The organism is Flavobacterium araucananum (genome assembly GCF_002222055.1).
Classification (GTDB): domain Bacteria; phylum Bacteroidota; class Bacteroidia; order Flavobacteriales; family Flavobacteriaceae; genus Flavobacterium; species Flavobacterium araucananum.
The window spans coordinates 57,672-109,532 of the sequence record NZ_MUGS01000029.1 but is presented as its reverse complement, the minus strand read 5'-3'; the positions used below and the strand labels follow the sequence as shown (position 1 = coordinate 109,532).

The 51,861-nt window shown below is 35.8% G+C and carries 38 protein-coding genes and 4 tRNA genes (1 of these 42 cut by a window edge); 22 read left to right on the top strand and 20 right to left on the bottom strand.

Annotated elements, in window-relative coordinates; all coding sequences use genetic code 11:
• Window positions 1-117: 117 nt before the first annotated feature.
• The 3 genes from B0A64_RS14655 to B0A64_RS14645 are packed head-to-tail and all read left to right on the top strand — an operon-like array spanning window position 118 to window position 1,451.
• Window positions 118-537: an SRPBCC family protein gene (locus B0A64_RS14655; RefSeq protein ID WP_089480266.1), complete on the top strand. Its 420-nt coding sequence runs from the start codon at window positions 118-120 to the stop codon at window positions 535-537.
• Window positions 534-974: an EVE domain-containing protein gene (locus tag B0A64_RS14650; RefSeq protein ID WP_089480265.1), complete on the top strand. Its 441-nt coding sequence runs from the start codon at window positions 534-536 to the stop codon at window positions 972-974. Before B0A64_RS14655 ends, B0A64_RS14650 begins: the two co-directional genes overlap by 4 nt.
• A gap of 18 nt (window positions 975-992) precedes the next feature.
• Entirely contained in the window at window positions 993-1,451 is a 459-nt protein-coding gene (locus B0A64_RS14645; protein ID WP_089480264.1) for a MarR family winged helix-turn-helix transcriptional regulator, read from the top strand.
• A gap of 51 nt (window positions 1,452-1,502) precedes the next feature.
• Here B0A64_RS14645 and B0A64_RS14640 read toward each other — a convergent pair whose 3' ends face one another.
• The gene (locus B0A64_RS14640; RefSeq protein ID WP_089480263.1) at window positions 1,503-2,933 is read right to left on the bottom strand and encodes a rubredoxin; all 1,431 of its coding nucleotides are present in this window, start codon (window positions 2,931-2,933) and stop codon (window positions 1,503-1,505) included.
• Between the two features lie 213 nt (window positions 2,934-3,146).
• Window positions 3,147-6,662, bottom strand: coding sequence for a nitrate reductase (locus tag B0A64_RS14635; protein WP_089480262.1), 3,516 nt, complete (start codon window positions 6,660-6,662; stop codon window positions 3,147-3,149).
• 180 nt (window positions 6,663-6,842) lie between these two features.
• Here B0A64_RS14635 and B0A64_RS14630 point away from each other — a divergent pair, with 180 nt between their 5' ends.
• Entirely contained in the window at window positions 6,843-7,553 is a 711-nt protein-coding gene (locus B0A64_RS14630) for a Crp/Fnr family transcriptional regulator (RefSeq protein WP_089480261.1), read from the top strand.
• Between the two features lie 97 nt (window positions 7,554-7,650).
• On the opposite strand, the gene B0A64_RS14625 is transcribed toward B0A64_RS14630, so the two are convergent.
• The 8 genes from B0A64_RS14625 to nirB all read right to left on the bottom strand — a co-directional run bounded on the left by B0A64_RS14625 (window position 7,651) and on the right by nirB (window position 18,181).
• Window positions 7,651-8,274: a class I SAM-dependent methyltransferase gene (locus tag B0A64_RS14625; protein ID WP_089480260.1), complete on the bottom strand. Its 624-nt coding sequence runs from the start codon at window positions 8,272-8,274 to the stop codon at window positions 7,651-7,653.
• 203 nt (window positions 8,275-8,477) lie between these two features.
• Window positions 8,478-9,740, bottom strand: coding sequence for an alginate export family protein (locus B0A64_RS14620; protein ID WP_089480259.1), 1,263 nt, complete (start codon window positions 9,738-9,740; stop codon window positions 8,478-8,480).
• Between the two features lie 108 nt (window positions 9,741-9,848).
• The gene (locus B0A64_RS14615; protein WP_089480258.1) at window positions 9,849-11,315 is read right to left on the bottom strand and encodes an MFS transporter; all 1,467 of its coding nucleotides are present in this window, start codon (window positions 11,313-11,315) and stop codon (window positions 9,849-9,851) included.
• Between the two features lie 95 nt (window positions 11,316-11,410).
• On the bottom strand, window positions 11,411-12,070 hold the full coding sequence (locus B0A64_RS14610) for a response regulator transcription factor (RefSeq protein ID WP_089480257.1): 660 nt from the start codon (window positions 12,068-12,070) through the stop codon (window positions 11,411-11,413).
• A 136-nt stretch (window positions 12,071-12,206) separates the two neighbouring features.
• A complete protein-coding gene (locus B0A64_RS14605; protein ID WP_089480256.1) occupies window positions 12,207-14,012 on the bottom strand; it encodes a sensor histidine kinase in 1,806 nt (601 codons plus the stop codon).
• Between the two features lie 101 nt (window positions 14,013-14,113).
• Window positions 14,114-14,698 (bottom strand): DUF4202 domain-containing protein, encoded by a 585-nt coding sequence (locus B0A64_RS14600; protein WP_089480255.1) that lies wholly within the window; start codon window positions 14,696-14,698, stop codon window positions 14,114-14,116.
• 250 nt (window positions 14,699-14,948) lie between these two features.
• Entirely contained in the window at window positions 14,949-15,326 is a 378-nt protein-coding gene (gene nirD / locus B0A64_RS14595; protein ID WP_089480254.1) for a nitrite reductase small subunit NirD, read from the bottom strand.
• Window positions 15,327-15,667: 341 nt separating this feature from the next.
• On the bottom strand, window positions 15,668-18,181 hold the full coding sequence (gene nirB / locus B0A64_RS14590) for a nitrite reductase large subunit NirB (protein WP_089480253.1): 2,514 nt from the start codon (window positions 18,179-18,181) through the stop codon (window positions 15,668-15,670).
• A 269-nt stretch (window positions 18,182-18,450) separates the two neighbouring features.
• On the opposite strand from nirB, the gene B0A64_RS14585 reads away from it, so the two are divergent.
• Window positions 18,451-19,233 carry an META domain-containing protein gene (locus tag B0A64_RS14585; protein ID WP_089480252.1) on the top strand — a complete coding sequence of 261 codons (783 nt, stop codon included), beginning with the start codon at window positions 18,451-18,453 and terminating at the stop codon, window positions 19,231-19,233.
• Between the two features lie 72 nt (window positions 19,234-19,305).
• Here the strand turns inward: B0A64_RS14585 and B0A64_RS14580 are convergent, their stop codons facing one another.
• A complete protein-coding gene (locus tag B0A64_RS14580) occupies window positions 19,306-20,586 on the bottom strand; it encodes a DUF2130 domain-containing protein (protein WP_089480251.1) in 1,281 nt (426 codons plus the stop codon).
• A 372-nt stretch (window positions 20,587-20,958) separates the two neighbouring features.
• Window positions 20,959-21,840: a LysR family transcriptional regulator gene (locus B0A64_RS14575; RefSeq protein ID WP_089480250.1), complete on the bottom strand. Its 882-nt coding sequence runs from the start codon at window positions 21,838-21,840 to the stop codon at window positions 20,959-20,961.
• A gap of 552 nt (window positions 21,841-22,392) precedes the next feature.
• On the opposite strand from B0A64_RS14575, the gene B0A64_RS14570 reads away from it, so the two are divergent.
• On the top strand, window positions 22,393-23,100 hold the full coding sequence (locus tag B0A64_RS14570) for a class I SAM-dependent methyltransferase (protein WP_089480249.1): 708 nt from the start codon (window positions 22,393-22,395) through the stop codon (window positions 23,098-23,100).
• Between the two features lie 199 nt (window positions 23,101-23,299).
• On the opposite strand, the gene B0A64_RS14565 is transcribed toward B0A64_RS14570, so the two are convergent.
• From B0A64_RS14565 to B0A64_RS14550, 4 genes are all read right to left on the bottom strand, one after another.
• Complete coding sequence (locus tag B0A64_RS14565; protein WP_089480248.1) at window positions 23,300-24,277, bottom strand: zinc-dependent alcohol dehydrogenase family protein; 978 nt, start codon at window positions 24,275-24,277, stop codon at window positions 23,300-23,302.
• Window positions 24,278-24,288: 11 nt separating this feature from the next.
• Window positions 24,289-24,567 carry a putative quinol monooxygenase gene (locus tag B0A64_RS14560; RefSeq protein WP_089480247.1) on the bottom strand — a complete coding sequence of 93 codons (279 nt, stop codon included), beginning with the start codon at window positions 24,565-24,567 and terminating at the stop codon, window positions 24,289-24,291.
• Window positions 24,568-24,569: 2 nt separating this feature from the next.
• The gene (locus B0A64_RS14555; protein ID WP_089480246.1) at window positions 24,570-25,175 is read right to left on the bottom strand and encodes an NAD(P)H-dependent oxidoreductase; all 606 of its coding nucleotides are present in this window, start codon (window positions 25,173-25,175) and stop codon (window positions 24,570-24,572) included.
• 365 nt (window positions 25,176-25,540) lie between these two features.
• Window positions 25,541-26,527 (bottom strand): aldo/keto reductase, encoded by a 987-nt coding sequence (locus tag B0A64_RS14550; protein WP_089480245.1) that lies wholly within the window; start codon window positions 26,525-26,527, stop codon window positions 25,541-25,543.
• A 117-nt stretch (window positions 26,528-26,644) separates the two neighbouring features.
• Between B0A64_RS14550 and B0A64_RS14545 the strand changes: the two genes are divergently transcribed.
• Window positions 26,645-27,490 carry an AraC family transcriptional regulator gene (locus B0A64_RS14545; protein ID WP_089480244.1) on the top strand — a complete coding sequence of 282 codons (846 nt, stop codon included), beginning with the start codon at window positions 26,645-26,647 and terminating at the stop codon, window positions 27,488-27,490.
• Window positions 27,491-27,577: 87 nt separating this feature from the next.
• Here the strand turns inward: B0A64_RS14545 and B0A64_RS14540 are convergent, their stop codons facing one another.
• From B0A64_RS14540 to B0A64_RS14530, 3 genes are all read right to left on the bottom strand, one after another.
• Window positions 27,578-27,991, bottom strand: a complete 414-nt coding sequence (locus B0A64_RS14540) for a hypothetical protein (protein WP_089480243.1) — start codon at window positions 27,989-27,991, stop codon at window positions 27,578-27,580.
• A 51-nt stretch (window positions 27,992-28,042) separates the two neighbouring features.
• Window positions 28,043-28,804, bottom strand: coding sequence for a C40 family peptidase (locus tag B0A64_RS14535; RefSeq protein WP_089480242.1), 762 nt, complete (start codon window positions 28,802-28,804; stop codon window positions 28,043-28,045).
• Between the two features lie 67 nt (window positions 28,805-28,871).
• Window positions 28,872-30,050, bottom strand: a complete 1,179-nt coding sequence (locus B0A64_RS14530) for an acetyl-CoA C-acyltransferase (RefSeq protein WP_089480241.1) — start codon at window positions 30,048-30,050, stop codon at window positions 28,872-28,874.
• Window positions 30,051-30,289: 239 nt separating this feature from the next.
• Here B0A64_RS14530 and B0A64_RS14525 point away from each other — a divergent pair.
• The 6 genes from B0A64_RS14525 (at window position 30,290) to B0A64_RS14500 (ending at window position 32,152) form a co-directional block, all read left to right on the top strand.
• Window positions 30,290-30,373, top strand: a tRNA-Ser gene (locus B0A64_RS14525).
• A gap of 82 nt (window positions 30,374-30,455) precedes the next feature.
• Window positions 30,456-30,530: transfer RNA gene (locus B0A64_RS14520), tRNA-Pro, on the top strand.
• Window positions 30,531-30,704: 174 nt separating this feature from the next.
• A tRNA-Arg gene (locus tag B0A64_RS14515) sits at window positions 30,705-30,778 on the top strand.
• A 55-nt stretch (window positions 30,779-30,833) separates the two neighbouring features.
• On the top strand, window positions 30,834-31,085 hold the full coding sequence (locus tag B0A64_RS14510; protein ID WP_089480240.1) for a GIY-YIG nuclease family protein: 252 nt from the start codon (window positions 30,834-30,836) through the stop codon (window positions 31,083-31,085).
• A tRNA-Lys gene (locus B0A64_RS14505) sits at window positions 31,079-31,154 on the top strand. The genes B0A64_RS14510 and B0A64_RS14505 overlap by 7 nt, the downstream gene beginning before the upstream one ends.
• 176 nt (window positions 31,155-31,330) lie before the next feature.
• The gene (locus B0A64_RS14500) at window positions 31,331-32,152 is read left to right on the top strand and encodes a phospholipase A (protein ID WP_089480239.1); all 822 of its coding nucleotides are present in this window, start codon (window positions 31,331-31,333) and stop codon (window positions 32,150-32,152) included.
• Between the two features lie 98 nt (window positions 32,153-32,250).
• On the opposite strand, the gene B0A64_RS14495 is transcribed toward B0A64_RS14500, so the two are convergent.
• Complete coding sequence (locus tag B0A64_RS14495) at window positions 32,251-33,174, bottom strand: hypothetical protein (RefSeq protein WP_089480238.1); 924 nt, start codon at window positions 33,172-33,174, stop codon at window positions 32,251-32,253.
• Window positions 33,175-33,403: 229 nt separating this feature from the next.
• On the opposite strand from B0A64_RS14495, the gene B0A64_RS14490 reads away from it, so the two are divergent.
• The 9 genes from B0A64_RS14490 to B0A64_RS14445 all read left to right on the top strand — a co-directional run.
• Window positions 33,404-34,330, top strand: a complete 927-nt coding sequence (locus tag B0A64_RS14490) for a Dyp-type peroxidase (RefSeq protein ID WP_089480237.1) — start codon at window positions 33,404-33,406, stop codon at window positions 34,328-34,330.
• A 294-nt stretch (window positions 34,331-34,624) separates the two neighbouring features.
• On the top strand, window positions 34,625-35,554 hold the full coding sequence (locus tag B0A64_RS14485) for a helix-turn-helix domain-containing protein (RefSeq protein WP_165769819.1): 930 nt from the start codon (window positions 34,625-34,627) through the stop codon (window positions 35,552-35,554).
• A 402-nt stretch (window positions 35,555-35,956) separates the two neighbouring features.
• Complete coding sequence (locus B0A64_RS14475) at window positions 35,957-37,666, top strand: ATP-binding protein (RefSeq protein ID WP_165769818.1); 1,710 nt, start codon at window positions 35,957-35,959, stop codon at window positions 37,664-37,666.
• Between the two features lie 47 nt (window positions 37,667-37,713).
• A complete protein-coding gene (locus B0A64_RS14470) occupies window positions 37,714-38,334 on the top strand; it encodes a response regulator (protein ID WP_165769817.1) in 621 nt (206 codons plus the stop codon).
• Window positions 38,335-38,470: 136 nt separating this feature from the next.
• Entirely contained in the window at window positions 38,471-39,184 is a 714-nt protein-coding gene (locus B0A64_RS14465; protein ID WP_146198403.1) for a hypothetical protein, read from the top strand.
• 11 nt (window positions 39,185-39,195) lie between these two features.
• Window positions 39,196-48,579: an Ig-like domain-containing protein gene (locus tag B0A64_RS14460; RefSeq protein ID WP_089480231.1), complete on the top strand. Its 9,384-nt coding sequence runs from the start codon at window positions 39,196-39,198 to the stop codon at window positions 48,577-48,579.
• A gap of 60 nt (window positions 48,580-48,639) precedes the next feature.
• The gene (locus tag B0A64_RS14455; RefSeq protein WP_089480230.1) at window positions 48,640-49,548 is read left to right on the top strand and encodes a PorP/SprF family type IX secretion system membrane protein; all 909 of its coding nucleotides are present in this window, start codon (window positions 48,640-48,642) and stop codon (window positions 49,546-49,548) included.
• Window positions 49,549-49,550: 2 nt separating this feature from the next.
• On the top strand, window positions 49,551-51,491 hold the full coding sequence (locus B0A64_RS14450; RefSeq protein WP_089480229.1) for an OmpA family protein: 1,941 nt from the start codon (window positions 49,551-49,553) through the stop codon (window positions 51,489-51,491).
• Window positions 51,492-51,687: 196 nt separating this feature from the next.
• On the top strand, window positions 51,688-51,861 hold the start of the coding sequence (locus B0A64_RS14445) for an alpha-L-fucosidase (RefSeq protein ID WP_089480228.1). The gene runs 1,926 nt beyond the window's last position; the window shows 174 of its 2,100 coding nt (coding positions 1-174); its start codon is at window positions 51,688-51,690; the stop codon falls past the right edge of the window.

The window sequence follows — 51,861 nt, the reverse complement described above, 5'->3', positions numbered from 1 at the left end:
TAATTATCCTTTGTTTTTCGATTATTAAAAAAAATGAATAAAAAAAAAGGTAAAATTATTTGTTATTATAAGTACACATACTATATTTGCACTTATTAATTTTAAATATAAAAAAATATGTGGTCAAAATCTCATTCAGTGCTAACAAAAGCGGTAACCAAGGAACAAATGTGGAATTTATTTGCAGATGTAAATAATTGGCATACTTGGGATACAGGAATTGAATATGCCAAGTTAGAAGGCAATTTTGAAAAAGGAAATCATTTTTTACTACGACCAAAAGGGGGACCGAATGTAAAAGTTGAATTATTGGAAGTTGTAGCAAATAAAAGATTTCTTGATGTTACTAATTTTCCTTTAGCAAAAATGTATGACGAACATTTATTTGAAGAAACTCCCGATGGATTAAAAATTACAAATAGTATAACTGTAAAAGGATTACTAGGTTTTCTTTGGGTAAAATTGGTGGCTAAAAAAATTGTCGATGCTTTGCCCGTTGATGTTCAGGAACAAATTAAAGCAGCTTCGAAACTATGAGAACAAAAAAATACTGGATCGCAACGATTTCAAAAGAGCATGCACAAAGAGCAATAAATGGTGGTTTTATACAGGTTTGTCACGGAAAACAAGGGCCTTTGAAAAGAATGCAAAAAGAAGATTATATTTTAATTTACTCTTCTAAAATTACGATGGAAGGAAATGAAAAGTGTCAGGCTTTTACTGCCATAGGAAAAGTAGGTGATGATGAAGTGTATGCTTTTAAGATGACAGAGGATTTTGTACCTTTTAGACGAAATATTCAATTTATGGTATCGAACGAAGTTTCGATAATTCCGTTAATTGAAAATCTGGAGTTTATCCCTAATAAAAAATCGTGGGGATACCCGTTTCGTTATGGATTTTTTGAAATCAATGAAAATGATTTTAACTTTATAGCTTCAAAAATGATTTCTGAAAGAAATGTTGCCGAATAATATATTAAAAAAGTAAAAATGAGTAAAGCAGAGGATAATACATTTAGTGTTGAAAAACCGGAAGATAGTTCTGGTTTTTTGTTGTGGCAGGTAACAAATCTTTGGCAACGTGAAATCAAAAAAGCGTTGGAAGAACATAATATAACCCATTCGCAATTTGTATTGATGGCAAGTATACATTGGCTTATGCTTCATAAACAAGAAGTTACGCAGATTGTACTTTCGTCGCACACTAAAATTGACCCAATGACTACTTCTACAGTTTTAAGAACTTTACAGCAAAAAAGTTTTATTGCAAGACAAGAACATGCTACAGATACAAGAGCAAAAGTAGTTGTACTAACAGATTTAGGAAAAAAAGTTATCAAAAAAGCTATTGTAACGGTAGAAGATTTTGATCGAAATTTTTTTTCTGTTGCAGGAGTAAAAACAAAAGAGTTGAATCAAAATTTAATTGCGGTATTAGAGCAAAAGTAAATTTCTGTTCTTCTTCTTATGATTGGATTTTCCAGAGTAGAAGAACAGCAATTAATTTTGTACAACTTCTAAAATTTTGAAATTAGTTTTTGGCGCTTCACACAAAGAACAGCAATAAGTCGCTGCTAAATCAGTAAATAAAACACCCTTGGGAATACCTTGACTTTGATCTCCATATTCTGGTTTATAAAGCGTTAAACATTCCTGACATTGATAAATATCTAATTGTGGTTTTTCTTTTTTTAGCAGATTTTCTGTTGTTTCAAAAACAGAGTTCCCAAGTTCTTCAAAATATTTACGGCTCAGCTCAATTAAGATGGTTGGTAGTTCGAGTTTGTCAATATCCTGCGAATGCACGATATATTCGCGTGTATTGGGATCGAAATTCTTAGCATATAAAACATTATAAGTATCCCTTATTTTAATGGACGCTAATGCTTTTGGCAATTCATTTTTTTCGACTATAATCGAAGTAAAATAATGCCCGTCACGATTGTACTCTGAGATACCAAAAGTTAATCCGTATGTACTGATGTCAAATTGATCAAGGGTCCTGACAAGGTACGTTTTAAGATTTAAAGCCCACTCCATCGCAACAGGCAAATGCCAATTGAGTTCCAGTAATGAATGACGAACATTGATGCCTCTTTTTCCTAAAAACTTTTCCCATTCGAGTTTTCGATCTTTTGGAATTCCTTTTATAATAAAAGATTTCCAGGGTGTAATGCATATTTTTCCAATTTTGCAATCAAAACACAAATCACACATTTCTTTGAGAAAATCTAAATCATACAGGTTATTTCGCCAGTACAAACCCAGCCAATACTTATCAATTCCCATTCTGTTCATGCCCTCATAATACGGAAAGGGATAAAACGGAATATTTAGCGGCTTATCAATTGTTCTGTTATTGGTGTCTAATGCTTCGCTAACCAGTGCAAAAATCATATCGATACCAAGAGATTCCTGAGCTGTAATCTTTTCAATTTCATAATAAAATTGTGCAATATCCCAACTGTAAATCAAAATTGGATATACTTCCATGCGTTCCCATTTGGGTAATCTAAGGTACAAATACCAATAATCTTCATGCTCTGAAGCGATAAAATTAAGATGCCCCGTAAACAAGGGAACCAACTGTTGTTTAGGATCTGTTATGTTGACTTTTAATCTTGGTTGTTCCTTGAATTGTTCTAAAATATATAGAAATTTATTGCCTGTAAGCCAATTGGTATTTCTAAAAATATCGGTCGAAACATAAGAAGAAACAATATTATTACCACTTTTTTGTTCCGGAAAAACAAAATGGTGTTTGCCAAGTTTCTCTTTATCCAAAGATTTAAACCCTTTTGGGAAAATAATATCCTGCCTTGAACCAAATGAAATAGAGTCTAAACCCTGATCCCGCGCCATGTTGACTACTTCTTTTAGTTCTCCAGGCGAAATCACGCCTCCTTTTATTATTAATCTGGTTAGTTCCATTTTTTTTAGTTTTCAGTTTCAGTCTCAGTATTCAGTCTCAGTTCTCAGTCTTAGTATTTAGTCTTAATCTTAGTCGCAGTATTCAGTCTCAGTATTCAGTCTCAGTCTCAGTCTTAGTATTCAGTCTTAATCTCAGTCGCAGTATTCAGTCTCAGTTTGCACTGAAAACTGCGACTGTGACTGAATACTGCGACTGAATACTGCGACTGTAAACTATTTACATTTCGCCAATATCTCTTTAACCTCTGTTTTACAGCTTCCGCAGCCTAGACCTGCACCAGTATTTTTACACAAATCGGTAAAATTAGTGATACCACTTTTTATAACTTCTTCGATGTTTCCGGTGCCAACCTGGCTGCAAGAACAGACTAGTTTCCCTAAAACAGGTTTTGCATTTGAGCTTCCTCTTAGTAATAAATTTCTTTTGTCCGATAATTCGATTTTGCTTTCGATCATGGTTTTAAACTCAGCAAATTCATTTTTATCTCCCATTAAAATTGCACCAACCAAGAGATCATCCTTAACGATACATTTTTTGTAATACCGTTTTTTTAGATCAGCAAAGATAATTTCCTCGTAGGAATCATCGTTTTCCGGAATTTCGATATCGCCTATGCTACACAGGTTAATATCTTCAAGTTTTAGAATATTCATTAAAACAGAACCTTTGTAAAAACTGCTGATATCGCCAGCCAAAAAGTGGGCTAAAATATCGGCTTGTTCCTCTGCGGCAGATGTTATACCAAATAACTTATTATTGAATTCGGCTATTTCGCCAATAGCAAAAATATCCGGATTTGAGGTTTGCAAATACTGGTTGACCTTGACGCCACGACCGCACAAAAGGCCACTTTCTCTTGCGATTTCTATGTTTGGAATAGTACCTATAGTATAAACGATAGCATTTGCGGTAATAATTCGACCACTTTTTAAGGCAATTTCGATCTCATTTGGATTATTAGTTTCGAAAACGGTACTTACTTCATTATCAAAGTAAATCTGAATATCGCGAAGCTGCACTTCCTCTGCCAACAATTTACTGGAGATTCTATCCAATTGGCGTTCCATCAAGCGTGAGGCTCTTTGAATTATGGTTGTTTTAACTTTTTTATGTTTTAAGGCTGCAGCGAGTTCCAATCCTAATAAACCACCCCCTATAATAACAACATGTTGCTCTTCCGGAGGTAAATTAGTACTGTCGAGATGTTTTTTTAAACCATCCGCATCTTCCTTGCGTCTTACGGTAAAACGGCCGGGAAGATGAAGTTGTGCATTTTCAGGCACAAAGGGACGACTTCCGGTTGCGATAATCAAGGAATCATATAAATGAGTTTCGCCAAGACTATCTGTTATCGTTTTTTTAGTAGCATCAATTTTAGTAATAGCAACCCCGGCATTCATGGTAATTTTTAGCTTATTCAGAGCTTCGCCATCTTTTACTTTTAATAATTGTTCCCAGCTAAATTCGCCCGTCATATATTCCGGAAGCAAAACCCGATTGTAAAATGGATTTATTTCGTTTGAAAAAATAATAATTTCATCGGTTGAATTGAATTCGCGATAGTTTTGAATAAACCTGAAAGCGGCAGCTCCGGCACCTATAATAGCAATTTTTTGAAAAGGTTTTGCATATTTGCGAATATTGATCGTAGTGTATTTAAAATCAGGTTCTTTAGAAACCGGATCAACGACTGTAAAGGTCAAATTGTTCGTTCTGTTCAAATCATTTTCGAGTTGTTTGCCCCAATGCATCGGTAGAAAAACAACTTTTTCTTTTATCGAATCTGTTACCTTGGCTTTGACACGAACTTCTCCGTTTTTGCTCGAAACAACCACGAGATCTCCGTTTTTAATATCATTTTTGAAGGCATCAATGGGGTTTATTTCTAAAACCGGACTTGGTGTATGCGTCATCAATCGGGATACTTTTCCGGTTTTTGTCATTGTATGCCATTGATCGCGAACTCGCCCTGTTGTTAGGATAAACGGATATTGTGGACTTGGTGGCTCAGAGGTATTCTCAATAGTCGTTGGTATATTGAAAATTGCTTTTTGCGATGGGGTATAAAATTTTTTATCGGTAAAAAGGCGGGGAGTTCCCGGATGTCCATAATCCGGAACAGGCCATTGAAATGTACCTTCGGTTTTTAAGCGATGATAGTTTAAGAAGGAAATGTCGATATTGGTATTTTTAGTCAGCGCGCAATGCTCTTTGTAAATTTCTTCGGCACTGTTAAAATTGAAACCGTGAAAATTCATTTTTTTAGCAAAACGAATTAAAATTTCGATATCCGATAGCGCTTCTCCCGGAGCATTGATTCCTTTAGGTAAATAAGAAATACGACGTTCAGAGTTGGTCATTGTGCCTTCTTTTTCCAGCCAGCCGGCAGCCGGCAATAATAAATCGGCATATTTTGAAGTATCAGCGTTATGCGAAATATCCTGAACAACCACAAATTTGGCATTTTTCAGGGCTTTTTCGATACGACGGGAATCGGGTAAACTAACCATCGGATTGGTACAGATTATCCAAACGGCTTTCATTTTGCCAGATTCCAATGCATCAAACATTTCGGTTGCTGTTAAGCCAGGTTTGTCTGAAATTTCATCAACTCCCCAAAAATCGGCAACTTCTTTTCGATGTTCCGGATTTGCAATGTCTTTGTGAGCTGCTAGAAGTGTTGCCATTCCACCCACTTCTCGTCCGCCCATAGCATTGGGTTGTCCTGTTAGCGAAAAAGGTCCTGAACCAGGTTTCCCGATCTGTCCTGTTAACAAAGACAGGTTTAATAAAGCGGTATTTTTATCGACACCAACAGCGCTTTGATTAAGTCCCATTGCCCAAAGCGAAATGAAACCCTTTGCTTTGCCAATGATGTCTGCGGCAAGTTTAATGTCATTAACAGAAATGCCACAAATCTTTGAGGCTTTTTCTAACGAAGTACTTAAAACTAAGTCTTTATATTGTTTAAAATTTTCAGTGTTATTTTTTACAAAATCATGATCTACATGACCTTTTTCGATGAGACGTTTTGCAATGGCGTGGTACAATATAATATCAGATCCCGGTATAATTTGCAAATGTAGGTCAGCAAACGCAGCAGTATCTGTGCGTCTGGGATCAATAACGATTATTTTTATTTTTGGGTTTTTCTCTTTGTGATTTTCTATTCTTCGAAATAAAATAGGATGACACCAAGCCGGATTTGCACCGGTAATCAGGAAGGTGTCGGCCAATTCGATATCATCATAGGCAATTGGTACAGAATCCTCGCCAAAGGTTTTTTTATAACCCACAACGGCAGAACTCATACAAAGGCGGGAGTTCGTATCGATATTATTGGTTTTTAGAAAGCCTTTTACCAACTTGTTTACCAGATAATATTCTTCGGTTAAACATTGACCTGAAATATAAAAACCTATACTATCGGGTCCGTGTTTTTTTATAATAGAAGTAAAAACAGCAGCAGCACGATCTAGTGCAGTATCCCAGCTTACACGTTCCAGAGGGTAGGACTTACTGCCACGCATTTCCGGATATAAAATCCTATCCGAAATATCATTGGCTACGTAATGCAAATTCATTCCTTTCGAACACAACATTCCTTTGTTTACCGGATGGTCTTTGTCGCCCGTAACCATGACACCATTTTTGGCATCTTTAGTCACAATTATGCCACAGCCAACGCCACAATACGAACAGGTAGTTTTGATTTTGGTATTTTGCATCACAGCTTTTTTTATTACGACTGGTAAATCTTTTAATATCTAAATAAATCACTTATTTATTTCTAAACAAAAATAAGTATTTTTACGTATAAATACTTATTTTTGTGTTTTATTTTCTACTTTGAATTAAAATAGAAGAGGAACAACTACGGAGTGTTTAATGCAGTAAAATTAAGATTCATGAAAGAAGAGCACCTTATTTGTTATACGTGTAGCAATGAAAATTGTTTTATTAAGAAACATTTATACTTAGAAAGAATGAAAGAGTATGTATTAAAAAAACAGACTTTTGTTTGCAAAAAATCGACTCCATTTATAAAAGAAGGAGCTCCTATACAAGGTCTTTATTTTATATGTTCAGGAAAAGTAAAAACAATAAAAACCGGAATAAATGGTCGGGAGCAAATTGTTCGCCTGACCAAAAATGGGGACACAATAGGCTTTCGCGGCTTTGGAGCAAGCAAACGATATTTGATTGGCGCTTCTGCTCTGGAAGATACTGTTTTATGCAATTTTAGTAACGAAACGATGTTAGAGATTCTTCTCAACGTTCCTGAATTTACGTATGCCTTAATGTTATTCTATGCCGATGAATTGAATAAAAGTGAGAACAACATTAGAAAAATTGCTCACATGAATGTTCGCGAACGCGTAATCGATTTGTTATTGTACATACATCGTAAGTTTGGTCAAACCGATGGGCTAATCGATATTGAACTTTCCAGAAAAGAAATCGCAGATTTTGCAGGAACAACAGATGAACAAGCCATTCGTGTAATTTCTAATCTTAAAAAAGAAATGCTGATAAAAACAGTGGGAAAAAGGATTGGAATTTTGAATGTTCCTCAATTACGTACCGAAATTATGGAACACAAGTATTTTGCTCTTTAAATTTTTAAGTAATACTACTTGTTTTTTAATGATTTTTTGCAGAGACACACTGCGTTGTCCCTTATGTGTGCCTCTACAAAGCGTTTTAAAAAAGGGTTTATTTTTTCTTTCCAACAAACCGAATAACTGAACCTTTTCCGTTATGAAATAAACCTTCGTTTAATTCGATCTCTTTTTCTTCTAATTGAATGATTTCATAAGTAGGAAAATCAGCTTGAATTTCTTCAATAGAAAACAGGGATTCAATATCTTTAGGTCCGCCCACTTTATCATTTATAGCGAGATATTCTAGATGTTTTTTGCTAAAAGCTTCAAATATGATAAATCCATCTTTACGCAAATATTGGTTAAGTGTTTTATGAATAGAAGCTTTAATTTCTGCCGGAAAATGTGCATAAATTAAGGCAATAGCATCAAATTGCTCAGCCTTATAAGCAAGAGTTTCTAATTCTCCTACGTGATAATCAATTTGCACATTATTGGCTTCTGCAAGCTTGAGTGCTTTATTTTTTCCTTCGGCACTAATGTCAAATGCAGCAACTTTCCAACCTGATTTAGCGGCAAAAATTGCGTTGCGACCTTCGCCTTCGGCAGGAAAAAGTATTGATCCTGTTTTTAGTTTTTCCAGTTGTTCTTTTAAATAGTTGTTGGGTTCTTCGCCATAAGCAAATTCTTCGCTGCTGTAGCGATCGTTCCAGCGGTCTGTCCAGGTGTTGTTCATAGATTAAATTTGTATTAGGATTTGAGTTTACATCGTCTGATGCTTTACTTGATATTTGGTCTTAAAACGTAAAACCTTTTTTATTTTTCCAGATCAAATATACCCAATTAAAACTCAAAAAAGATTCGTTCCGATACAAAAAAAATACCCTTTTCTAGTTTTAGAAAAGGGTAAATGATAGTATTAAATATAAAAAAAAGTATTTATTTCTTCCAGGTAAAAATTCTTGGATTTACAGAAATCATCAACCACGCCCAGTTGTTGGTATGTCCGGCATATCCGGGAGTTTTTAAAACTTCTAATGTTTTTGTCCCAAACATTTGAGAATATCCTCCTGTAAGTGTGATTTCTTTTTTGAAATTAAATCCTGTCGTAAAATCGACCTCTGTTCCCAAATAAGAATCAAGTTTTTCATTTGCAACAACTACGTTGGCCGCAGATAAAAATGCGTGTGGAATTAAGGCAAATTGCCATTTTTTTACATTGTAGTTTAATTTCAAAAAAGCGTCTTGTAAACCTACATTGTTTTGGTGCCCGCCTCCAACATAAAAATAATCCATGTAACCATTGAAAGCATGGTTTGTTCCAAAAATAGGGTTGAATGATTTGATAACGGTGCTTTTGTCATCTGAATTTTTTCCTGATAAATATTCATATCCAAGACCAGCTTTAAAAGTTTCTGTTGCATTGTAGTTAACATTTATTGCAGCATCCCACGCACTAACTTGTTTGTTTGCACTTTTCCCGGTTTGACCGTAGAAGCTTAAATTGCTATCAATTTTTTTGGTTTTGTACGTTAAGTACGTACCAAAAGTTTGTTTGTAATCTACCAGTAATTTTTTGTCAGTATTTGCATATTCATAACCAGTGTTGAGGACTAATAAACTAACTCCCAAATCGCTTACTTTAGTATGATACCAGGCATATTGCATGGCTTTGTAGTTGCCTACTGTATAAGGAGTCTGAAACGTATTTTCGGCATCAGAGTTATAGGCTAATCCCATATCAAGCTGATGATTTTTAGGATGAAATGATACCAGCAAAGCGTCGTGACTTTGTCCTTGTTGCAACCAGTCGATTTCTCCCATAATACGTTGATTGTCATACGACAGTACTTGTCGTCCTGCTCTTGCGCTCCACTTTTCGCTTACATCATATTGTGCCCAGGCTTCAAAAACAGCTATACCATTTATATCTTTGGTTGCAGTTGTAGCGACATCTCCCCATGTTCTGGTGTTCTGAAAAGTTAATTTTACAGTTAATTGATCCTGTTTGTAATTAAAATTTAATCTTGAACGTTGCGAGATTTGAGAAGTTGCTTCGGTATCTTCAGGAATAAGTGTTTTATATCCGTTACGATATTCAAAACGAGGTCTTAATTGCAAATTTACGTCTAATTCCTGCGCTTGAAGGTTAACGCCTGTTCCTACTACTAATAAGAATAGAATTATTTTAAGTTTTTCCATAATTGTTTTATTTGAGGGCAAATTTATAGGAAAAGTAGTCCTTTTTTTATGATAAAGATCATGGTTGCTGCTTTTTTTTTCTGAAATATATTTGCAACTACTTGTTTTTCAGATGTTTTGTATAGCTAGGAATCTTTCATTCTTAATTTTAGTGATTTTATAATGCATCCAAATTAAGCAAGCAGTAGAAAAAATCAAGATAAAAATCCAGGAGCTTGACCATATTCCGGTCGCTGTTAGTAAGTAGCTAAAGATAATGGGCCCAAAGAAACCGCCTAAACCGCCAATCATACCTACCATGCCGCCCACAACACCAACTTCTGATGGAAAATATTCCGGAATATGTTTGTAGACTGCCGCTTTGCCAATTCCCCATGAAATCCCTATTAGAATGACCAAAACCAGAAATACCCAAATATTTGCATCAAATTTGATTACTGTAATTCCTTTGGCCAAAAGTTCTTTTTTCTTTACCGTTTGATTTTCTTCGACCACCACTTGTTGCCAGGATGTAGTGGTTGGAAAGAGGGTATTTTTGCTCGTATCTTCTTTCTTTTGCGCAACTGCAAAATCTGTTTCTCCAATTTTAATTTTGTTATTTGCTATAGCGGTTATAGTTCCTTTTTTAGTAGCTAAAACCCCGGGACCTGTAGTCGTAATTTCCATTTTTGGAATCATTAACAAGGCGCTCAAAACCACAGATGAACTTAAAACCCAATACATCACTTTTCGGGCTCCAAATTTATCTGACAAGTATCCTCCAAAAGCCCTGATAACACCAGATGGCAGACTAAACATCGTGGCAAATAAACCGCCCATTACCAAACTGGTTTGATATACGTTCATAAAATTGGGTAACAACCATTGCGAATACGCCACAAAACAACCAAAAACTAAAAAGTAGTACGCTCCAAAACGCCACACTCTGGCTGATTTTAAAGAACTAAGCATTTGCGAAACACTTTTAGTATTGTTTTCATTTTTTTTGTTTTTAGCAAAAATTAGAAAAGCAGCTCCAATTACCAATAAAGAAATTGCGTAAAGAACAGGAAGTATTTTCCAGCCATTTTGAGGATCCTGAACAGAGAAATGATTGAGTAATGAAGGGGCTAAAAAAGTAGTTATTGCAGCACCGGCATTTCCCATTCCGAAGATTCCCAAAGCACGTCCCTGCCATTCTTTTGGATACCAAATCGAAGTATAACCTATACCCACTGCAAAGCTTGTTCCTACCATACCAAAGAAAAAACTAAGCAAAGCAAACATAAAAAAACTGTTAGCATAAGGAAGTAGAAATAAAGGAATGGAGCAAAGGAGCAGGAGTAAGGAAAAAACATATTTTCCGCCAAATTTATCGGTAAGCATACCAATTGGTAAACGCATAATAGAACCTGTAAGGATGGGAATACCCAAAAGCCAGCCTACTTGTACAACGCTCCAATGAAAAATTCCGTTATCGACCAAAAAGGTTACTAAAACACCATTTAGTGTCCAGCAGGCAAAACACACTGTAAATGCCAATGTGTTCAAAAATAAAATTTTGTGAGATTGCGTTAATGAGTTTGTAGTTTTCATAGCACTTATATTTTTTGATAAAAATAAGTACTATAACGTAGTTAAAAGCTGCTAAAACGCAGTTTTTCAAAAATAATTAAGTATTAATACGTAATTTACAGTAAAGAGTATTCGGCTGCTTTATTAGAAAGTTCCATTAAGTTTTTGACTTTAAGCTTCTTCATTAAATTAAAACGGTGTACCTCGGCAGTACGTTTACTGATATCAAGAGCTTCGGCGATTTCTTTGTTTCCTTTTCCGGACAATAAAAGCGTCAGAATTTCTTTTTCTCTTTTGGTAATCATCATTTCTTCGCCTAGATTTTGTTTAAGTTCTAATGATGCAGACGAATTTGTCAATTGACTTATTAAGATAGAAGAGATGTCACCGCTAAAATATTTTCCTCCGGCAGCAACAGTATGAAGCGCTTTTAAAAATTCTTCTTTGCTTGAACCTTTTAGTAAATATCCATCAGCTCCCGCTTTTATAGATTTTAATACATACTCTTCAGATTCGTGCATGGAGAGCATGATAATTTTTACGTTATTGTTCTCGCTTCTAAGTTTTTCTACTACTTCGATACCTGTTAAGTTGGGCATGCGAATATCTACTACAAGCAAATCAGGTTTACTGGTCGCAACCACCTCAAGAGCATCTGCACCATCAATAGCTTCGCCTACAACCTCAATATTTGCTTCGTTTTCGAGTAATGATTTAATTCCATCTCTTACAAAAACATGATCGTCTGCCAATGCTACACGAATGATAGTACTCATAATTTACTTAAATTTGATTCTTGATTTTTACGTATATTCATCTATAAAGAAGATGCTAATATACGTAATTTTTATGATTTGATAATTTGTCAATTAGAGAATATTGTAATTACCTAATTGACAAATTATCTAATGCTCAAATAGGTATATTAAAAGTAATTCTCGTTCCTTCACCCGGAATAGAATTAATAAATACGCGACCGTTTATGTACTGGATCCTTTCTTTCATAAACAATAATCCCATTCCGGATTCGCTATTGCGCTTTTTATCAACAGCATGAATGTCAAAACCTTTTCCGTTGTCGTCTACAATAATACTTAGTAGCATATTGCTGTGCGAAAGCTGCACAATAATATGAGAGGATTCAGCATATTTAATCGCATTATTTATTGCTTCCTGCGCAAGACGGTAAATGTTTATTTCGATCAAAGAATCCAGACGCTGATTAAAGTCGGTTTTGTTGTAAAACAAAATTTCTTTTCCGGTTAATTTTGAAAGCTCCTGCGCTAGTTTTGCGAGAGATGAAACAATGCCGTGATCACTTAATTCCGGAGGCATTAAATTGAAAGTTGCAGTGCGGACACCTTTGATAATATCAAGGGATAATTTCTTTAGGTATTCAATTTTTTGAGCTGATTTTTCTTTGTCATCAAGATTAATACTTTCCAGACTAAATTTAAGACCGGTAAGCATTTGGCCAATTCCATCATGAATTTCCTTGGCGATCCGGTTTTGCTCATTTTCTTGATTTTCAACAATTTTACTCGAAATAATCTTTTGTTGATTAATTTTTTCAGTACTGTTTTCAATATTCAAACGCTCCACTTCCCGTTGTGCTTTTTTACGCTCGGTGATGTTGAAACAAATAATCAAAAGTTCAGATTCCTCTTTTTTGATTGTAACGGGAATCATCGATAAATCCAACCAAAAAGTTTGTGCTTCTTTATTGATAATTTTAATTTCTCCCTGCCAGCCACTTCGATGTTTTTCAAAAATAATCCGATCTATATTGAGCTGTTCCTTTTCGTCTGTCGTGAGAACTTCTGAGAATTTTTTATTAGACGAGAATCGGGTATAATTGATCAGTTTGGCAAATTTCTCTCCAATATGAATAATAGAACCATCCGGCGCAATACGGCAATACAGTAACGTATTTTCCATCGCATAATTCAGGGACTTTAATTCTTTTACCGAGTTTTCCTTTATTTCGCTAATGATTTCAGTATCATAGGCGAGTTTTAAAGCCTTTTTTTCAGAAGATAAAAGCTTGGCAATAAGTTTCTCGATCTTTTTATTGGTAGGTTTAAAAATGAAGAAAAATTCTAATACTAAAACAAATAGGGTAAAGGCAAAAATCCAATATTCTATTTGTCGTTGTTCTGTAACTTTTTCATGTGCTTCGAGATCATATTGCGATACAATCTGATTCATTTTTAAAAGAAAAATGCCTTCATTTTTTAGTATAGTCTGAACCAGTTTTTGATTTTGAGCTAAATTGTTTTTTTGTTCTAAATTCAAAAGAAACAAATGAGTTGCTTTACTGACACTATTAAAAACCGGATTAATATCCGAGTACAATTTGTTTAGCGTTTCACTTCTTTCTTTTGGAAAAGCCAGACTATCACTACCGTTTTCGAGTGCGTTCTGTGTATTTTTCCAAAGTTCTAAAACGTTTTGTAAATGCAAAATTTGTTTTTGCGAAACGGTATCAGAAACATAATGCAGGATCAAAACTTCTTTTACGATTTTCTGGCTCAACATTCTTTGTTTGCCGGAAATATTAATGATTTTAGAATCGCTTAATTGTTGTTCTAAGTTGTACTGTACCAAAATCTGACTTAAGATGACGGTTACAGCAATAGTCCAGAGTGCAAAAAAATACCAACGGCGTAAATTTTTGAAAGTAATTTTATCTCTGGCTTCCTGATTGTTTTTTTTCATCTGAAGATGATATTTCTTTTTTTATCGGAATATGGAATTCGCATATCTTCATTTGTGTTTGCTCCTGAATTTATAGAAATTGTTCCTTTTATATCATGAGATTACAATCCCAAAGAAGCTTTTATTAAGTTTAAATTTTCTTCAGAATAATTGATTTTTAAAGCTTCCTGATGTCCTTTGTCAGACATTTTGTCCCAGGTTTTTTTAATGATGTTTTTTAGTTTTTCTTCATCGTGTTTGTGAACAAAAGGATCCAGATAATATTCTAAAAATACCAGACAAATAACATCTTCCAGCAATTGTGTTTCGTTATCTTTTTTAAGTAGTTTTTTTTCGATCAAAAAAGACACGCGAGCGATAAAATCCGGATTGTATCCTGCTTTTTCTAAGATGTCGGCAGTCGTTTTAGCATGAAATTTTTTAAGATCTTCTCTCCATCTCAAATAGCCCACACGATCCATTGGATAAGATTCTCTTGCAACTTTCCATCGGCAAATGTGTTGTGCTTTTGACGCAATCTGCACTTCTTCTGAAGCTTGTGGTTCAAATTGCATCAGTCTTTCATACATTCTGTTCGAATACAATAATTCTTTTGGAAATTCTGTATTTTGGTCAATTTCTATATTCGGATCCTGAGCATTTTCAGCATCAATCGTTTCGCTTGCTTTTTGAAAAGGTGTGTTCATTTTTTGGTAAGATAATAGATTTCAAAGATAGGGAATAAAGTTTTTTTCTGCCGCGAATTTCACGAATTAGCACGAATTATTATTTTATTTTTTGCCACAGATTAAAGGGTTTTTTGGATTTCATCTAGATTGGCATGAGTATTATATTATTTTTTAGTCACAAATTTCACTAATTTAATTTGTGCTAATTCGTGAAATTCGTGGCAAAATCTTTTAATACTTTTAATAGGTGTAATCTGTGGCTTATAAATCAATCTATAAAACCTACAAACACTTCATCTTCAATGACTTTAACTGGATAGGTTGCAATTTTAAGATCATCGCCATTTAAGTTGGAACCATCGATTAATGAAAATGTTTTTTTATGCATCGGACAGGCAATTTTGGGGATATCATCGGCAGATCCCGTCATACCTCTTGCCAGTACCATTTCCATTTTATGCGGGCAGGCATTTTGGCAAGCGTACCATTCGTTTCTGCGTGTAAAGTTAAAAATGGCAATTTGTTTGTTTTTGTATTTGATGCAACCACCACGATTGGTTGGGAAATCTTCTGTTTTTCCTGCTTTGAACCAAATTGTAGCATCGCTTGCCTGCACTGTTTCATATTGATTTAAGATTTCTTCCATTTTTAGTAAGTGTTATGTTTCTGTTTTTTATCCCTCTTTTTACAATCAAGAGCGTTTTTGATGGCGCAGTAAAAAAGAGGGTAAGAAGGCAGCAAACGTTTTTTTTGATATTTTTTTCTTTTTTTTGGAGCTTATATTTTTCACGCAGATTTAGCAGATTTTATTTTTAATCCTTTAATCTGTGACTATTACTTTTAACACATAGAAACATGGGGTTTTTAGTTTTGGGTTAGAAAATCAAAATAAACTCATTTCTAACACATAGCTATGTGTGTTAATGCAAGTGAAACGCCTTTTTGAGTTCAATTATTCTATGTTTCTATGTGTTTAGATTTTAAAAATTACAACCACGCTTTTGGCGCTTTTTGATCTCTTAATGGCACAAAAACAACATTATCATCTTTCTCTTCTGAGTTTACAAAATGGTTGAAACGTTTTAATAGTCTTGGTTTTTCTAATACTTGTTTCCATTCGCATTCAAAAGTATTGACCAAACCCTGCATTTCAGTTTCCAGTGTTTCACAGATTCCAAGACTGTCTTCGATAATCACTTCTTTCAAATAGGCTAAGCCACCGTCTAGTTTTTCTAACCAGGTTGCGGTTCTAATTAGTGGCCCGGCTGTACGGATATAGTACATTAAAAAGCGATCGAGGTATTTAATAACGGTTTCTTTGTCTATTTTTTCGGCTAATAAAACGGCATGTTTAGGATTTGCGCCACCGTTTCCGGCGATATACAAATTCCAGCCGCCTTCGACTGCGATTAATCCAAAATCTTTTCCGCGAGCTTCGGCACACTCCCGAATGCAGGCCGAAACTCCGCCTTTTAGTTTATGAGGAGAACGAATTCCTTTGTATCTGTTTTCTAATTCAATTGCAAATCCGGCGCTATCGTCCATTCCGTAACGACACCATGCATTTCCAACACAGCTTTTTACAGCACGGAGCGATTTTCCGTAAGCGTGACCACTTTCAAAACCATTATCGATTAAGATTTTCCAGATTTTAGGCAGATCACTCAAATGTGCCCCAAACAAATCCACCCGTTGTGCACCGGTAATTTTAGTATATAAATCAAATTGTTTGGCTACTTCGCCTATCACAATCAATTTCTCAGCCGTAATTTCTCCTCCCGCAACCCGAGGTACTACAGAATAAGTTCCGTTGCGCTGAATATTGGCTAAAAACCGATCATTGGTATCTTGTGTTGTAACATGTTTGTTGGCAGTATCATTATAAATACTTGAGAAAATAGAGGCAAGAACCGGTTTACAAACCTCGCAACCATCGCCTTTGCCATGATGATCAATGACCTCGTAGAAATTTTCGTATTTGTTGATTTTAACCAGATCGTATAATTCCTGACGGTTGTAGCTAAAGTGTTCACAAATAACATCTTTTACTTCTTTCCCTAGTGATTTTTGAGTGGCTTTTACCAAGTCAGAAACCATTGGTTTACAACCTCCACAACCAGATGTGGCTTTGGTATGCTTGACAACGTCAGCAAAACCGGAGCAGGTTTCGTCTGTAAGAGAGCAACAAATAGAACCTTTGGTAACATTTTCGCAAGAACAAATTACGGCGGTATCCGGTAAGTCCAGAACGCTTCCTAAACCAGAACTCTCAGATCCGTCTCTGGAACCTAAAATTAAATCTTCGGGATTTTTGGGTAACGCCATCGCATTGCTAAAAATCTGAAAAAGCGAATTGTAATCACTTGAATCTCCTACCAAAATTCCGCCCAATAAGGTTTTAGAATCTTTGGTAACATTGATTCTTTTGTAAATTCCGCTCAATTTATTCTCATAAATAATTGCGGTTACATCATTGTTTTCGACAAAAGGGTCACCAAAACTAGCCACTTCGACCCCAATTAATTTTAATTGTGTCGACATATCGATCGTTTCTCTCATGGTTTTAGAACCATTTAATATTTGCTCTGCAGCGACATCTGCCATTTCGTAACCAGGAGCAACAAGTCCGTAAATGTTTTGATTGTAAAGTGCTACTTCGCCAATGGCATAAATAGTAGGATCTGATGTTTGCATTTGATTGTTTACCACAACACCGCCTCTCAAACCAACCTCAAGTCCTGAAACCCGGGCCAGTTCGTCGCGGGGTTTGATTCCGGCAGATATAACCAACATGTCTACTTTTAATAATTCGTCATTTGCAAACATCATTCCCGTTATGCATTCCTTTCCGTCGATATATTGTGTGGCTTTGTTAAGATGAATGCCAATGTTTAGTTCTTCGATTTTAGCTTGCAGCATATCGCTTGCGCCTTTGTCTAACTGTCTGGGCATTAAACGGGGAGCAAATTCTACTACATGCGGATTCAGCCCCAGATCACGGACTGCTTTTGCTGCTTCAAGACCTAACAAACCACCACCTAAAACGGCGGCTTCTGTGGCGCCTTTTTGTTTTATTTTTTTAGCATAAGCCATTATTGCATCCAGATCTTCGATGGTTCTGTATACAAAAACGCCTTCTTTTTCGACTCCGTCAATTGGTGGAACAAAAGCCGATGATCCTGTTGCAAGAACTAAGTAATCGTACGTATGTGTTTTTTCTAAATGGGTATGTATTGTTTTGTCTTTGCGATTAATATCTGTAATTAATTCAGAAGTATTTAGTATAATGTTGTTTTCTGTGTACCATGCCCTGGTTGAAAGTGATAAATCGTCTGTAGTTTTTCCTCCAAAGTATTCACTCAAATGAACACGGTCATATGCACGTCGGGGTTCTTCTCCAAATATGGTAATCTGATACTTTTCCTGCCCTGATTTTGCAATGAATTTTTCGCAAAACTTATAACCAACCATGCCGTTTCCAACTACTATTACTCTTATCATGATTTTTTAAATTAAGTATTATTATACAAATATAAGTATTTGTACTTATAAAAATACGTAATTACGATGGGTTTTTGTTAGAAAAATGCTTTTTATAACTACGTATTATGTTGTAAGGTCTTACCTAATGCGCTTTTCGAAGGAATTTAGGGAATTACGATTATTATAAATTTGAAAAGATTCTAAATAAGAATTTCAAAAAAATGTCGTAATTTCATAAGAATTTTACAGATGTTTTATTTAAATGAAATATTCTTAACCTAAATTCCATGAAAAAATTACTTTCATTTTTGCTATTGCTTTCATTGATAGCAGGTTGTAAAACTACAGCAGGCAAAATTTCAGATAAAAAAGAAACTACTTCTGAGTATGGATCTCAGGAAGATGAAATGAAGTATTACCTGATTGCAACTGGAAACGAGCCTTTTTGGGAACTGAAAATGGGAAATGAAGAAATACTTTTTACTTCGCTAATTGCTGGAAAAGAAAAACTTAGTTATCCCGCAACAGAACCTATAAAAGCGATGGATGCAAATGTAAAGAGGTATAAAGTAAGTAACGAAAGTTCTGTTGCGACAATTACAATTCAGCAGGTCGATTGTCAGAATTCAATGTCCGGTGCCATTTCTCCCTATAAAGTTTCGGTTGAAATTAAAAATAATTCGGAGCTTGAATCAAAAAAGCTCAATGGATGCGGGAAATATAATACTGATTATCGCCTGCATGATATTTGGGTTTTAGAAGAACTAAACGGATTCAAAGTTTTTGTAACTGATTTTCAAAAGGAGCTTCCCAGAATCGAAATTAATTCGTCCGAAAATAAGTTTATGGGTTTTGGGGGTTGTAATGCGATTAGTGGCAGCATTTTTTATGAAAAAGACCTCTTAAGATTTTCAAAAGTAATCTCGACTATGATGGCATGCGCACCTGGAAATAAAGAAACTCAATTTATACAAGCGCTTCAAAGTACAACAACATACAATATTGGTGATAACAGATTGACACTTTCTAATCCTTCAGGTAAACTTTTGGTTTTTAGAAAAGTAGATTAGATTATTTTTACTTTCAATGTTTAATGTAATTTTGACTTCAACGGATCAAAATCCGTTGAAATCTGTAGGCTATTATTCTAACAATTCCTTAGGATCTTCTTTATCCTCTTCGATAAAATCAAGTTCCAGAGCACGCACGGTTTGCACTGCATTTCCGGCAATACCACGAATCGAACCGTACATTCCTAAAGTGTTATGAACTACTTTTTCGATTTGTTTTTCGCGTTGTTTCCAGATACGTTGCATCGCTCTTTTCTCAGAATCAAGATCACCCTGCATTTGGGTAAAACCTTCTACAATACCTTCAATTTGCAAACGGAATTCGTTGCTGGTCAGGAAATCATACAACATCGACATTTTGTCGCCTTTGTTTTCCTGTGCCTGAACAGCCTGACTTACCTGAATTAAGGATTGACGTAAAACGGCACTTAAACCCTTAAACTCTTCATAGGTACAAATCCAGATTCCGTCACGCATGCCCATACGATCCATTCCGGCAGGCATTACCTCGGTCACCAAAACACCAATATTGGCTCTTTTAGTTCTAATATCATTCTTGAATTTCTCTATCCAGGCAGGCTGAAAAGCTTTTGTACGCTTACTTTCGTAATAAATAGAACCACAGTTTTGCAATTCGCGGGTGTTTACAACCTGAAGACAATCGGCACCATTTGCACCTTTTTTAATTTCGTCGATACTGTCTAAAGGAAAATTATTAGCGAGCCATTCCTCAATTGCCAGTTCCATTACTTCGCCTTGCAATTGCATTGAACCCTGTTCCTGCTTGCGTTTCATTTCTTCGATCAGCTTCTTTTGATCGTCAGATTGTTTCTGGTATTCTTTTATTTTTAGCTCGTTTTTTTCTTCTTCCTGTTTGCGAATTTTATCACGTTCCAGAACCAAAGTAGCATTAAGTTGCTTTTGAGCTTCGGCTTCGATGGCGTCTTTCATCTCCAGTTTTTCACGTTGAAGTTTGGCAATTTCGCCCGTCATTTTATTAAGTTCACGAAGTTTTTCTGATTTTTCAGAAAGCTCTTTTTCCATCGAAAGCAAACGATCTTTGTTTTCTTCGTCAAGTTTAGTTTTTAATTTTTCGGTAATTTCTTTTTCTGCTACTTTTTTTTCACGCTCCAGTCGTTCGGCAAAAAGTTCATTTTCTTGTTTCTTTTTGGCTTCAAATTCAGTTTTGGCTTTTTCGAATTGCTCATTTTTAAGTTCTAATTCCCGGGATTGAGCATTCGCTTTTTGTTGATATTCTTTACGGATACTATCCTCTAACTGATGCTTTAGAATATCATTTACGTCGATAGTTGTTCCGCAATTTGGACACTGAATTGAAGATTGCTCCGCCATTTTTGTTGGTTTTATTTAAGTAGAATTATAATTTGCTAAGGTATTTAAAAGTTATGTTTTAAATGTGTTGTATACTGTGATAAATTGTAACGTTTTTTTGCCACGAATTCCTCGAATTTTCACGAATTGGTTTGTATTTATGCGTATGTTTTTGATTTATTAATCTCGCAAAGCCGCAGAGTCGCAAAGTTTTTTGTTTCACGCAGATGAAGCAGATTTTTTTAATCTTTTAATCTGTGGCTTTAAAATAGAATCTTTGCGACTTGGCGAGATTATTTTTAAAGTATGCAATTTAGCGACTTATAAAAACTAATTTTTACGGATTTCCATATTAAAACTAATTTGCGAAAATTTGTGCAATTCGTGACAACTCTATCTTTTAAAATTCAATAAAAAAGCAACAGCTGATTTTGTGATTTCAGAAGCATCTTCTTTTGAAGTGATTAACGAAACATCAGTCATTAAATTGACTTTTTTTAATTCGATAAAACCAATTTCAGGATCTTGATTGTTTTTGGCAATATTAGAAGGAACTATCGAAATTCCCAATCCGTTTTTTACCAATTGCACAATCGAATTGATGTTGTTTGATTCATGAACCACTTTTGGTGCAAAACCATAAAAGGCACACAATTCTAATAAAACTTCGTGATAATGTGGTGCATAGTTTTTGTTGAAGAATACGAAAGTTTCTTCTTTCAAATTCGGAATTTCTTTTTCTGAATTAATCTGAATCAAACGTTTATTATATACGACCGAAAATCCATCCTGAAACCACAATTGTGCTTTTATCCGGGTAGATTTTATGGGAGAACGAATAATTCCTAAATCTATTTTCCCTTGTTCTAAAGCATCAATTTGCTTGGTTGTCGATATTTCAAAAAGTTTGAAATTTACGTACGGAAATTGCACTTTCAGATGTTGTATCAATTCTGAAATTACAGCAGAATAAATCGAACTGATGTATGCGATTCTAAATTCGCCGGAAACATTTTGGGCAATTTTTTGAGTTTTGATTGTAATACGTTCCAAGTGCTGAAAAAGTGCTGTGACCTCTTCTTTAAAATATTTTCCTGCCTCGGTCAATTCGACTTTTTTATTGTTTCTGATAAATAAGCGCACCTGAATTTCTTCTTCCAGTTCAATGATTTGTCGGCTTAGCGGTGGTTGCGAAATAAAAAGTTTTTCGGCTGCTTTTGTAAAATTTAATTCTTCGGCTACAGCCAAAAAATATCTTAAGTGACGTAATTCCATAAATACCTATTAAGTATTAATAATTGACAAAATAAGTATTTTTAAAGTATATATCAAAGTGGTAGTTTTGATAAAAAAATAGATGGCACGCGGATGACACGGATTAAAACGAGTTGGCACGGATTTTTTTTCTCTATGCGCTAAAAAAGTTATGCCACAGATTAAAAGGATTTAAATTGATTTTTAACCCGTTGGGTATAATTACTTCGTCTGTTCGCTTCGCTTGGGTCAAAAAAAATAAATTTAACACATAGAGACATAGATTTTTTTAGCTAAAAAGAACGCAAAAAGAAATACATTTCTTTCACATAGCTTAGTTATGTGTATTTTAAATAAGTGAAACGCCTTTTTTGAAGGTCCAAAATCTATGTTTCTATGTGTTAAAATTAATTACACGCAACGGGTTGATTTTTAAAATTTAATTAAGCTTAAAGATAATCTGTATAATCTTTTTAATCTGTGGCAAAAAAAACAGACTAAGTTTATCAAAACAAATCAGTGCAAACCAGTTTAAATCCGTAAAAACCGCGGGCAATAAAAAAACAAAAAACTATGAAAAAATCAACTATTGCAGAAATCAAAGAAAGGTTTGATAATGATGTCGAGCGCTTTTCGAATTTAGATACCGGTCAGGTGGCGACAATTGATGCTACAATCTCATTAGAATTAATTACTGAGGCTTCTAAAAGAATTGTTCCTGATGCGATCAATGTTTTGGATATTGGTTGTGGAGCCGGAAATTATACTTTAAAGATGCTGTCTAAAACGCCAAATTTAAATTGCACTTTGGTCGATTTAAGCTTGCCTATGTTAGACAGGGCTTTTGCAAGGATATCAAAAGAAACAAACGGAAAAGTAGAAGTAAAGCAGGGTGATATCCGTGAAGTCGAATTACCGGAAAACCATTTTGATATTATTCTGGCAGGAGCCGTTTTGCATCATTTGCGTGATGATGAAGATTGGGAAACGACTTTTGCTAAAATCTTTAAATTATTAAAACCAGGAGGTTGTTTTATGATTTCGGATCTAATTACTCAGGATACAGACTTGCTAAACGAATATACCTGGCAACGTTACGGCGAATATTTAGAAGGAATTGGCGGAGCAGAATATCGCCAGAAAGTATTTGATTATATTGAGAAGGAAGATACGCCAAGATCTATGAACTACCAGTTAGATTTAATGAAAAAAGTTGGGTTTACCAGCGTTGAAATCTTGCATAAAAATATGTGTTTTGGTGCTTTTGGCGGGATTAAATAGTTAGTAAAAGTTTGCCACGAATTTGCTTCGCCTGTTCGCTATCGCTCGGGTCACGAATGAGCACGAATTATTTATTTTTTAAACTTAAAAAAAGATTGCCACGAATTCCACGAATCTACACGAATTTTAAGCATCAAGAGTTTAGCAATGAATTAGTGAAAATTAGTGAAAATTAGTGAAATTCGTGGCAAAAAAAAACTTAAACAATATCTACAACAATTTTCCCTATTGCTGAACCGTCACTTACGGCTTTGTGTGCTTCTATGGCATTGTCCAGCGTGAATTTTCGGGGATCTATGATAGGTTTTAATTTTCCTTCTTCAATTAGTTTTGTGGTTTGTTTCAGGATATCACCGTGATGTTTTCTTCTTTCATTGCCAATCATCGGGTGTAGTACAAAAACGCCGTGAATACTAGCAGAACGAAGTGAACTTGTTGCCAAAGTATGTGTCCCGAAAGCATAACAACTACTAATTTGACCGTAATGACGAATGGCTTTTAGCGAATCATCAAAAGATTGTCCGCCAAGAGTATCGTAAATAACGTCGAATCCTTCTCCGTTTGTGTATTGATTTACGTAATCTTCAACGGGAGTATTTTTATCAATTGCGGTTGCTCCAAATGATTTTACGAAATCTGCTTTTTGCTCAGAAACTGTTGCGTAAACATCTGCTCCAAGATTTTTGGCTAACTGAACTACCATGTGACCAACGCCTCCAGCTCCGGCATGAACCAAAACTTTGTCGCCTTTTTGTACTCTGGCTCTGTCAATCAAACCTTCCCAGGCGGTAAGCAATACAAGCGGAATTCCGGCAGCTTCTTTCATGGTTAAGTTTTTTGGTTTTATGGCTAATAAATCTGCGTCAACGGCAGTATATTCGGCTAAAGTTCCCTGAAGTCCTAAAACGCCTCCGGCAAGTCCGTAAACTTCGTCGCCAACTTTAAATTGGGTAACGCCTTCGCCAATTGCTTCGATTACTCCGGCAAGATCTGTTCCTAAAATGGCGGGTAAAACAGGTGATGCATAAGGCGAAAGTCCAAGTCTGATTTTGTTATCGATTGGGTTTACACCGCTTGCGTGTATTTTTATTAAAACTTCTCCGGTTTTTGGAGTTGGTTTCTCCATTTCTGTGCTTACAAATTCAGATTCGTAAGTATTGGTAAAAAGTGCTTTCATTGTTTCTTGAATTATAATATTTGAACCGTTTTATAAACCTGAATAGGCGAGGACACTAAACTTTCGCTTTTAGCAATAAAATCTAATAGATAAGGTTGGTTGTCATGAATATCAAGACCTGCCTGATCTTTCCATTCTTCCCAAATAATGAAAACATGATTAGCATGGTGAAGGTCGTAACGAACACAAGCTGCTTCCTTTCTGGTTTCGGTAACCAGGTGATTTAACATGCTTTGAACTTGTTCTATATTCTCTGGTTTGCTTTTAAAAATTGCTGTAATTGAGATCATAATTATAGAGTTTTAAAGGTTTGTTCTAAATGTTTGGTATAGTTTTCCTTAAAGATATCGATATTTTCTGCAGTGGCACCTTTTTCGACATCATGAAAATGGAAACCGTCCAGTTTTTGCATCCCTGTAAATTTATTCATTTTATGAAAGCCAAACATAGCTCCGTCATCTACAGACGTTTCTTCAAAAAATTCTCCAGGAAGGGTAAAAGCCGTTGCAGGTGCATTCCAACTTGTGGTTAGCATATATTTACGTCCGTGTAATTGTCCGCCGGTCCCGTAATTAATATCCGGATTTGTTCTGGTTCTTCCGTCACTTTTGTAAATTCCTTTATTGTGTCCGGCTGTGAAAACGTCGTCGATATATTTTTTGAAAAGATTTGGTAATTGAAACCACCAAACGGGTGTATGATAAACAACTACATCTGCCCAAACGAATTTTTCTACTTCTTCGTCTAAGTCAAAATCTTGTTTGATGTCGGTTGTTTTAATTTCGAATTGCTTGCTTTTTTTTAAGAATTCGATTGTCCAATCGGTAACGGTTTCATTGAATTTTCCGCCTGAATGCGCAAAATTTTGACTGCCGTTGATGATAAATATTTTTTTCATAATTGTAATGTTCTTATGTATTCCTGATTTTGTGTGAGGGTCACACCCAAATTGTTTTTATTGTTTTAATTTATTGAGCAAATCTTTTTCAGGAGCTAATCCCGCTATCCGTTCCAATCTTTTGTGGCGAACCCCGCCACAAAAGGATTTTCACTTCTATCGGGGCTAAAAAACATCAAGTTTGTCATTTCGACGGAGGAGAAATCTTCGCAAGTAGCTCCGCATAGTGAATTGCCAATCTTTGTAGAGTTTCTCACGTAGATTTCTCCTGCGTCGAAATGACAATATTGTGCAAACTATGTTTATTAATGCGAGTGAAACGCCTTTTTTAGATTGCTAAAACTATGTTTCTATGTGTTTAAATATTATTTTAATTTTGAAATAGCCTGATTAATGAAATCTAGTTCAGAAATTGATAGATCAAAATCTAAAGTTTTTGCGTTCGAAATAGCTTGTTCTGCATTTCTTGCTCCGGCTAAAACAATTGTGATTCCTTTTTGTAAAGTGGTCCAGCGTAATACCAATTGCGAGATTGAAATATGTTTTGCATTTGCAAGTGAACTTAATTCTTCGACCAAAGTTTTTACTTTTTGAAGATCGAACTGACCAAAATATCCATTCCTGTGATCGTTGTCTTTTAGTTTACTGTCGGTGAAATATTTTCCGGTTAATAAACCTCTTTCCATTGGGCTATAAGCAATGATTCCGATATTTTCTTCAATTGTAAGGGGAACTAAATCTGTTTGAATGGCCTGATTTAACATACTAAATGGCACTTGATTTGATGCTAATTGTATTGTTTTTTGCGCTTCTTGAATTTGTTCTGCACTGTAATTACTTACTCCGGCTGCTCTAATTTTTCCTTGTTGAATAAGGGTTTCCAAAGCTTCCATAGTTTCTTGAATTGGAGTAGTGGAGTCTGGCCAGTGAATTTGCAGTAAGTCAATATAATCGGTTTGAAGACGTTTTAAGCTTTCTTCGACTTCTTTGATAATATTGCTTTTTGAGGCGTATTTATAAACGGGTATTTTTTTTCCGTTGTCTTCGGCATCAAAAAAGAATTCTCCTTTGCCTTGATTGCTTCCGTCCCAAACTAATCCAAATTTGGTTAATAATTGAACTTTTGAACGATCTTTAGATCTTAAGGCTTCTCCAATCATTTCTTCGCTTAAACCAAATCCGTAAAACGGTGCGGTGTCAATCGTGGTAACACCATGATCGATTGAGGCATGAATGGAGTCGATTGAATCTTTCTTTTCGTTTCCGCCCCACATGTTTCCGCCAATGGCAAATGCACCGTATGTTATGGTTGATAATTCAAGTGGTGTATTGCCTAATTTTCTATATTCCATAATCTTATATTTTAATGCTTAAAAATTGTTTGGCAAAATTATACCATTTTTAAGGTTGATAAGTTGTATATATTTGTCTTTTTTATGTAAATTTGTAGCCGAATTAATATTAGCATTATGAAAAAAGAAAATTTATACGAGCCTTTTACGGTTTCCTTCGAGACTTTGGATGAATATCCTGATGTGGGAGATCGTCATAATTTCTTTGAATTAGTGTATATTTTAGACGGAACGGGAAGACAATGTATCAACAAAAATATTTTTGAATATGATGCGGGACATATGTTTTTATTGACACCCGAAGATTGTCATAACTTTACGATTGAAACCAAAACTGAGTTTTTCTTTTTGCGATTTAATGATATTTATCTGAAAAATTCAAGTTTGCAAAATGAGAATATTCAGCGTTTAGAATATATTCTACAAAACGCCAATCATCAACCGGGTTGTATTTTAAAAAATCAAGCTGATAAATGTCTGGTAAAAGTGATGGTTGAAGCAATTATCAGGGAGCATCAGGATAAAGATGTTTATAATAAAGAGCTGATTCAGCAATTGGTGAATACCCTGATTATTATTGTGGCGCGAAATATTGCAAAGTATTTACCGGAACAGGTAAATATTGGTTGTGAGGCAAAAGCAATGGATATTTTGCAATATATCCAGAATAATATCTATTATCCGGAAAAAATTAAAGCGGAGTCGATTAGTGATTATTTTGGGATTTCGAATACGTATTTAGGGCGCTATTTCAAGAAACATGCTAACGAAACGATGCAGCAATATATTAGCAATTACAAAACGAAACTGATAGAACATCGTTTGCAGTTTAGTGATAAACGAATTAACGAGATTGCCTACGAATTTGGTTTTACAGACGAAAGCCATTTTAATAAATTCTTTAAGAAACAAAGAGGGAATAGCCCGTCTGAGTTTAGAAAAGTGATTCGTATTAGTGCGTGATAATAGAACGCGGATGACGCAGATTGAAACGGATTTTTTTATTTTTTGCCACAGATTTAAAGGATTAAAAGTGATTTTTTTTACTGGTTAAATTAAGTTGTATAGAGTAGTAATTAGTGATATTATTCCTGTTAAGAATGATAATAATTGAACTTGCCATCCAATAATTTTAGAAATAATTAAATACGTAAAATATCCTACCACTAACACAATTAAAGAAGACCACCATGGATTTATGATAGTATTTAAAATTAGTGATAATAAAATTATTGACAGTCCTGATATAAATGCATTTTTTGAAATAAAAAAGTTTCCCGCTTTCCATTTTTCAAATTTTTCAGCAAAATATTCTTCTCCTTCATCAGAGTCGAATTCATAACCTTTTAATAATCCTATTTTTGTTTCATGGTCGATCATACTTTGAGACAGTACTCCATAAAGACTAATAGCGAAACCTGAAAAACTTAAAATAATTGTAGAAATCAGTAAAATATAGTTCATTTTTTAAATCTTTTTAATTGCCAAAGATATTAATTATTTGAATGAAAAAACCTATATTATTTTTTTAATTACTCTTAATTTATGGGTGTGTTTGTTGAGTTCCGGATTGTAGATACCTAAATGGTCTAAACGGTCGATACGCACTTTTCCACTGGCGTGAATGATGTAATTGTTTTCCATAATGATCCCAACATGAATGATGTTTCCTTCGTCATTATCAAAAAAGGCTAAATCTCCAGCTTCACTTTCCTCAATAAAACTCAAAGGTTCTCCTTCAAGGGCTTGTTGCGAGGCATCGCGATGTATTTTGTATCCGTTTAGTTTGTAAACCATTTGGGTTAAACCGGAACAGTCAATGCCAAAAGGTGTTTTTCCGCCCCAAAGATAGGGAGCGTTCAAATACATAAAAGCAGTATTTATTAAGGCACTTTTAGATTTTATACCACTTGTTTTTGTGCCTTCAAAATCAAAATTTGAGATGTTGATTTCATTGTTATTCAAAAATGACAAGGATGCACCAAGCGGAATTGGTAGTAATAAATTTTCGGGTGCACTGATATAATCAATCAAATCAGCGTTAAGAATAATAGCTTCGTTGCTTAATTGGTTATAATTTGCTTCTGAAATTACCTGATATTGTTTAGAATCTACCCAACCTTCGTAGTCGTCGTATTGTATTTTTATTCGGGCCCATTGATTTTGGCGTTCTAAAATTTCGATGTGTTCGCCAAACAAAAGTTGTGTAACGATTTCACTTCTGTCACTTGGCTCAGATCGAACGGGTACTATGGCTAGATTGCAAATTCCGAACATTTAGGGTAATTTATAAGTTGAAAATTAGGAGTTATTTTATTTGAAATAACTCCTAATTTGATATTATTTAAGCTCTTTCGATAACAATTGCTGATGCTCCACCGCCACCATTGCAAATTGCAGCAGCTCCGGTTTTGGCATTGTTTTGTTCTAAAACATTCAGTAAAGTTACGATAATTCTGGCTCCGGAACATCCAAGAGGATGACCTAAAGAGACTGCACCACCATTTACGTTTACTTTATTGTTATCAAGACCAAGGATTTTTGAATTGGCTAATCCAACAACTGCAAATGCTTCGTTGAATTCAAAAAAATCAACATCGCCAATTGCAATTCCTGCTTTGTCTAAAGCTTTTGGTAATGCTTTTGCAGGGCTCGTTGTAAACCATTTTGGTTCCTGAGCTGCATCTGCATAACTTTTTATGTAGGCGAGGGGTTTTAATCCTAATGCGATTGCTTTTTCTTCAGACATTAAAACTAAAGCTGCAGCTCCATCATTTATTGTGGATGCGTTTGCAGCAGTAACAGTTCCGTCTTTTGTAAAGACAGCTGCCAATGAAGGGATTTTATCCAATTTTACATTGGTGTATTCTTCATCTTTGGTAACGATGATTGGTTCACCACGTCTTTGCGGAACTTCTACAGGAACAATTTCGTTGTCGAATTTTCCGGCATCCCATGCTTTTGCACTTCTTTGGTAAGATTGAATAGCAAAATTATCTTGCTCTTCACGAGTGATGTTATATTCAGACGCACATAAATCAGCGCAAACTCCCATTGCGTTATTATCGTAAGCATCTGTCAAACCATCTTTTTGCATTCCGTCCAGCATTGTTGCAGGACCAAATTTAGTTCCGTTACGCATTTGTACGTAATGCGGAATCAAACTCATGTTTTCCATTCCTCCTGCCACTACTATTTCGGCATCACCACAAGCTATGGCTTGTGCAGCAAACATAACGGCTTTCATTCCTGAAGCACAAACTTTGTTTACAGTTGTAGCAGCAACCTCATTAGACAGACCGGCAAAAAGTGCTGCCTGACGTGCTGGTGCTTGTCCAACTCCGGCTTGCACTACGTTACCCATAAATACTTCATCAACTAATTTTGGGTCCAGGTTAATTTTTTTTAGTGCTCCGGCAATAGCGGCAGCACCTAATTTTGGTGCGGGTACGGTAGATAAACCTCCCATGAAACTTCCGATAGGTGTTCTAACGGCAGAAACGATAACAACTCTTTTGTTCATTTTCTGTTAATATTAGTTAATCAAACAAATTTACTCTTTATTTGAATAAATTCAAATTTTGGGGCAATTCGATTGGATTTTAAATTTAATATCAATTTTTTGTTAATTCTATTTGTTTGATTGTGAAGCGGTTTAAAAAAAAGATTAAAAAAAGATTAAAAAAAGCGTCAAAATAGTTGTGAGATATATAATGTTGTCTTAAATTTGCAACCGCAAAACAGAACACGTTTCTTGAGCTTGGAGAGGTGCCAGAGCGGTAATGGAGCAGATTGCTAATCTGTCGACGGGTAACCGTCGCCAGGGTTCGAGTCCCTGTCTCTCCGCTGAATGATTTGCTTATTGGGTATTGAAGAAATTCGATTATCGTGTACCGATTACAAATTGGGAAGAGCACAAAAAGAATTTCGGGGTGTAGCGTAGCCCGGTTATCGCGCCTGCTTTGGGAGCAGGAGGCCGCAGGTTCGAATCCTGCCACCCCGACGAAAACTTTGCCATAAAGTTTTAAAACAAATGGACGCATAGCTCAGCTGGATAGAGCATCCCGATTTTTAATCGGGACGGTCAGAAGGTTAAGTAAAAAAATGGACGCATAGCTCAGCTGGGTAGAGCATCCCGATTTTTAATCGGGACGGTCAGAAGGTTAAGTAAAAAAATGGACGCATAGCTCAGCTGGATAGAGCACCTGCCTTCTAAGCAGGCGGTCGAAGGTTCGAATCCTTCTGCGTTCACATCAAAAGCCACTCAATTTGAGTGGCTTTTTTGTTTTTAATAAATTAAAATTTGATGAATTACTTTTACATTTTATATTCAAATTTATTAAATCAATATTATATTGGTCATACATCAGAAGATTTAAAGGAAAGATTACGAAAACATTTATCGAATCATTCTGGATTTACCGGAAAGGCAAAAGATTGGGTTGTAGCATATTTTGAAGAATTTGAAACAAAATCATTAGCTTATAAACGTGAGTTGGAAGTTAAAAAATGGAAAAGCAAGGTTAGAGTTGAAAAATTGATAAAGAAATTAACGTAATAGCTCAGCTGGATAGAGTATCCCGATTTTTAATCGGGACGGTCGAAGGTTCGAATCCTTCTGCGTTCACATCAAAAGCTACTCAATTTGAGTGGCTTTTTTGTTTTATATTACTCCTTTAATAGTTGTTTTTATCTTTTGCGTTAACTCTTGTTTTTATTGCGTCAATACGATTTATTCAAATGCGATACATTTATTGTAAAAAGCTAAAAGCTGAAAAAGAAGCTACAACTTAAACGATAATAATGTATTTGAGATCCCTTTTCCTGTGTTTGATTTTGTTTTCGATCAAGTCAAATTCGCAAATTTTAGAAACTAAAAAGAATTTCCGGGCAGCAGATTCGCTGTTAAAGGAACCTAGCTTTTCTGTTCATAAAGACAATTATTTTTTAACGGGAGTACCAATAAATACTGATATCACTCGCAACAATGCCGATGTAAAATATCAGGTGAGTTTTAAGTTACGATTGAATTCGAAGCCTTTATGGGGTGGTTTTTTTCCTTATTTAATGTATACTCAAAAAGCTTTTTGGGATATTTATGCAAGCTCAAAGCCATTTTCCGAAATTAATTTTAACCCTGGTGTTGCCATTGTACGTCCGTTTTATTTAAAAGGCGGAAGGCTAACTTACGGAACAATCTCATTAGAACACGAATCAAACGGTAGGGATTCTATTTTTTCCAGAACCTGGAACATGCTTGCGTTTTCTTTAAAATCACAAATTTCGCCACGATGGATTGTTGGGCTTAGAGGCTGGATTCCGCTTGTTGATAAAGAAGACAATCCTTATCTTACTCAATATGTGGGTTATGGCGAAGCAAGTGCTACCTACCAGATACAACCCGGACGATGGAGTGCAGATATTCTTTTTAGAAAAGGAAGCGGTCTTATTCGTTATGGCTCCTTGCAAACACAAGTAAACTGGAGGCCTTACAAAAGCGAGAATTATTACCTTACGCTTCAATGGTTTGTGGGTTATACAGAAAGTTTAATTGATTATCAGGAACATAAAAGTATGATTCGTTTAGGCTTTACGATTAAACCTGAAAATATGGGAATTTTTTAAATGATTTTAATTTTTTGACTTACCAACTTTCACTGAAATGTTTTTCCAGATCTCATCAGTTTGGGTAACATATTTTTTGTAGTGGTTATTTTTAGATCTTAAAATCCATTAAGTCTTATGGCTAAACTTTTTAAATCCTGGTCCAGAGATCGTACGGTTGATTGCAGTTCATTGAGCATATTAGCTCTCGAATGTAAATCGTCTGCCGTATAGATTCCGCCTTCATCAAAAAAAAGTCTTTGGGTTTCAGGATCTATTTTCCCATCAAAATTATATTGTAACCATCTGTTTTTTATACTTTCCTGCAAATCATTTTCTCCTGAATTGCTAAATTGTTTTTCGTTTAGAATCGTCCAGATAGAGTTGGGATATGCCTGATTGAGATTGTCATTGTACCAAATATTTGCCAACAAGTTTCTTTGAAGTTTTAAATTGATTTTATCACCCTTTGGCGAAATAGTCAACGCTCCTAATCCGGCACTTAACAATCCGCCACTCACACCAACTATGTTACTTGCATTATTGTTTTTTATTAGAACAGTAGCTACAGTAGTCAGTGCACCCAGAGTAACAGAAGCTACGGTAATATTCCTGGTTCTTTTATTATTAATGTCATCCACAAAATCGGCTAGTTTATTGATACGCTCTCCATTACAATCCAATTCTGAGGCGAGTGCATTTATTTCTATACTTGTAAGAATCAGACGGTCAGTAATTTTTTGTTTTAAAACCAGTTTTTTTAAAGTATCATTTTTTGTCTGAAGATATGCCGATAAATAGGTTTCGATCCTAATTGCTTTACAAATTAAGATATCATGTCTGGAGAGATTAGCGTTTAAAATACTGTCTTGTTTTGGATCACTATTTTTAGGAATTTCGATTTGAGAATAATCGTATTGAATGGTGGGCTGACAAAAATTATTGGTCAAATAGTCGATTTTTCTCCCCTTAAGAACAGTTGAGCAGGAAGAAACCAGAATTGATACAAGGAGTAATCCAGTAAATATCTTCAGTCGTTTCATGTTGATTTTGTTTCGACGTTACTAATTATTGGTAATAGCAGAAGCCAGGTTCCTTTACAACAAAGTATTTTTGGTGAAACGAAAATACAAATTAAAATTCTATTGAAAATTGAAAAGCCCTTTTTTGTATCTTTAGTTTACGAATTATTTTTTTGAAAATTAAATCAAATTATAAGGATTGAAAGATATTAAAAATGATCTTTACATCTAATAACTGAATGTTTTATTTATGAGTGTTGATTCACAAAATGTATTAGATTATCCAAACAATAATACCATTTTTATGGTTTGGAATTTCAAAAAAAATGTTACTCTTGAAGCTACTTTCAAAAAGCTTTGTTCCTTATTAATTAATCTTAATAATTCTGCAACCATTCGTTTTCCAGAATCTAAGGCTAGTATAATTATGGGTATTGGTTATGATGCGTGGGTATCACTAAATTTGCCTCAGCCCGTTCCAAAAGAGTTGGTTTCCTTTGAACCTGTTATTGGGTCAAAACATACGGCAGTTGCTACCAGAGGAGATTTGCATTTTCATATACGGTCTACGGAGTATAGTTTTTGTATTGATGCTGCTGCTGTTATTTCAGCTCTTTTGGCGGATATTGGCGATAGTGTCGAAGAAATTCATGGATTTAGATATTGGGACAGTCGCAGTATTTTGGGTTTTGTAGATGGTACAGAAAATCCGCATGGTGATGACAGGGCACATTTTGGGATCATTTCAGAAGATGAAGATCCTTTCTACAAAGGAGGAAGCTATCTTTTTGTTCAAAAATACCTTCACGATCTTAAAGCCTGGAAATCTCTGCCGGTAAGTGAGCAGGAAAAAATAATTGGGAGATCAAAAGTTGATGATATCGAAATGTCTGATGAGGTAAAGCCTTCCAATTCGCATTCGGCACTTGCCAATGTTGGTGATGATTTAAAAATTGTACGGGACAATATGCCATTTGGTACGATGTCTACCAATGAAATGGGAACTTATTTTATTGCGTATGCAAGTTTGTTTAGTACGATACAAAAAATGCTGACCAATATGTTTGTTGGTTCACCAAAAGACAATTATGATAGAATTTTAGATTTTAGTACAGCAAAAACGGGAAGCCTCTTTTTTGTTCCAACATTTGATATGCTGAGTGAATTTGCAGACTAAGAAGATTTAAAGGTGGTGCTAAAACCAAAAAAGGAATCTTCACGTATATTTTTTTGTTTTGCATAAAAACAAGAGAAGCTTATAAATATTTTGCAATCATAAATTTTGGATGTACTGGAACTAAGCTTTGGATAAATTTATTCTTAAAAATGAGACTTTAATTCTATGACATTAGATAATTGGCCTAAAAACATTCAAAAATACCTTCTTCTTCTAAAAGATGATTTTTTTCAATTACCCTACTTATTTAATTCTCCCAAAATAATGATAGATAGTTTATTAAAACTATCTATCATGAATCATTTACCTTTAAAACAAGCCGTAACCTTAAGTACAGCACTATGTAAGGCAAAAATGTATTATCGGGAAATTGAAGAAGGCTTTTGGATTCTGGCAATGTACATGAATGTCAAAGAAAATATTGTAACAAGATCTTATTATGATAAGGATAAATTGAGCGAGTATTATTTGCTTACTTTTTCTGTGTTCGAATATAAGTTTCAACTGAAGGAGGAGCAGGAAATAACACTTTTAAGTACGTGCTGGACTTTTAGTAAACCAGATACAGAGATCTCAAGTTATTTTTATAAAGGAACGACGGGCAGGTTTTTTAGTTTTGCCATTACAAAAGAGTGGGCCAATAAAAATTTTACGTCTAAAAAATTTAAAGATAGTAAAGCGATTAAAAAATTCTTAAATGGTAACCTGGGATCTTATACATGGTTAGATATTGCCCCAAAAGCTCATGAGCTGGGATCAGAATTATCTCAACTTATAGAAAATGGAAATGTTTCTGAAACAGACAAACCTGGTTTAAAGAAAAAATCGATGAAACTCCTTGTGGAGTTTTTTAATAATTCGTTTGATGATAGCCGTATATTGGATAATGTTTCCTTAAGCAATTTAGACTACCATAATGTTGCCAAGGCAGAGAAAATTATCTTACATAATTTACATCTTCCGTTTGTTGGTATAGAAACAATAGCCAAGGAAGTAAATACATCTCCAACAAAATTAAAATCAAATTTTAAAACTGTTTTTGGTTTCTCGATGTTGCAATATCACAAAGAGAAAAACATGCTATTGGCAATGCAGTTAATTCAGAATTCAGATATCCATGTTCAGAATATTGCTCTTTTAACTGGCTATGATTCAGCGGGAAGATTTGCTGCAAGTTTTAAAAAACGATTTGGGAAATTACCTTCTGAGCTGCGTTTTGATTAGTTTAGGAAAGTTTTTTTTCCAAAAAAAGTATCATTTTGTCTTAATTATTGAATCGTGTACTTTTTACGTTTTTTATCTAGTTTCTTGATTTTTAATGTTTTGTAAATTCAGATAAAATCTTAAAAATAATTCTTTTCTTTCAAAAAAAGGGATTTTGACATTGCTTCCAAAAATGTCCGAATTGACTATTCGTACCTTTTTTTTTGATCTACATTTGCGGGTGAAATAAATCATAAAGTGATATAGGAGTAAAAATATTGCTGTAACGGCGGTACTTTTTAGGTTTTTTAAGGAGCATCTTTTTTTTAAAATAATCGCCATAATCAATTTGACATTAAACTTAAAAATAACTATTCCGACTAACTCGTTTTTATGTTTTTAACCTGTACACTTAATACTCTTATGAAATATATAGTTCTGGTACTATTTCTATATTCATCGAGTTTATGTGCACAGGAAATTAGTCCTACAATTCAGCTTTTGCGTGAGAATTTGAATCGGTACAATGGCGAAACTAAACTAGATAGTATTGGTTATCTGATCGAGAATCATTTGGCAAAAAATAATTTAAGTGGTTTCGAACTTCAACTGGTCCTTTTTTTTCAGGGAAATTATTACAATCAAATAGCCAGAACTCCGGATGCTATAATTGCTTTAAAAAAATCTATAGCATCAAAAGTTGCAGGAAAAGAAGCAGATAAGATTTACTATAAAAGTTTGTATATTTTATCAGATTTATATTTTACTCAAAAAAAATATAAGGATGCATTTTACTATGCCAGTTTGTGCAGAGATAAAATTCCGGCAGCGAATAATAAAGCAAATGAATATATTGGTTTGCATTTGATTATTGGTTACTACTATTATATCAATTATGATCATAAAAAAAGTATGCAGGAATTTTTGCTGGCTGAAGAGGCTGCAAAAAAATATGATCCTTGCAAGCTTTCTGAAGTTTATGTAAAAACGGCACGTATCTACAGCAGACAAAACCGACTCGATAAAGCAAAGGAAACAATCCTGAAAAGTATTGAGATTGCTGATAATTGCAATGCTTTAGAAAATAAGATTAATGCAATACGAACCCTGCGGGAAATGCTGGTTGAACATGGTGAGTTTGAAGCGGCTCATAAAACATTTGAAAAGCTCGATCGCCTTGTTGGAATTGAGGATATAAAAAACAGAAATATTAGAATTGATTCGTTTGAAATTGCAAATAAAATCAAACTGAAAGAACAGCAAAATACCAGCCTAAAACGAATAAATAATTCTAAGGAAGTAAAGTTACAACAACAAAAGGTCGCCCTTATTGTATCCTTAATAGGGATAACATTGTTGGTTATATTATTGTATTCGATTGTAGTCTTAACCAGAAAACAGCGTTTAACAAACGAAACTCTTAAATTGCAAAAAGAGCAAATTGAAGATAAGAATAGTGAACTAAAGCGTCTTAATTTACTTCATCAAAAGATTTTTAGTGTTATTTCTCATGACTTCAAAGAACCAATTACGACCCTGAAAGTATTATTGGATAAAGAGGATATACTGAAAAACGAAAACAAAGTGGTGTCTACTTATATTAAGGCAATCAGTCAACAATTAGAACAATCTGATGCAATGCTGACCAGTTTGCTCGATTGGGCAAAAACAGAATTGATAACGAAGATTTCGAATCCCAGCAAAATTAAATTGTTTGATGTTATTACGGCAGCACGCAGGGAATTATTACACCAGTTAAAGGCAAAAAATATTACCATCGAGAACAGGGTTTCAAAAGAAATTATTATAGTTTTTAACCCAACGGTTTTAAGTATAGTACTTCGAAATATAATTAGTAACGCTATTAAATTTAGTTATGAAAATAGTCTGATTATTATTGAATATGAAGAGAATGAAATCTGGGTAACAGATTTTGGTAAAGGAATCGAGCAAAAAAAGAGGGACAAATTATTCAAGAAAAATATAAATCCGGGAGTAGGAACAAATATGGAATCGGGGTTTGGAATCGGGTTGTATTTATGTCAGGAATTAATGCTGAAAAACAAAGGAACTCTAGACGTTTTTAATAATGAATCTGAAGGATGTACCTTCAAAATTATCTTGCCAAAATAGGGAAAACCGCTATTTATTTAACAATTTTTTTGTCGCTTATTTGTACCATGATACATATTGCCTTTTTTGAAGACCAGCCTATTGTATGTAAGGGTCTTAATAGTTTTTTTTCGAATCAAAAAGATTTAGAAGTTCTTTTTTATGCCACAAACAAGTTAGATCTGTATGCTAAAGTTCAGAATCATTCAGGGTTAGATTTAATCATAGTCGATCTAATTGCAAATGATGTAGAAGGCTTAGAAGTGTATAGATATCTCCATAAAAATCACCCGGATTTACGAGTTATCGCTTTTACCTCACTTTCCAGTCCAATTTTGGTCGAGAACCTGCTGGCTATGGGCGTAAAAGGGTATGTAAATAAAAATCAGGATATCGAAGATTTGCTCGAAGCAATAGAATTAGTTTGGGATGGCGAAATTTATTTGCCGGATGATTATTCGTTTTTGGCAAAGCAAAACAGAATTGGGAATGCAATAACCCTAACAGCCAAAGAGCTTACAATTATGCAATTTATTATCAAAGAATTTACTACAGCAGATATTGCCAAAGAATTACAACTTTCGGTTAATACAGTAGAAAATCACAGAAAAAATATTTTTAACAAACTCGATGTAAGTAATGTCGCGGGTATGGTACGTGAGGCATCAAAACTGGGTCATGTTAGCTAACAAAGAATAGGGCTGAGGTTAGATTAAACTGATTTTGGCTATTACAATATTTGGAGATGAACGAACAACTCCAATAACTTTTTACAGAATTTTAATTATTTATTATATGGGGAACTTTACTTTTTTGAAAATTTTAATGACTAATAAAATAAGAGGTTTGCATAGACTTCTGGTCTGCCTGCACAGTAATAAACAGGTTGCTTACTTTTTACTTATCATCTTATTAACAGGTGTTAAAACTACTGCTCAAAACAAAATCAGCATTGAAAATCAGCAATTTTATAAAGTGATTTCGTATGGCGAAAAAATTGATTTTGGAAATATGGATAATTCAGTGATGTGGACCATTACAAATTTAGAAAAAGAGATCAATACTTCTTTGCGTGGTAATGAAATTAACGATTATCTCTTTCAGGAGCCTGGAGAATATGAGATTAATTTTCAGGAAAATAAAAAACACGACGAAGAATGCAGTCACCCAATATTTGCAGACCGTTTTCGTGTAAAAGTAGAAACGGTTAAATTATCCTTTGATTTTTCTAAAATTCAGTTTTCTCAGAACATACAAAAAGGAAGATCATACTCAGATCTAATAATTACTGTTCCTGTAAAAATCGCTACAAAAGATAATTTGGTTACAAAATTATCGGCACCCGGTTTATCGGTTACCGGACTTGGAGTTTCATTAAAAGCAGAACCAGTAGAAAAGGAGATTATCTTAAATAATAAAACTCAATTGTTAAAATATAAGGTATCAGGAACAGTCAATAGGGAAACTTATCTGATGTTTGATTTTTATGATTTTAATAATCAGGTACAGACGTATAATCTTCCTCAGATAATAAAATAATTGTATTAAATATGATAAAAAATTACGCTACCGTAAATCTAATATTGAATTTTAAAAAAGCAATTTTTTTGTTTTTTGTATTTTTCATGTTCAGTCAAATATCAAGTGCTCAATGTGCTAAACCAGCTGTAGGATGTTCTACTACTGATTTAAGTAATTTTGGATTTGCTTCAAATAATGATGCCGCAACTATAGAATATGATAATTTTGTTTCGAGTTGGCACACTACAGTTGTAAGGACTTCAGACGGCTCTTTTCAGACATGGGGAGAAACAATAGGAAATAATGGGACTACAAATGTATTAGCACCATTAACAATAAATAAAACAAACTTTTCAGGTTTAACTACTGGTGCTACTCCTTTGAAAGTAGCGCTTGGAAGTAATTCATCTAATAACGTACAGGGTATTCTTCTGGCTACAGATGGTCTGTATGCCTGGTCTTTAAGAGGTGCGGTTATTGATGCTACACTTACCACGAGTGCAGCTTTTCAAAAAGTTACGATTGGCGGAAATGCCAATGGTTTACCAACAGGTGTAGTTCCCGGAGATGTAAAAATGATGTTTGCAACCTTCAAGACATTAGTGATTACAACTTGTAGTGGAGATGTTTGGGTAATTTCACAAATCCCAAATGCGAGAGGAAATGGAGCAACCGGAAACAATACAACTTGGTACAAAGTTACCACTTCGGCTACCGGAAATCCATTCCTGACTGATGTTGTTGCCTGTAGAGGAAGCGCTGACGGTTTTATGGCATTAAAATCAGATGGATCTGTTTATGTTTGGGGAACTAATGCCTTACTAGGAGATACCACAGGTTATTTGACTCAGACCAGAGCTATAAAAATGACATTGCCAAGTGGTATTACCCCAAAAATGATTGGTTCTACGGGCCCTAATACGGCAAGATCTTATTATGTTTTAGCAACAGATGGAAATTTATATGCATTAGGTAAAAATAATACAAAACAACTGGGTGATTGGACAACCACTGACAGATTTGCATGGGTTCAGCCTCGATATACCTCTGCAACCGGTCCCGTGATGAACGATATAAAATGGTTCAGTCCGCAGGAACATGATTTTAACTATGGTGCTGTTAATGTGCTTAACAATAGTAAAAACATTTACGCATTTGGAAACAATAGTGGTTTTTTAATTGGAACTACAGGAGCTAGTAGTGACCCTAGTATTCCTAACGGCTTAGTTGCCGGAAATAGTATTCTGGCTGTAGAAACAGGAGGTCATACCTCTATGATTGTAAAAAGTTGTGAGGCTAAGTTTGGTTATGTAGGCCATAGAATTAGTGGTAGTATGGGTGATGGTACAAATGCTTCTACAAATGAAGCCAACTATACTTTTGCTACAGCAAATGTGCAAATTTGTGGTGCGGAATCAAATCCTGCTATTCAGCCAATTTCAACAGGAGGCGGACCTGATTCAAAATATTGTGTAGGTGATCCTGTTTTATTAAGTCCAACTCCGGCCGGAGGTACATTAAGCGTATTAAGCGGTCCGGGTACCCTGACCGGAAATACAGTAAATTTTACGGCAGCAGGTACAGTTGTGGTTCAATATTCTGTAACCACTGCGTGCGGGGGAACATCAGTAACATCTAAAAGTTTTGATGCAGCACTTTGTCCTATCGATCTGCAGATTACAAAAACAGTTGATAATCTTACTCCAAGTGTTGGCAGTAACAGCGTTTTTACGATTACAACAAAAAATAACGGAACTTATAAGGGTACAGGAATTACAGTAAATGACGCACTTCCTGCGGGATACACTTTTGTAAGCGCAACACCATCGACAGGAACATGGTTATCGCCAAACTGGACTGTTGGAAATCTTGCGAGCGGAACAAGTGCAACGTTGTCTATTGTAGCAACAGTAAATGCATCAGGACCATACGCTAATACAGCTACCGTTACCGGAAATGATCCTGATACAGACCTTACCAATAATACTGCGACAGCAACACCGGTAGTTCAAACAAATCTTACGGTAACTAAAACAATAAATAATACTACTCCTAATATAGGCAGTAATGTAACCTTTACAATTACAGCCTCTAATGCGGGACCTAGTAATGCTACAGGAGTTATAGTAAACGATGTACTTCCTGCGGGATATACATTTGTAAGCGCAACACCATCTACCGGAACCTGGTCAGCACCAGATTGGACGATTGGAGGTCTTGCCAACGGAGCAACTGCAACGATCGCTATTGTAGCGACAGTAAACGCTTCAGGTTCTTATACGAATACGGCAACAATTACAGGAGGTCAGAATGATCCGACTCCCGGGAATAATTCTGAATCAGTAACACCTGTTGTAAATAAAACACCGGTTGCAAATGCCAACACAAATGCAAGTATTCCATCTACAGCGGGAGCAACGGCTATAAGCGCTCTAACAGCTACAGATACTGATGGAACAATTGCTAACTATACGGTGTTGAGTTTACCAACTCATGGAGTTTTGGCTTTGTCAGGAACGCCGGTTACCTTAAACCAGGTATTGACACCAGCTCAGGTTTCTCTTCTTACTTATGACCCAATTGGGACATTTACAGGAGATGATACCTTTACTTTTACAGCTACGGATAATCAGGGTGCTGTAGCAACAGCTGCAACGATCACGATTCCAGTTGGTAATAATCCTCCGGTTGCTAACGCAGATACAAACAATAGTATTCCATCGACAGCAGGAGCAACGGCAATCAATGCCTTAACAGCTACAGATACAGACGGAACTATTGCAAACTATACGGTGTTGAGTTTACCGGCTCATGGAACTTTGGCTTTATCAGGAGTTGCAGTAACTGCAAACCAGGTATTGACACCAGCTCAGGTTTCTCTTCTTACTTATGACCCAATTGGAACATTTACAGGAGACGATACGTTTACTTTTACAGCGACGGATAATTTAGGTGCTGTAGCAACAGCTGCAACCATTACAATCCCAGTTGGGAATAATCCTCCGGTTGCAAATGCCGATACAAATACAAGTATTCTATCGACAGCGGGAGCAACGGCTATCAATGCCTTAACAGCGACAGATACAGACGGAACTATTGCAAACTATACGGTTTTAAGCTTACCGGCTCATGGAACTTTAGCTTTATCAGGAGTTGCAGTTACCTTAAACCAGGTATTAACACCAGCTCAGGCTGCAATGTTGACTTATGACCCAATTGGGACATATACAGGAGATGATACTTTTACTTTTACAGCTACGGATAATAGTGGCGCTGTAGCAACAACTGCAACGATCACGATTCCGGTTGGGAATAATCCTCCGGTTGCTAATGCAGATACAAATACAAGTATTCTATCGACAGCGGGTGCAACGGCTATCAATGCCTTAACTGCTACAGATACAGACGGAACAATTGCAAGCTATACGGTTTTAAGTTTACCAACTCATGGAACTTTAGCTTTAGCAGGTACACCTGTAACATTAAACCAAGTGTTAACACCAGCTCAGGTTTCACTCCTTACTTATGATCCAATTGGAACATTTACAGGAGACGATACGTTTACCTTTACAGCAACGGATAATAGTGGTGCTGTAGCAACAGCTGCAACCATTACAATCCCGGTTGGGAATAATCCTCCGGTTGCAAATGCAGATACGAATACAGGTATTCCATCTACAGCAGGAGCAACTGCTATCAATGCCTTAACAGCTACAGATACAGACGGAACTATTGCAAACTATACGGTTTTAAGTTTACCAACTCATGGAACTTTAGCTTTATCAGGAGTTGCAGTAACTGCAAACCAGATATTAACACCAGCTCAGGTTTCACTCCTTACTTATGATCCTGCCGGAACATTTACAGGAGACGATACGTTTACTTTTACAGCAACAGATAATAATGGTGCTGTAGCAACAGCTGCAACCATCACAATCCCGGTTGGGAATAATCCTCCGGTTGCCAATGCCGATACGAATACAAGTATTCCATCGACAGCAGGAGCAACTGCTATCAATGCCTTAACAGCGACAGATACTGATGGAACTATTGCAAGCTATACGGTGTTGAGTTTACCAACTCATGGAACTTTAGCTTTAGCGGGAACGCCAGTTACCTTAAACCAGGTATTGACACCAGCTCAGGCTGCAATGTTGACTTATGACCCGATTGGTACATTTACAGGAGACGATACTTTTAGTTTTACAGCTACGGATAATAGTGGTGCTGTAGCAACAGCTGCAACCATTACAATCCCCGTTGGAAATAATCCTCCGGTTGCTAATGCAGATACAAACAATAGTATTCCATCGACAGCGGGTGCAACGGCAATTAATGCCTTAACAGCTACAGATACTGACGGAACTATTGCAAACTATACGGTGTTGAGTTTACCAACTCATGGAACTTTAGCGTTGGCAGGAACACCTGTTACCTTAAACCAGGTATTGACACAAGCTCAGGCTGCAATGTTAACTTATGACCCAATCGGGACATTTACAGGAGATGATACCTTTACTTTTACAGCTACGGATAATAATGGTGCTGTAGCAACAGCTGCAACCATCACAATCCCGGTTGGGAATAATGCTCCGGTTGCAAATGCCAACACAAATGCAAGCATTCCTTCATCTGCTTCGGCTACAGCGATCAGCGCTCTAACAGCTACAGATACAGACGGAACTATTGCAAACTATACGGTGTTAAGTTTACCAACTCATGGAACTTTAGCTTTAGCGGGAACACCTGTAACATTAAATCAAGTCTTGACACCAGCTCAGGCTGCAATGTTGACTTATGACCCAATTGGTACATATACAGGAGATGATACTTTTAGTTTTACAGCGACAGATAATAGCGGTGCTGTAGCAACAGCTGCAACCATTACAATCCCAGTTGGGAATAATCCTCCGGTTGCAAATGCAGATACGAATACAGCTATTCCATCTACAGCAGGTGCAACGGCAATTAATGCCTTAACAGCTACAGATACAGACGGAACAATCGCTAGTTATACGGTGTTGAGTTTACCAACTCATGGAACTTTAGCTTTATCAGGAGTTGCAGTAACTGCAAATCAAGTATTGACACCAGCTCAGGTTTCACTCCTTACTTATGATCCTGCTGGGACATTTACAGGAAATGATACGTTTACCTTTACAGCAACGGATAATAGTGGTGCTGTAGCAACAGCTGCAACCATTACAATCCCAGTTGGGAATAATCCTCCGGTTGCCAATGCAGATACAAATACAAGTATTCCATCTACAGCAGGAGCAACTGCTATCAATGCTTTGACAGCTACAGATACAGACGGAACTATTGCAAACTATACGGTTTTAAGTTTACCAACTCATGGAACTTTAGCTTTATCAGGAGTTGCAGTAACTGCAAACCAGGTATTGACACCAGCTCAGGTTTCTCTTCTTACTTATGATCCAATTGGAACATTTACAGGAGACGATACGTTTACTTTTACAGCAACGGATAATAATGGTGCTGTAGCAACAGCTGCAACGATCACGATTCCGGTTGGTAATAATGCTCCGGTTGCAAATGCCAACACAAATGCAAGCATTCCTTCATCTGCTTCGGCTACAGCGATCAGCGCTCTAACAGCTACAGACACTGACGGAACAATTGCTAGTTATACGGTGTTAAGTTTACCAACTCATGGAACTTTAGCTTTAGCGGGAACACCTGTAACATTAAATCAAGTCTTGACACCAGCTCAGGCTGCAATGTTGACTTATGATCCTATTGGGACATTTACAGGAGACGATACTTTTACTTTTACAGCAACGGATAATAGCGGTGCTGTAGCAACAGCTGCAACGATCACGATTCCGGTTGGTAATAATCCTCCGGTTGCAAATGCAGATACAAATACAAGTATTCCATCGACAGCAGGAGCAACAGCTATCAATGCCTTAACAGCTACAGATACAGACGGAACTATTGCAAACTATACGGTGTTGAGTTTACCAACTCATGGAACTTTAGCTTTATCAGGAGTTGCAGTAATTGCAAACCAGGTATTAACACCAGCTCAGGTTTCACTTCTTACTTATGATCCAATTGGAACATTTACAGGAGACGATACGTTTACTTTTACAGCTACGGATAATAATGGTGCTGTAGCAACAGCTGCAACGATCACGATTCCGGTTGGTAATAATGCTCCGGTTGCAAATGCCAACACAAATGCAAGCATTCCTTCATCTGCTTCGGCTACAGCGATCAGCGCTCTAACAGCTACAGATACTGACGGAACAATTGCTAGTTATACGTTGTTGAGTTTACCAACTCATGGAACTTTAGCTTTAGCGGGAACGCCAGTTACCTTAAACCAGGTATTGACACCAGCTCAGGCTGCAATGTTGACTTATGACCCGATTGGTACATTTACAGGAGATGATACTTTTACCTTTACAGCAACGGATAATAGTGGCGCTGTAGCAACAGCTGCAACCATTACAATCCCTGTTGGTAATAATCCTCCGGTTGCAAATGCCGATACAAATACAAGTATTCCATCTACAGCGGGTGCAACGGCTATCAATGCTCTAACAGCTACAGATACAGATGGAACTATTGCAAACTATACGGTGTTGAGTTTACCAACTCATGGAACTTTAGCTTTATCAGGAGTTGCAGTAACTGCAAACCAGATATTGACACCAGCTCAGGTTTCACTTCTTACTTATGATCCTGCCGGGACATTTACAGGAGATGATACCTTTACTTTTACAGCAACGGATAATCTTGGCGCTGTAGCAACAGCTGCAACGATCACGATTCCGGTTGGGAATAATCCTCCGGTTGCAAATGCAGATACTAACAATAGCATTCCATCTACAGCGGGAGCAACGGCTATCAATGCCTTAAATGCTACAGATACAGACGGAACTATTGCAAACTATACGGTGTTGAGTTTACCAACTCATGGAACTTTAGCTTTAGCGGGAACGCCAGTTACCTTAAACCAGGTATTGACACCAGCTCAGGCTGCAATGTTGACTTATGACCCTATTGGTACATTTACAGGAGACGATACTTTTAGTTTTACAGCAACGGATAATAGTGGTGCTGTAGCAACAGCTGCAACCATTACAATCCCGGTTGGGAATAATCCTCCGGTTGCTAACGCAGATACAAATTCAAGTATTCCATCGACAGCGGGTGCAACGGCTATCAATGCCTTAACAGCTACAGATACAGACGGAACAATCGCTAGTTATACGGTGTTGAGTTTACCGGCTCATGGAACTTTAGCTTTATCAGGAGTTGCAGTAACTGCAAACCAGATATTGACGCCAGTTCAGGTTTCACTTCTTACTTATGACCCAATTGGTACATTTACAGGAGATGATACCTTTACTTTTACAGCAACGGATAATAGTGGTGCTGTAGCAACAGCTGCAACTATCACAATCCCGGTTGCTAATAATGCACCTGATGCTCATGATGATACCAATGCTGCTATTCCATCGAGAGCAGGAGCAACGGCAATTAATGCTTTGACAGCTACAGATACAGATGGAACAATTGCTAGTTATACGGTGTTAAGTTTACCGGCTAACGGAATTTTAGCTTTGGCGGGAGTTCCGGTAACTATAAATCAAGTATTGACACCGGCTCAGGCTGCAATGCTAACTTATGATCCTAACGGAGCATTTACGGGCAACGATACATTTACTTTTACAGCGACAGATAATAATGGAGCTATTGATGCTACACCGGCAGTAATAACAATTGTAATCGAAAAAACTGTTCTAAATGCAGTTTCGGATCCAATAAATGCAGTAGTTGGAATCAATAAACCGGTAACAGTACTGAACGTATTTAATAATGATACTTTAAACAATGATCCGTTAGTGCCTTCAGATGTTAATCTAGGAGTACGTGTTCCAGATCCAACAGGAACTTTAACCTTAAAACCTGACGGAACAATAGAATTAATACCAAATGCACCGGCAGGTACCTATTCGCTAACATACGAAATTTGCGAAGCTGCAAATATTTTCAACTGTAGTTCTGCTGTAGTTACCGTTACCGTAGTAGCGCCAACAATGACAGTAAGTGCAAGCAGTTATTGTTCTAACAATACACCGTATGTATCTTATAATGTAGTAGCAGATAATTTTACTCCAACAGGATTATTAACAATCAACTGGATAGATAGTGCTAATAATATTGTAGCGACTCAAAACAATATGCCATTAAGTGGTACTGTTTTATGGCCGGGTGCCGTAGTAGATGGTAGTAATAACCCAACAGACTGGCCAGGATGGATTTTGACAGGCGGACAATGGCTACAAGGAAATGACGGATTCGAATTGACAAGACCAGCTGTAACAATGCAGTTTACATTGAATCCAACGAAATCTGTTGTAGTCAATTATCCGGGAGCAGCGTCTGGTTGTAATGCGATGCCTACGTTTGGTATTCAGGCAGGAAACGAAGATGATGTTACCCTTGCAGACGGACTTAATGGTTCACCCGAAGTAATCAATGTTCTGGACAATGATAAACTTAACGGAGTTCCGGTTAAAGCATCGGATGTTATTTTAAAAGGTTTAGATCTGCCAAAAGGAATTACAATTAATGCTGATGGTACAATAGATGTAGCACCAGGGACAAAAGGAGGAAATTATACTTTAACGTATCAAATATGCGAAGTAGCAAATGCATCTAATTGTACTACTGCAACCGTGAAAATTTTTGTTGAAGTTCCTGCAATTGCAATTGTAAAAACAGTGGTATTAAATGACAATAACGGAAACGAATATGCTGAGGCAGGAGAAACCCTGACATACAGTTTTGCCATAACAAATACAGGAAATACAGCGCTGGAAAATATAGTAGTTGCAGATCCTTTGCCGGGAATCGTTATGAACGGAGGTCCAATTAGTTTGGCAGCTGGTCAAAGTGATACCTCTTCGATTACAGGAACCTATACTTTAACCCAGAACGATATAAATGCCGGTACTATTAGTAATCAGGCTATCGTTTCAGGAGTTACAAAAAGCGGAATTGCTGTTTCAGACAAGTCAGATTCTGGTGATCTTAACGGAGAAAAACCAACTATTTTAACCTTAAGCGGTTGTGTGATCAAAATCTTTAATGCAGTTTCTTCTAATGGAGACGGTAAAAACGAAAGATTTTATGTACAAGGTTTAGAATGTTATCCGGACAATACGGTACAGATTTATAACCGTTGGGGAGTTTTAGTTTTTGACAGAGATCATTATAACAATACCGACATTGCTTTTAGGGGTATCTCAGAAGGACGTGTTACCATCAAAGACTCCAACGGATTACCTGAAGGAACATATTATTATATCATCAGGTACAAAGACAAACAATCTAATCCGCATCAGGAAGCCGGGTACTTATACCTAACCAAGTAACATTCTGTACAATTTAAATGGCTTAGCTACGAGCTAAGCCATTATTTAAAAATAAAATAAATGAGAAAATTAGTTTTAGTTTTATTGTTTTGTTCCGTTGCAAGTTTTGCTCAGCAAGATGCGCAGTTTACACAATACATGTATAATACCATAAATATAAATCCTGCTTATGCCGGCTCAAGAGGAGTTATGAGTGTTTTTGGGTTGTATCGTACACAGTGGGTTGGGCTTGATGGTGCTCCGGAAACAAGTAGTTTTTCTGTAAATACACCCGTAGGAAATAATGTAGGACTTGGAGTTTCGTTGGTAAACGATAAAATTGGTCCCACAAATGAAAACAACCTTTCAGCCGATTTTTCGTATTCAATACCAACATCAGCAATAGCTAAACTTTCTTTTGGGATAAAAGGATCTGCCAATTTATTCAAATTAGATCCTACAAAATTAAGTCCCGAAGATCAGGGAGATCCGCAATTTCAGGATTTCAAAAATAAATTCTCGCCCAATATCGGAGCCGGTGTTTACTGGCATACAGATAAAGCCTATGTAGGTTTGTCAGTTCCCAATTTTATCCAGACCAATCGTTACGACGACAATGAGACTGCGATATACAAGGACCGTATTAACTATTACTTTATTGCAGGATATGTATTCGATTTAGACCGTTATGAAACCATAAAATTCAAACCTGCAATCTTAACAAAAATGGTCGAAGGATCACCATTGCAAGTCGATGCATCTGCCAATTTTATGTTTAATGACAAGTTTGTTATTGGACTTGCCTACAGATGGAGTGCTTCTGTGAGTGCATTGGCAGGATTTCAAATAACAGATAGTTTGTATTTGGGATATGCTTATGATCGCGAAACGACCAAATTGGTAAATTATAATTCAGGATCGCACGAGATATTCCTGCGTTTTGAATTCTTAAATAAATATGGCCGAATAACTTCACCAAGATTCTTCTAATTATGAAAATTAAAAATTTAATATATACTGTTTTTTTGTCTTCTGTTACTTTTAGCGGAATGGCCCAGAAAGCAGTCTTAAATAAAGCCGAGAAAGAGTACAATCAATATGCGTATGTCGATGCCATTGCTATTTATGAAAAAGTGGCCGAAAGCGGGTACAAAGACGAAAAAATGTTTCAGAGATTAGGAAACGCTTACTACTTTAATGCAGAGCTTACAAAAGCCGTAAAGTGGTACGAAGCCTTATTTGCCTTAAACAGTCAACAAGAACCGGAGTATTATTACAGATATGCACAGGCACTTAAATCTGTTGGAGATTATGCAAAATCAGATAAAATGCTGGAAGCTTTTAATGAAAAAGTAAAAACCGATAAAAGAGGTGTTTTATTCGAAAATAATAAAAACTACCTCGAGCAGATAAAAACAAATTCGGGCAGATTCGATATTTCTGATGCAGGAATAAACTCCAAACAATCAGATTATGGCAGTACAATTTATGATAATAAAGTAGTATTCGCCTCAGCACGTGATACCGGAAATATAATTCGCAAAACATTCAAATGGACCAATAAGTCCTTTACCAATTTGTATGCAGCCGTATTAAAAGCAGATGGAAGTTTAGAAGAACCGGTTCGATTTGAGAAAAAAATCAATTCAAAACTAAATGAATCTACACCTGTTTTTACCAAAGACGGAAAAACAATGTACTTTACGAGAAACAACTTCCTACGCGGAAAAAAAGGAAAAGATAACAAAAGAATTACGTTGTTAAAATTATACAAAGCTGATTTTGTTAACGATAAATGGACAAATGTCGTAGCATTACCTTTTAATAGTGATCAGTTTAGTATAGCACATCCTGCATTGAGTGTTGATGAAAAGAAACTGTATTTTGCATCAGACATGCCCGGAAGTTTAGGACAATCTGATTTGTATCGTGTTGCGATTAATGAAGATGGGACCTTTGGGAATCCTGAAAATCTGGGAGCAGCAATTAATACAGAAGGACGCGAAACATTCCCGTTTATATCCGCAGAAAATGAACTTTATTTTGCCAGCGACGGACGTCCGGGATTAGGAGGTTTAGACATATTTGTAGCAAAAATTAAAGAAGATTCCACTTTTGATTCCGTACAAAATATTGGAGAACCCGTAAATACCAAGTTTGATGATTTTGCTTTTATCATGGATAGCAGCACAAGAAAAGGGTTTTTCTCGTCTAATAAAGAGGGCGGAAAAGGGAATGATGATATTTATAAATTCACAGAAACCAGAAGATTAGAATGTGAAAAAAAAGTATCAGGAACCGTTGTCGATTCTCAAACCAATGCTGTTTTGGGTGATGCAAAAGTCGTTTTGCTCGACGACAAATTTCAGCAAGTTGCCGAAGTAAATTCTGCAGCAGACGGTACCTACAATTTTGATGTAACATGCAACAAAACCTATCACATACGAGTTGCGAAAAAAGATTATGAAACCAGCGAAAGTGCCCTTACAGTTCAGCCAACAGAAGATAAACCAGAGCAGAACTTTAAACTGGAAAAACAAGTTAAAGAAATTGGCGTAGGAACAGATCTGGCTAAAACCTTAGAAATTCCAATCATTTATTTTGATCTCGACCAATCGATTATTCGTAAAGAAGCAGCCTTTCAATTAGAGAAAATTGCAGCAGTAATGCAACAATATCCGGATATGAAAATCGATGTTCGATCACATACAGACAGCAGACAAACTGAAAAATACAATTTGATCTTGTCTGACAAAAGAGCCAAAGCCACCATCGAGTGGTTGGTAAAAAAAGGAATCTCTCCTAAACGAATTACAGGCAAAGGATATGGAGAAAGCCAATTGATCAATAAATGTTCCGATAATGTCGCTTGTACAGAAGAAGAACATCAGTTGAACAGAAGAAGCGAATTTGTAATTGTTTCCATGCAATAATTGGTTTTCTGTTATTAGTTTTAGAAAAATTGTTTATTAAAAAGCTGCAAGAGAAAATCTTGCAGCTTTTTTTTTTTTGAATCCTACCAAACCGGTTATAAAATTGTTGTTCGTCGAAATTTTATAACCGGCGATTACAATTTAGATTAATATTGTGTTATTAGTATTTTAACAATAAGTTATTAATTACAACGCAATGAAAAATACCATTCTCCTATTTTGTTTTTTTTGCATGATAACAACTGTTAGCAGTCAGAAAAAAGTAAAACCACCCGAGCCATTTGGTCCTTTGCCAACACAAAAACAAATCGACTGGCAAGAAATGGAGTTTTATGCTTTTGTACATTTTTCGTTAAATACGTTTACAAAC

Excerpts from the sequence above, each read along its gene's own strand:
- B0A64_RS14655 (WP_089480266.1), top strand. The coding sequence starts at position 118 with ATGTGGTCAAAATCTCATTCAGTGCTAACAAAAGCGGTAACCAAGGAA.
- B0A64_RS14650 (WP_089480265.1), top strand. The coding sequence starts at position 534 with ATGAGAACAAAAAAATACTGGATCGCAACGATTTCAAAAGAGCATGCA.
- B0A64_RS14645 (WP_089480264.1), top strand. The coding sequence starts at position 993 with ATGAGTAAAGCAGAGGATAATACATTTAGTGTTGAAAAACCGGAAGAT.
- B0A64_RS14640 (WP_089480263.1), bottom strand. The coding sequence starts at position 2,933 with ATGGAACTAACCAGATTAATAATAAAAGGAGGCGTGATTTCGCCTGGA.
- B0A64_RS14635 (WP_089480262.1), bottom strand. The coding sequence starts at position 6,662 with ATGCAAAATACCAAAATCAAAACTACCTGTTCGTATTGTGGCGTTGGC.
- B0A64_RS14630 (WP_089480261.1), top strand. The coding sequence starts at position 6,843 with ATGAAAGAAGAGCACCTTATTTGTTATACGTGTAGCAATGAAAATTGT.
- B0A64_RS14625 (WP_089480260.1), bottom strand. The coding sequence starts at position 8,274 with ATGAACAACACCTGGACAGACCGCTGGAACGATCGCTACAGCAGCGAA.
- B0A64_RS14620 (WP_089480259.1), bottom strand. The coding sequence starts at position 9,740 with ATGGAAAAACTTAAAATAATTCTATTCTTATTAGTAGTAGGAACAGGC.
- B0A64_RS14615 (WP_089480258.1), bottom strand. The coding sequence starts at position 11,315 with ATGAAAACTACAAACTCATTAACGCAATCTCACAAAATTTTATTTTTG.
- B0A64_RS14610 (WP_089480257.1), bottom strand. The coding sequence starts at position 12,070 with ATGAGTACTATCATTCGTGTAGCATTGGCAGACGATCATGTTTTTGTA.
- B0A64_RS14605 (WP_089480256.1), bottom strand. The coding sequence starts at position 14,012 with ATGAAAAAAAACAATCAGGAAGCCAGAGATAAAATTACTTTCAAAAAT.
- B0A64_RS14600 (WP_089480255.1), bottom strand. The coding sequence starts at position 14,698 with ATGAACACACCTTTTCAAAAAGCAAGCGAAACGATTGATGCTGAAAAT.
- nirD (WP_089480254.1), bottom strand. The coding sequence starts at position 15,326 with ATGGAAGAAATCTTAAATCAATATGAAACAGTGCAGGCAAGCGATGCT.
- nirB (WP_089480253.1), bottom strand. The coding sequence starts at position 18,181 with ATGATAAGAGTAATAGTAGTTGGAAACGGCATGGTTGGTTATAAGTTT.
- B0A64_RS14585 (WP_089480252.1), top strand. The coding sequence starts at position 18,451 with ATGAAAAAATTACTTTCATTTTTGCTATTGCTTTCATTGATAGCAGGT.
- B0A64_RS14580 (WP_089480251.1), bottom strand. The coding sequence starts at position 20,586 with ATGGCGGAGCAATCTTCAATTCAGTGTCCAAATTGCGGAACAACTATC.
- B0A64_RS14575 (WP_089480250.1), bottom strand. The coding sequence starts at position 21,840 with ATGGAATTACGTCACTTAAGATATTTTTTGGCTGTAGCCGAAGAATTA.
- B0A64_RS14570 (WP_089480249.1), top strand. The coding sequence starts at position 22,393 with ATGAAAAAATCAACTATTGCAGAAATCAAAGAAAGGTTTGATAATGAT.
- B0A64_RS14565 (WP_089480248.1), bottom strand. The coding sequence starts at position 24,277 with ATGAAAGCACTTTTTACCAATACTTACGAATCTGAATTTGTAAGCACA.
- B0A64_RS14560 (WP_089480247.1), bottom strand. The coding sequence starts at position 24,567 with ATGATCTCAATTACAGCAATTTTTAAAAGCAAACCAGAGAATATAGAA.
- B0A64_RS14555 (WP_089480246.1), bottom strand. The coding sequence starts at position 25,175 with ATGAAAAAAATATTTATCATCAACGGCAGTCAAAATTTTGCGCATTCA.
- B0A64_RS14550 (WP_089480245.1), bottom strand. The coding sequence starts at position 26,527 with ATGGAATATAGAAAATTAGGCAATACACCACTTGAATTATCAACCATA.
- B0A64_RS14545 (WP_089480244.1), top strand. The coding sequence starts at position 26,645 with ATGAAAAAAGAAAATTTATACGAGCCTTTTACGGTTTCCTTCGAGACT.
- B0A64_RS14540 (WP_089480243.1), bottom strand. The coding sequence starts at position 27,991 with ATGAACTATATTTTACTGATTTCTACAATTATTTTAAGTTTTTCAGGT.
- B0A64_RS14535 (WP_089480242.1), bottom strand. The coding sequence starts at position 28,804 with ATGTTCGGAATTTGCAATCTAGCCATAGTACCCGTTCGATCTGAGCCA.
- B0A64_RS14530 (WP_089480241.1), bottom strand. The coding sequence starts at position 30,050 with ATGAACAAAAGAGTTGTTATCGTTTCTGCCGTTAGAACACCTATCGGA.
- B0A64_RS14510 (WP_089480240.1), top strand. The coding sequence starts at position 30,834 with ATGAATTACTTTTACATTTTATATTCAAATTTATTAAATCAATATTAT.
- B0A64_RS14500 (WP_089480239.1), top strand. The coding sequence starts at position 31,331 with ATGTATTTGAGATCCCTTTTCCTGTGTTTGATTTTGTTTTCGATCAAG.
- B0A64_RS14495 (WP_089480238.1), bottom strand. The coding sequence starts at position 33,174 with ATGAAACGACTGAAGATATTTACTGGATTACTCCTTGTATCAATTCTG.
- B0A64_RS14490 (WP_089480237.1), top strand. The coding sequence starts at position 33,404 with ATGAGTGTTGATTCACAAAATGTATTAGATTATCCAAACAATAATACC.
- B0A64_RS14485 (WP_165769819.1), top strand. The coding sequence starts at position 34,625 with ATGAATCATTTACCTTTAAAACAAGCCGTAACCTTAAGTACAGCACTA.
- B0A64_RS14475 (WP_165769818.1), top strand. The coding sequence starts at position 35,957 with ATGAAATATATAGTTCTGGTACTATTTCTATATTCATCGAGTTTATGT.
- B0A64_RS14470 (WP_165769817.1), top strand. The coding sequence starts at position 37,714 with ATGATACATATTGCCTTTTTTGAAGACCAGCCTATTGTATGTAAGGGT.
- B0A64_RS14465 (WP_146198403.1), top strand. The coding sequence starts at position 38,471 with ATGACTAATAAAATAAGAGGTTTGCATAGACTTCTGGTCTGCCTGCAC.
- B0A64_RS14460 (WP_089480231.1), top strand. The coding sequence starts at position 39,196 with ATGATAAAAAATTACGCTACCGTAAATCTAATATTGAATTTTAAAAAA.
- B0A64_RS14455 (WP_089480230.1), top strand. The coding sequence starts at position 48,640 with ATGAGAAAATTAGTTTTAGTTTTATTGTTTTGTTCCGTTGCAAGTTTT.
- B0A64_RS14450 (WP_089480229.1), top strand. The coding sequence starts at position 49,551 with ATGAAAATTAAAAATTTAATATATACTGTTTTTTTGTCTTCTGTTACT.